General features: G+C 72.5%; 43 protein-coding genes and 1 riboswitch. Of the genes, 16 read left to right on the top strand and 27 right to left on the bottom strand.

Features of this window, described 5'->3' with window-relative positions; all coding sequences use genetic code 11:
• Positions 1-132: 132 nt before the first annotated feature.
• From ACGF3H_RS32400 to ACGF3H_RS32375, 6 genes are all read right to left on the bottom strand, one after another.
• Positions 133-492 (bottom strand): hypothetical protein, encoded by a 360-nt coding sequence (locus ACGF3H_RS32400; RefSeq protein ID WP_362494808.1) that lies wholly within the window; start codon positions 490-492, stop codon positions 133-135.
• A 107-nt stretch (positions 493-599) separates the two neighbouring features.
• A complete protein-coding gene (locus tag ACGF3H_RS32395; protein ID WP_362494810.1) occupies positions 600-2,516 on the bottom strand; it encodes a DUF2264 domain-containing protein in 1,917 nt (638 codons plus the stop codon).
• 20 nt (positions 2,517-2,536) lie between these two features.
• Positions 2,537-4,972 carry a polysaccharide lyase 8 family protein gene (locus tag ACGF3H_RS32390; RefSeq protein WP_362494812.1) on the bottom strand — a complete coding sequence of 812 codons (2,436 nt, stop codon included), beginning with the start codon at positions 4,970-4,972 and terminating at the stop codon, positions 2,537-2,539.
• A gap of 20 nt (positions 4,973-4,992) precedes the next feature.
• Positions 4,993-6,375 carry a M60 family metallopeptidase gene (locus ACGF3H_RS32385; protein ID WP_362494815.1) on the bottom strand — a complete coding sequence of 461 codons (1,383 nt, stop codon included), beginning with the start codon at positions 6,373-6,375 and terminating at the stop codon, positions 4,993-4,995.
• A gap of 169 nt (positions 6,376-6,544) precedes the next feature.
• Positions 6,545-7,639, bottom strand: a complete 1,095-nt coding sequence (locus ACGF3H_RS32380; RefSeq protein WP_362494818.1) for a LacI family DNA-binding transcriptional regulator — start codon at positions 7,637-7,639, stop codon at positions 6,545-6,547.
• A 62-nt stretch (positions 7,640-7,701) separates the two neighbouring features.
• Positions 7,702-8,688 carry a hydroxyacid dehydrogenase gene (locus tag ACGF3H_RS32375; RefSeq protein ID WP_362494821.1) on the bottom strand — a complete coding sequence of 329 codons (987 nt, stop codon included), beginning with the start codon at positions 8,686-8,688 and terminating at the stop codon, positions 7,702-7,704.
• Between the two features lie 338 nt (positions 8,689-9,026).
• Between ACGF3H_RS32375 and ACGF3H_RS32370 the strand changes: the two genes are divergently transcribed.
• The 6 genes from ACGF3H_RS32370 (at position 9,027) to ACGF3H_RS32345 (ending at position 17,534) form a co-directional block, all read left to right on the top strand.
• The gene (locus ACGF3H_RS32370; RefSeq protein ID WP_362494824.1) at positions 9,027-9,974 is read left to right on the top strand and encodes an ABC transporter permease subunit; all 948 of its coding nucleotides are present in this window, start codon (positions 9,027-9,029) and stop codon (positions 9,972-9,974) included.
• 88 nt (positions 9,975-10,062) lie between these two features.
• Positions 10,063-10,923, top strand: coding sequence for a carbohydrate ABC transporter permease (locus ACGF3H_RS32365; RefSeq protein WP_362494912.1), 861 nt, complete (start codon positions 10,063-10,065; stop codon positions 10,921-10,923).
• A 44-nt stretch (positions 10,924-10,967) separates the two neighbouring features.
• Positions 10,968-12,641: an extracellular solute-binding protein gene (locus ACGF3H_RS32360; protein WP_362494827.1), complete on the top strand. Its 1,674-nt coding sequence runs from the start codon at positions 10,968-10,970 to the stop codon at positions 12,639-12,641.
• On the top strand, positions 12,638-14,101 hold the full coding sequence (locus ACGF3H_RS32355; RefSeq protein WP_362494830.1) for a M1 family metallopeptidase: 1,464 nt from the start codon (positions 12,638-12,640) through the stop codon (positions 14,099-14,101). Before ACGF3H_RS32360 ends, ACGF3H_RS32355 begins: the two co-directional genes overlap by 4 nt.
• Entirely contained in the window at positions 14,098-16,308 is a 2,211-nt protein-coding gene (locus tag ACGF3H_RS32350) for a right-handed parallel beta-helix repeat-containing protein (protein WP_362494833.1), read from the top strand. Before ACGF3H_RS32355 ends, ACGF3H_RS32350 begins: the two co-directional genes overlap by 4 nt.
• A gap of 38 nt (positions 16,309-16,346) precedes the next feature.
• A complete protein-coding gene (locus tag ACGF3H_RS32345; protein ID WP_362494836.1) occupies positions 16,347-17,534 on the top strand; it encodes a Gfo/Idh/MocA family oxidoreductase in 1,188 nt (395 codons plus the stop codon).
• Here ACGF3H_RS32345 and ACGF3H_RS32340 read toward each other — a convergent pair.
• From ACGF3H_RS32340 to ACGF3H_RS32320, 5 genes are all read right to left on the bottom strand, one after another.
• Positions 17,519-18,388 carry an SGNH/GDSL hydrolase family protein gene (locus ACGF3H_RS32340; protein ID WP_393590284.1) on the bottom strand — a complete coding sequence of 290 codons (870 nt, stop codon included), beginning with the start codon at positions 18,386-18,388 and terminating at the stop codon, positions 17,519-17,521. The two genes, ACGF3H_RS32345 and ACGF3H_RS32340, sit on opposite strands and share 16 nt — an antisense overlap.
• Positions 18,389-18,694: 306 nt before the next feature.
• On the bottom strand, positions 18,695-19,090 hold the full coding sequence (locus ACGF3H_RS32335; protein ID WP_362494841.1) for a (2Fe-2S) ferredoxin domain-containing protein: 396 nt from the start codon (positions 19,088-19,090) through the stop codon (positions 18,695-18,697).
• Positions 19,071-19,892 carry an ABC transporter ATP-binding protein gene (locus ACGF3H_RS32330; RefSeq protein ID WP_362494844.1) on the bottom strand — a complete coding sequence of 274 codons (822 nt, stop codon included), beginning with the start codon at positions 19,890-19,892 and terminating at the stop codon, positions 19,071-19,073. The genes ACGF3H_RS32335 and ACGF3H_RS32330 overlap by 20 nt, the downstream gene beginning before the upstream one ends.
• Positions 19,889-20,902: an iron chelate uptake ABC transporter family permease subunit gene (locus tag ACGF3H_RS32325; protein WP_362494847.1), complete on the bottom strand. Its 1,014-nt coding sequence runs from the start codon at positions 20,900-20,902 to the stop codon at positions 19,889-19,891. Before ACGF3H_RS32325 ends, ACGF3H_RS32330 begins: the two co-directional genes overlap by 4 nt.
• Positions 20,899-21,969 carry an ABC transporter substrate-binding protein gene (locus ACGF3H_RS32320; protein WP_362494849.1) on the bottom strand — a complete coding sequence of 357 codons (1,071 nt, stop codon included), beginning with the start codon at positions 21,967-21,969 and terminating at the stop codon, positions 20,899-20,901. Before ACGF3H_RS32320 ends, ACGF3H_RS32325 begins: the two co-directional genes overlap by 4 nt.
• A 54-nt stretch (positions 21,970-22,023) precedes the next feature.
• A riboswitch (cobalamin riboswitch) is annotated at positions 22,024-22,200 on the bottom strand.
• Positions 22,201-22,414: 214 nt separating this feature from the next.
• Between ACGF3H_RS32320 and ACGF3H_RS32315 the strand changes: the two genes are divergently transcribed.
• Positions 22,415-24,040 carry a multicopper oxidase family protein gene (locus ACGF3H_RS32315; RefSeq protein WP_362494852.1) on the top strand — a complete coding sequence of 542 codons (1,626 nt, stop codon included), beginning with the start codon at positions 22,415-22,417 and terminating at the stop codon, positions 24,038-24,040.
• Between the two features lie 84 nt (positions 24,041-24,124).
• Here ACGF3H_RS32315 and ACGF3H_RS32310 read toward each other — a convergent pair whose 3' ends face one another.
• The 3 genes from ACGF3H_RS32310 to ACGF3H_RS32300 all read right to left on the bottom strand — a co-directional run bounded on the left by ACGF3H_RS32310 (position 24,125) and on the right by ACGF3H_RS32300 (position 29,102).
• Positions 24,125-25,888 carry a lysyl oxidase family protein gene (locus ACGF3H_RS32310; RefSeq protein ID WP_362494854.1) on the bottom strand — a complete coding sequence of 588 codons (1,764 nt, stop codon included), beginning with the start codon at positions 25,886-25,888 and terminating at the stop codon, positions 24,125-24,127.
• A 497-nt stretch (positions 25,889-26,385) separates the two neighbouring features.
• A complete protein-coding gene (locus ACGF3H_RS32305) occupies positions 26,386-27,420 on the bottom strand; it encodes a DUF6215 domain-containing protein (RefSeq protein ID WP_393816568.1) in 1,035 nt (344 codons plus the stop codon).
• A gap of 239 nt (positions 27,421-27,659) precedes the next feature.
• On the bottom strand, positions 27,660-29,102 hold the full coding sequence (locus ACGF3H_RS32300) for an amino acid permease (protein WP_362494858.1): 1,443 nt from the start codon (positions 29,100-29,102) through the stop codon (positions 27,660-27,662).
• Between the two features lie 145 nt (positions 29,103-29,247).
• On the opposite strand from ACGF3H_RS32300, the gene ACGF3H_RS32295 reads away from it, so the two are divergent.
• Positions 29,248-30,105: an IclR family transcriptional regulator gene (locus ACGF3H_RS32295; protein ID WP_362494862.1), complete on the top strand. Its 858-nt coding sequence runs from the start codon at positions 29,248-29,250 to the stop codon at positions 30,103-30,105.
• Positions 30,106-30,108: 3 nt separating this feature from the next.
• On the opposite strand, the gene hutC is transcribed toward ACGF3H_RS32295, so the two are convergent.
• Entirely contained in the window at positions 30,109-30,858 is a 750-nt protein-coding gene (hutC, locus tag ACGF3H_RS32290) for a histidine utilization repressor (protein ID WP_362494864.1), read from the bottom strand.
• A 213-nt stretch (positions 30,859-31,071) separates the two neighbouring features.
• On the opposite strand from hutC, the gene hutU reads away from it, so the two are divergent.
• Positions 31,072-32,757 carry a urocanate hydratase gene (gene hutU / locus ACGF3H_RS32285; RefSeq protein WP_362494867.1) on the top strand — a complete coding sequence of 562 codons (1,686 nt, stop codon included), beginning with the start codon at positions 31,072-31,074 and terminating at the stop codon, positions 32,755-32,757.
• Positions 32,754-33,743, top strand: a complete 990-nt coding sequence (gene hutG, locus ACGF3H_RS32280) for a formimidoylglutamase (protein WP_362494869.1) — start codon at positions 32,754-32,756, stop codon at positions 33,741-33,743. The genes hutU and hutG overlap by 4 nt, the downstream gene beginning before the upstream one ends.
• A 100-nt stretch (positions 33,744-33,843) precedes the next feature.
• Here the strand turns inward: hutG and ACGF3H_RS32275 are convergent, their stop codons facing one another.
• Positions 33,844-34,425: a HutD family protein gene (locus ACGF3H_RS32275; RefSeq protein ID WP_362494871.1), complete on the bottom strand. Its 582-nt coding sequence runs from the start codon at positions 34,423-34,425 to the stop codon at positions 33,844-33,846.
• Between the two features lie 79 nt (positions 34,426-34,504).
• On the bottom strand, positions 34,505-36,040 hold the full coding sequence (hutH, locus tag ACGF3H_RS32270; protein ID WP_362494874.1) for a histidine ammonia-lyase: 1,536 nt from the start codon (positions 36,038-36,040) through the stop codon (positions 34,505-34,507).
• Between the two features lie 138 nt (positions 36,041-36,178).
• Between hutH and ACGF3H_RS32265 the strand changes: the two genes are divergently transcribed.
• The gene (locus tag ACGF3H_RS32265) at positions 36,179-36,964 is read left to right on the top strand and encodes an IclR family transcriptional regulator (RefSeq protein ID WP_362494877.1); all 786 of its coding nucleotides are present in this window, start codon (positions 36,179-36,181) and stop codon (positions 36,962-36,964) included.
• 224 nt (positions 36,965-37,188) lie between these two features.
• On the opposite strand, the gene ACGF3H_RS32260 is transcribed toward ACGF3H_RS32265, so the two are convergent.
• Positions 37,189-37,857: a phosphoribosyltransferase family protein gene (locus ACGF3H_RS32260; protein WP_362494880.1), complete on the bottom strand. Its 669-nt coding sequence runs from the start codon at positions 37,855-37,857 to the stop codon at positions 37,189-37,191.
• A gap of 65 nt (positions 37,858-37,922) precedes the next feature.
• Positions 37,923-38,594 (bottom strand): dienelactone hydrolase family protein, encoded by a 672-nt coding sequence (locus ACGF3H_RS32255; RefSeq protein WP_362494882.1) that lies wholly within the window; start codon positions 38,592-38,594, stop codon positions 37,923-37,925.
• 172 nt (positions 38,595-38,766) lie between these two features.
• Between ACGF3H_RS32255 and ACGF3H_RS32250 the strand changes: the two genes are divergently transcribed.
• Entirely contained in the window at positions 38,767-39,834 is a 1,068-nt protein-coding gene (locus ACGF3H_RS32250; RefSeq protein WP_362494885.1) for an aldo/keto reductase, read from the top strand.
• A gap of 22 nt (positions 39,835-39,856) precedes the next feature.
• On the opposite strand, the gene ACGF3H_RS32245 is transcribed toward ACGF3H_RS32250, so the two are convergent.
• From ACGF3H_RS32245 to rhaI, 8 genes are all read right to left on the bottom strand, one after another.
• On the bottom strand, positions 39,857-40,429 hold the full coding sequence (locus ACGF3H_RS32245) for an AAA family ATPase (protein WP_362494888.1): 573 nt from the start codon (positions 40,427-40,429) through the stop codon (positions 39,857-39,859).
• Positions 40,430-40,458: 29 nt separating this feature from the next.
• The gene (locus tag ACGF3H_RS32240) at positions 40,459-41,295 is read right to left on the bottom strand and encodes an endonuclease/exonuclease/phosphatase family protein (RefSeq protein ID WP_362494914.1); all 837 of its coding nucleotides are present in this window, start codon (positions 41,293-41,295) and stop codon (positions 40,459-40,461) included.
• Positions 41,296-41,405: 110 nt separating this feature from the next.
• Positions 41,406-42,047 carry a lactate utilization protein C gene (locus tag ACGF3H_RS32235; RefSeq protein WP_362494891.1) on the bottom strand — a complete coding sequence of 214 codons (642 nt, stop codon included), beginning with the start codon at positions 42,045-42,047 and terminating at the stop codon, positions 41,406-41,408.
• Positions 42,044-43,468 carry a LutB/LldF family L-lactate oxidation iron-sulfur protein gene (locus tag ACGF3H_RS32230; protein WP_393816567.1) on the bottom strand — a complete coding sequence of 475 codons (1,425 nt, stop codon included), beginning with the start codon at positions 43,466-43,468 and terminating at the stop codon, positions 42,044-42,046. Before ACGF3H_RS32230 ends, ACGF3H_RS32235 begins: the two co-directional genes overlap by 4 nt.
• Positions 43,465-44,220: a (Fe-S)-binding protein gene (locus ACGF3H_RS32225; RefSeq protein ID WP_362500563.1), complete on the bottom strand. Its 756-nt coding sequence runs from the start codon at positions 44,218-44,220 to the stop codon at positions 43,465-43,467. Before ACGF3H_RS32225 ends, ACGF3H_RS32230 begins: the two co-directional genes overlap by 4 nt.
• Positions 44,211-45,719 carry a rhamnulokinase family protein gene (locus tag ACGF3H_RS32220; protein ID WP_362500564.1) on the bottom strand — a complete coding sequence of 503 codons (1,509 nt, stop codon included), beginning with the start codon at positions 45,717-45,719 and terminating at the stop codon, positions 44,211-44,213. Before ACGF3H_RS32220 ends, ACGF3H_RS32225 begins: the two co-directional genes overlap by 10 nt.
• A 150-nt stretch (positions 45,720-45,869) precedes the next feature.
• Positions 45,870-47,915: a bifunctional aldolase/short-chain dehydrogenase gene (locus ACGF3H_RS32215; RefSeq protein WP_362500565.1), complete on the bottom strand. Its 2,046-nt coding sequence runs from the start codon at positions 47,913-47,915 to the stop codon at positions 45,870-45,872.
• A gap of 82 nt (positions 47,916-47,997) precedes the next feature.
• The gene (rhaI, locus tag ACGF3H_RS32210; RefSeq protein ID WP_362500566.1) at positions 47,998-49,164 is read right to left on the bottom strand and encodes an L-rhamnose isomerase; all 1,167 of its coding nucleotides are present in this window, start codon (positions 49,162-49,164) and stop codon (positions 47,998-48,000) included.
• A 360-nt stretch (positions 49,165-49,524) separates the two neighbouring features.
• Between rhaI and ACGF3H_RS32205 the strand changes: the two genes are divergently transcribed.
• The 4 genes from ACGF3H_RS32205 (at position 49,525) to rhaS (ending at position 54,291) form a co-directional block, all read left to right on the top strand.
• Positions 49,525-51,054 carry a sugar ABC transporter ATP-binding protein gene (locus ACGF3H_RS32205; protein ID WP_362500567.1) on the top strand — a complete coding sequence of 510 codons (1,530 nt, stop codon included), beginning with the start codon at positions 49,525-49,527 and terminating at the stop codon, positions 51,052-51,054.
• Positions 51,051-52,106 (top strand): ABC transporter permease, encoded by a 1,056-nt coding sequence (locus ACGF3H_RS32200; protein WP_362500568.1) that lies wholly within the window; start codon positions 51,051-51,053, stop codon positions 52,104-52,106. Before ACGF3H_RS32205 ends, ACGF3H_RS32200 begins: the two co-directional genes overlap by 4 nt.
• The gene (locus tag ACGF3H_RS32195; protein ID WP_362500569.1) at positions 52,099-53,130 is read left to right on the top strand and encodes an ABC transporter permease; all 1,032 of its coding nucleotides are present in this window, start codon (positions 52,099-52,101) and stop codon (positions 53,128-53,130) included. The genes ACGF3H_RS32200 and ACGF3H_RS32195 overlap by 8 nt, the downstream gene beginning before the upstream one ends.
• A 75-nt stretch (positions 53,131-53,205) precedes the next feature.
• Positions 53,206-54,291 carry a rhamnose ABC transporter substrate-binding protein gene (gene rhaS, locus ACGF3H_RS32190; protein WP_362500570.1) on the top strand — a complete coding sequence of 362 codons (1,086 nt, stop codon included), beginning with the start codon at positions 53,206-53,208 and terminating at the stop codon, positions 54,289-54,291.
• The last annotated feature ends 150 nt before the right edge of the window (positions 54,292-54,441 follow it).

Raw genomic sequence — 54,441 nt, 5'->3', positions numbered from 1 at the left:
GGGGCGTCCCCCCCCACCTTTGGGTTTGCCCCCCCGCGGGTTCGATGGGGCACAGCCACCGGGGCCGGCGGGGGGGGGGGCGCCCCCGGGGGGGGGGGGGGCGGGCGGGGGGGGCCCGGCCGCCGCCGCGGGTCAGCCGTCGGAGTAGCTGAAGTCGCCCACGGTCCAGGCGCTGACGTCCTCGATCGCGACCCGGTACATCCCGCCCGTCTCCGGGATCCCCACCGTGCCCTGCAGGATCCGGGCGACGTGGAAGTGGAGATGGGTGGGCGGTCCGTCCTTCTTCGCGGGAGCGTCGAAGACGGGGGAGAACTCGCTCAGCTGGGCGGAGTCCGTCAGCACCTCCGACACCCGCTGCCGCCACACGGCTTCGGGAGCCAGGCGGCCGGTGACGACGGCACCACCGGCGACCACGGTCAGGGACATCTGACTGCTCTGCCCGGACTCCACGAGGGCGGCGATGTCAACGATCAGCTCGTCAGGCTTCGGCATGAGACCGGATTCTATGCGCCTCGGGCCCCGGCCAGGGGCGCCGCTGCTCGAACGGTCCCTGTGGCGGGCTCGCGCGAGCCGCCCGGCTCCCGCCAGGACGGCGCCCTTCAGACGTCCATCGTCGTGCCGTCCAGGAACGCCAGCGACACCGTGGTCCCGGCCCCCGCCCGCACGGACACCACGTCGCGCAGCGCCTGCGGATGGATGCTGTCGCGGGACAGGACCACCAGGGAGACGTGCGTGCTCCGGCCCCCGGGGTGACGGTCGAGACGCAGGTACGGGATCGCGGAACGGGGCCCGAAGGCGTTGGACTGGACGTCCCGGGCCACCTCCGCGGTGCCCCGCCGCGCCCCGTCGCCCCAGCCGTGCAGCGCGATCACGGCACTGCTCAGCCCGTCGGCCGTACGGGTCAGCGCCCAGCCAGGACCGGTCAGCGCGGCCGGACTCTCCGCGTGCGCCACCGCGTACCCGCCCTCCCGCACCGACGCCCCTCGCGGTGCCTCGATCCGGTGGACCCTGATCTCCCACGGGCCGTGCAGCACGCTGGTGGTCTCGACGCGGTACCGGTGGTCGTCGCCCGGGAACCGTGCCGCGTACCAGGACGCCGCGACCCCCTCCTCGCAGCGCAGGGGATGGATCCGGGCGCGCCGTGACGGTGTGCCGCTCGGTGACAGCAGCGCCAGGTGGTTGTCGACGGCCCGTGCCACCGCGTGCGGTGCCGTCTCCGGGGCCGTGGCGGTCGAGTGGGCGAGCCGCGCGTAGTGCGGGTCCTCGGCGCCTTCGGCCGGGTCGGCGCCGTCGTCCTGGGGCGGCTGGTGGTCGCTGCCGTGGTTGATCAGCCTGACGATGCCGTCGTCCCGGGTGCCGTGCAGCAGCCAGCCCGGCGCCGGGAGCGCCCTGCGGGTGTCGGACTCCTCCACGGGCAGGGGCAGTTCCCGTTCCGTCCAGACCGGGTGGTCCGCGGGGAGCAGCAGCCCGAGGAAGGCCTTGCTCGCCCAGTACGGGGAGGCCGGACCGGAGTAGGGCTGGGTGGCGGGGAGGAAGGTGCCGTACCAGCCGAGCGGCAGCAGCCCTCGTTCGTCCGGCGCGCCGCGCTCGACGAAGTGCCGCAGCGTGCCGGAGGCGAGGCGCCGCGACACTCCGGGGGCGAGCGGCGTGCAGTCGGCCAGCACGCCCGCCCACACCGGGGCCAGGGCGGCGAAGCGGTACGCGAGCGAACGCCCTTGGTGCACGGGTGCGCCGTCCGCGCCGAAGAAGTGGAGGTAGTCCTCGAGGAACCTGCTCAGGCGTTCCCGGTACACCGCCGTCCGGCCTCCGTCGTCCCGCGCGATCCGCGACCACAGGAGCGGGTACAGGTGCAGCGCCCAGCCGTTGTAGTAGTCGAAGTTCCGACCGTCCCCGTCGGTGTACCAGCCGTCACCCCGGTACCAGTCCTCGATCCGGTCGAGGCCGGAGTGGATGTCCCGGCGGCTGTGCGGGGCGCCCACCGAGGCCAGGAACTCCTCGGACACCACCTGGAAGAGGCGCCAGTTGTTGTCCCAGGTACGTGCGCCGACGAAGCCGGAGAGCCAGTCGACGACACGTTCCTGCACCCCGGCGTCGAGGCGGTCCCAGATCCACGGACGGCTCTCGTGCAGGGCGACGGCGACGGCGGCCGCCTCGACCATCTGCTGCGAACAGTCCGTCAGCGCGGGCCAGGCCTCCTTGCCACCGGGGTCCGTGCCCGCCGCCAGGCCGGCGGCGTAGCGCTCGGTCAGTGCCGGGTCGGCGGCGCCGCCCGAGCCGGCGATCCGGAAGGCCGCGAGCAGGAAGGAACGGGCGAACCCCTCGAGTCCGTCCGAGACGACACCAGACCAGCTGGTGCGGCCCGGCAGCCGGTACTGGGCGAAGCCGGGTGTCGCGTACGGCACGAGCGCGTCCAGCATCCGGTCGGCCGTCGCCTCCCAGTGGGCACGGGTCCAGCCGGTCCGTGCGGACAGGACCCGGTCGGTCGGCGGCAGGTGCAGATGCGGGGCGACGGACATCGTGGTCTCCTCGGGACGGTCTACGGGACGAGTTCCGCGTGGTGGGTGTGGCCGCGTGACCCGCCCACGGCGACGGTGAGGCGGCCCCTGCGGCCGGGGGTGACGACGACGGTGTCGTCCGCCTCGGCCACGGCACGCACGCGGAACGGCAGTTCGACGCCGACCGAGGTCAGGGTGCGGCCGGGGTCGGAGACGGCCACCGAGATCCGGTCGCCGCGCCGCAGGACGAGCACGGAGGCCGGGCCGGAGGAGCTGATCCCGGCCGCCCTCCCCGCGGTCCAGAAGTTCGCCGCGGTGAGCCCGAGGCGGCGGGCCTCCACGGCCTGGACGGACGCGTCGTTGGCGACGACCTGCACCGGGCGGGAGCGTGCCCAGACGGCGGTGGCGGTGGCGGACGCACCGGGGAGCAGTGCGTGGGCGTACCGGGCCCCCGTGGGCGAGACCCCGTGGTCGACCCACAGGGTGAGATAGCGCCGGGTGAACGGAGTCGTCGAGCCGGCCGTGTCCGCTCCGGTGTTGATGTCGCGCCAGGTGCCGGTGCGTTCCTCCCGCAGGGCGTGCAGCGCGCTCGCCCCGGGGAAGACGTAGCCGCCCACTCCTTCCACGTGCGCCCATCCGGCCCGGCCGAACCGATGTGACCAGCCCTGCTCGTCGGGTTGCCGGGCGCCGTCGACCACCAGGCGCGGTCTGCCGTCGCGCCCGAGGTTGCGGTTCTCGACGACCGTCTCGACGGTGCGGCCGTCGGTGGCGGTGATGTCCGCGCCGAGGGAGATCACCGCGTCGTCGACGAGGAACCAGGACTTCTTCGCCCGCAGGGTGCTGCCGGGCGCGCCGGTCAGTTCCATCGAGACGGCACCGTACCGGCCGTGCAGCACCGAGCCGCCCGCGACGGCGTTGGCCGGCCGGTAGGTGGACGTGCCTCCGCCCGTGCCGAGGTCGGTGCGCCGCCGGGTGTCGACCGTCGTGCCGGGGAGCCGGTACGGATCGACGGTCGGCCAGAAGGCGTCGTCGTACTGCGCCGGGTCGTCCACGTCGTAGAGGTAGGCCATGCCGTCGCCGGTGTACCAGCCGTGCAGGTTCTCCCCGTTGCCCGCCTCGTACGCCGCGATGCGTTGCGAGGAGAGCGAGAGGGCGTACGCCCAGCGCGGGCGGTGGTGCACCACGCGGTCCATGTCGGCGAAGACGTGGAGGCCGCCGGTGCGTTGCTGCGCGGCTACGCCGTCGTCGTCCAGGACGTCCTTGGCGAGCGCGAGTTGGGGCAGGCCGGCGAGCTCGGCGAAGGGCGTGGTGCGGTTGCGTGTCAGCCAGCCCTTGGCGAGCGAGCGCCAGCGGCCGGCGTACGCCGCGGGCGCCCCGGTGGCCAGCAGCAGGATCGCCGCGACGGCCGCCGCGCCGTCGCGGTGGTCGCCGGCCCGTTCCCGGGAGACGGCGCGGCCGCGCACGGCGTCCATCATCAGTCCCTCGAAGATCACCGGTGTGAAGCTCCGCTCGACGGCGTCGTACAGCACCGAGACGTCGGGGTCCGCGACCTGCCACGGGGAGCCGGCCAGCAGCGTGAGAAGGTGGGCGATGCCGCCGAGGAGGACCACGCCGTAGGTGCCGGTGTAGGCGACCGCGCCGTGCTGGACGAACGAGCCGTCCTCGTAGAAGCCGTCGCCCGAGGTGACGTACCGGAACAGGCTGTTGCGCCCGGCGTCGCGTACGTCGGACAGGGCGTCCCGGGCCGAGGCGAGCTTGGCGGCGTCCTGGCCGAGCAGACCGCGCAGCGCGACGATCACGGCCTTGTCGGCGCGGTTGGCGCCGGTCTCGGCGAGGGTGGGGGCGTTGGTGCGGCGGTCCGCGTCGGGACAGAACCGGTCGACGACGGCCAGGTAGTCCGTCAGGTCGGCGGCCGGCAGCCGGTGCCGCAGCAGGACGGCGCTGTCCATCAGGGCGCGGGGGGCGCCTATCTCCCAGAACCACCAGTTGCCCGTCTCGCGCCTGGCCGGGTTGTAGGCGGCGTCGTGGGCGAAGCGCAGCGCTGCCACGAGCGCGTCGGTCACGGCGGGGTCCGCGGTGAGCGAGGTGCCGGGCGTGGCCCAGGCGATGGCAATGGTGCGCAGCCTGGTGTAGCTCTGGCCGAAGTTGCCGGGGTCGGCCACGGGGGCGAGGTCGGCCCAGAGGGCGGTGCGTGCGGGGCCGCGGTCGAGGGTTTCCCACAGGTCCTTCGCCGTGGTGTCCAGCGCGGCGACGGCCGCGGCGAGGTCAGGGTCCGCGGGGTCGAGGTCTCCGCCGGTGAGCAGGGCCTCGGCCCGCTCGAGGAGCGCGGAAACGTCCGCCTCGGCGGCAGCGCCGGTCCCGGTGGCCGCCGCGGTCCCGGTGGGTGTCGCGGCGTGTGCCGGGCCCGCCGGGGTGACGAGGGCGGTGGCCCCGGTCGCCGCGGTCGCCGTCAGGAGGGCACGTCTGGTGAGTCGCACGGCTGGTCCTTTCGTCCCGGTCAGTCGGTGAGCGTGCTGGGGTCGACGGGCGGCTGCGGCAGGTGCAGCGCCGCCAGCTCCGCCCTGCCGGTCTCGTCGATCGGGAACGCCCAGGTGCGCACGAAGAAGTCGGTGAGGTCGTGTCCGGCGATCCGGCTGGAGTACGTGGCCAGGGCCCGGTAGCGCTTGGCGTTCTCCGTGTAGTCGGACTGCGGGTTCTCCTCGCGCACCAGCTGGTGCAGACGGGGCCAGAAGTCGTCGCCGAACGCCAGCTCCAGCTGGCGCAGGGGGACGAGCTTCTCGTACGCGTCGAAGGACTTCTCGTAGGCCAGTCCGGCGGTGCCGAACTTGCGCCGCGCGGACTGGAAGTGGTTCAGGCCCGTCGTGGCGTCGACCGTGAGCAGGTTGGACGGCTGTCCCAGGGTGCGCTGCGCGGCCAGTGAGTAGATGTTGACGGTGACCTCCGTGAGGCCGCCCGGCTTGTAGGCGAACTGCTGATGCAGGTGGCCCAGCTCGTGGTAGAGGCCCCAGCCGCGGGTCCGCAGTCCGGTGACGGTGGTGGCTCGGTCCAGGTAGGCGCGCGGGAAGCCGTTGTAGCCGTGTGTGGCGTAGGCGCCGACACCGGCCGGCACCTTGGTGACCTCGGTGAAATGGTACGGCCCCGCCTTCCTCCGGTGCACCGGCCGTGATCCGTCCAGGCCGCTGATCCGGGCGTGCGAGTCGATGATCGTCTCGACCAGCTCCAGCAGCGCGGCGTGGTCCTCGTCGCGGTACAGGAGCGCGCCCTCGCGGGTGAGGGTCATGATGGTGTTCGGGGCGTGGAGCTCGACGTACGGGCTGTCGGTCAGCGTGTCGAGACGCTGCTGGTAGACGGCCTCCGTGGTCTCCCCGAGGGTGAACACCGGCATCGGCACGGCGCCCGAGCGGAACAGGACGCTCGCCTGCTCGCCGTCGCCGGTGAGCGTCAGGTAGACCGGGCCGCCGTGCGGGTCGGTGACCGTGTTGGCGCCGGCGGCCAGGGGGTAGCTGCGCGGCTCCGTGATCTCGCCGTAGTAGTCCCAGGCGCCGACCCAGAGGGTGGGGACGAGGCCGTCGTGCGGCCGGACCGTGAGGGCGAGGGCGGTGCCGGGCTCGGCGTACAGCCCCGTGGGGTGGAACTCGCTTCCCCGCAGGGCCTGTCCGAGGCGGAGCCGTTCGGTCTCGGCACCGGGCCGTGCGGTGACGAAGACGGCGGCCTGGGGCCGTCGGTCCCGGGCCGAGGCCGGCCCGGCCGTGGCACCGAGTGCTGCCAGGGCCCCGGCGCCCGCCGCCGAGGCGAGGACGGCGCGGCGGCTCACGGGGGACGACGGGGACGTGACGGACGAGGCCGACGAGGTGGACGAGGAGGGTGTCGGAGTACGCATGCGGAACTCTCCCTGCGGTGGAAGGGCGCGGGACGGAGGCGTGGGGGGGGGGTGAAGACTCCGCGACAGCATGTAAGCGGTTGCTACGAGGCCGCAAGAGGGGCGGGGAAGTTACTGCGTTTTTCTATGGCAGCAAGGGTCGGCTACGGCCGAACAGCCCGGTAATCGGTCACACCCGGCCGCCCTTCGTGGCCCGGGGTGCCACGGAATCGCGTACGACGATGTGCGTGCCGAGCCGCAGCGCGCCGGTCGTCGGCTCGCGCCAGTCGTCCTCGTCGCCGCCCGACACGGCCAGGCGCACGGCCTGCCGGCCCATCTCCTCCAGCGGCACGTGCACCGTGGTCAGCTTGGGCCGCATCTCCTGCGCGACCGGGATGTCGTCGTAGCCCACCAGGGAGATGTCCTTCGGCACCCTCCGTCCGGCCTCCTCCAGCGCCTGGGCGGCGCCGGCGGCGACCATGTCGTTGGCGGCGAACACGGCGGTGAACTCCGGTCCGTCCCGCAGCAGTTCGGCCATGCGCCGCTGGCCGAAGCCGCGGCTGAACGCGCCGGGGTGGATCAGCTCCGGGTCGGGCGTCACTCCACGCAGTCCGAGCGCCCGCCGGTGTCCGGCGAGCCGGTCCCGGGTGGTGGAGAGCCTGGGCGGGCCGCCCAGGTACAGGATGCGCTCGTGGCCCTGCATCAGCAGGTGGTCGGTGATGGCGAAGGCGCCGCCCTCGTTGTCGTACTCGACCGACACGGTCGGCACCTGCTCGCCGAGCGGTGGCCTGCCGCACAGCACCAGCTTCGACCCGTCCGCGTCCAGCTCCCGTGCCCTGCGCGCCAGTTCGGAGGTGTAGGCCCGGTCGGCGATGCTGCCGCCGACGACGACGACCGCGTCGGCCCGCCGCTCGTGCATCAGCTCGACGAAGGCCAGCTCGCGCTGCGGGTCGCCCTGGGTGCAGCACACCAGGCAGAGCCGGCCGCCCAGCGTGGCCTCCCGCTCCACCCCGCGGGCGATGTAGGCGTAGAACGGGTCGACGACCTCGTTGACGATGATGCCGACCGTGCGGTTGGAGACGCCGGCGAGGGCGCGGGCGTGGGCGTTGACCACGTAGCCCAGTTCGCGCATCGCGGACTCGACCCGTTCCCGGGTGGCCTGCGCCACCGGGTAGTTGCGGTTCAGTACGCGCGAGACGGTCGCCGTGGAGACGCCGGCGAGGCGTGCCACGTCGGTGACGGTGGCCCGCCGCCGGCCGTCCGCGGCCGTGCTCTGCCTGCGCATCCGGTGCACCCCCTGCTGGCTGTTGTCCGACGTCGAGCCTAGAGCCTGCGGAGCCCCGGCGCTCACGCGATCCGCCCCAGGTCGCCCCGGTGCACCGGGTGCGCGAACGGCGTGCCGTGCGCGTACCGGCCCAGCTCCTCGACGGCGAGCGCGCCGAGGCGGCCCACCTCGTTGCCCTGGGCGCCCGCCAGGTGCGGGGTGATGAAGACGTTCGGCAGGTCCCACAAGGGGTGTCCCTCGGGCAGCGGCTCCGGCGAGGTCACGTCGAGCACCGCGTCCAGCCGCCCTGCGACCAGGTGTTCCGTCAGCGCCTCGGTGTCCACCAGGGCACCCCGTGCCGTGTTGACCAGCAGGGTGCCCGGCCGCATCAGGCCGATGCGGCGGGCGTCGATCATGCCGCGGGTCTCGGGGGTCTCGGGGGCGTGGACCGTGACCACGTCGCTCCTGGCGACCAGGGTGTCCAGGTCGGTGGGGGTGACCCCGAGCCGGAGCGCCTCGTCGTGGGTGACGTAGGGGTCGTGGAGCAGGACGTCGGCGTCGAGGACGCGCAGGAGTTCGACGACCCGGCGGCCGATCCGCGAGGCGCCGACGACCCCGACGGTCAGGCCGTGCGTACCGAGCCAGTGCTGACGGTCCAGGTCGGCGCCGGTGCGGTGGGTGCGCCGGGAGCGGAACAGTTCGGCCAGCGGGAACACCCGCTTCGCGCCCATGATGATGGCGGCCAAGGTGTACTCGGCGACCGGCACGGCGTTGGCCGCGGCCGCGGAGGAGACGACGATGCCCCGGTCGAAGGCGGCCGGGGACAGGAAGGTCTTGACGGTTCCCGCCGCGTGGATCACGGCCCGTACGGCGGGCGCGCGTTCGAGCAGTTCCGCGTCGACCGGCGGGCACCCCCAGCCGGTCAGCAGCACCTCCGCTCCCGCCAGCGCGGCAGCCGCGTCCGCCGAGTCGAACTCGCCGATGACGCACGGGCTGTGCAGGTCGGCGATGTCCTCCAGCCTGGCCCGGACAGGGGGCGGGAAGACGGCGTCGAGCAGTCCGGGACTCATGACCAGCACCGTGCGCGGCCGCCTGGGTGCCGGTGACGTGTCAGCGGCCCCGGAACGAGCCGGCACCTCTTCGGTGGTTCGCACCCTGCCTCCGGACAGTAATCGTGTTCTATGGAATGACCGGCACGCTAGGGAGCACCGGGGTCGGCCGTCAAGCACCGAGACCGCTCAACTGACCTGTTCTGTCTATCTTCTGCAGGTAGAGCCTGCAGAAATCCGTGCGAGGAGGCGATGCACAAGACAGCCGTTACCCCGCATCTCTTGACGATGGGGTTAACCGCTTACTAACTTGCCGCCGCAGAAGGTCACCAAGCGCCACCAGCCGAACAGGACGCGCCATGGCTGAATCAGCACCCCCGCTGCCGAAGGACCGGACCCTGTGGCAACGGATCAAGCGGGACCGGGTGATGCTGCTGCTCACACTGCCCGGACTGCTCTACTTCATCGTGTTCCACTATGTTCCGCTGCTCGGTTACGTCGTCGCGTTCCAGGACTACGAGCCCTACCTCGGGTACATGCACAGCGTCTGGGTGGGCTTCTCCAACTTCACCGCGGCGTTCGGTGACAGGGCGTTCTGGACGGCGACGTCCAACACCCTGGAGATCGCCCTGATCCAGCTGGTGTTCTTCTTCCCGGTCCCCATCGCCCTGGCCCTGCTGCTCAACAGCATCACCAGCGAGCGCGTCCGGCGCTTCGTGCAGAGCGTGGTCTACCTGCCGCACTTCATCGGCTGGGTGATCATCGTGTCGATCTTCCAGCAACTCCTCGGCGGCGCCGGCCTCCTGCCCGACGTCCTCGCGGGGCTCGGTCTCCCGCGCTACGACATGATGAGCGACCCCGACGCCTTCCCCTGGCTCCTCACCCTCCAGGTGGCGTGGAAGGACGCGGGCTGGGGCACGATCATCATCCTCGCCGCGCTGCTCGGCATCGACAGACAGCAGTACGAGGCCGCCGCGATCGACGGCGCCGGCCCCGGGCGCAGGCTCTGGCACGTCACCCTGCCGGGTATCGCTCCCGTCCTGATCCTGCTGCTCGTCCTCAACCTCGGGCAGATCCTCTCCGTCGGCTTCGAGCAGATCCTGCTCCAGCGCGACGCGGTCGGCCCCGACGCCGGTGAGGTCCTGGACACGTACGTCTACTACCACGGCATCAAGGACAACGACTGGGGCGTCGCCGCCGCCGTCGGCCTGGTCAAGGCCGTCATCGGCACCGCACTCGTCCTGGGCGCGAACAAACTCGCCCACCGCCTCGGCCACGAAGGGGTGTACCGCGGTGCTGACCGCTGAGAAGACACAGCCCGGCTCCGTACCCACGCGGCAGCCGAAGGGGGCCGGCCGTCCCGCGGTGCGGACGTCCGACGGCCGGCCGCCGTGGATGGAGAAGCCGACCGTCGCCGGCCGGCTGGCCAAGGGCCTGGCCCTCGTGGCCGTGGTCGCCGCCGTCGCCTATCCGCTGCTCGGCGTCATCGGCACCAGCTTCGCCTCGCAGAGCGACATCATCCGCTCCACGGGCCTCGTCCTGTGGCCCGACCACCCCACGCTCGACGCCTACCGCACCGTCTTCACCGGCGGTGTCGTGACCCGGGCGCTGCTGGTCAGCGTGGGCATCACCGTGGTCGGCACGCTCGCCAGTCTGCTCGCCACGATCGGCATGGCCTACGGCCTGTCGCGCCGGGAGGTCACGGGCTCCCGCTTCATCCTGATGACGGCGCTGTTCACGATGCTGTTCAACGCGGGCATCATCCCCAACTTCCTGCTCGTCGAGGGCCTCGGCCTGTACGACACCTACGCGGCCCTGGTGCTGCCCACCCTGGTCAGCGCGTTCAATCTGGTCGTCCTGCGCTCCTTCTTCATGAACCTGCCCGAGGAGCTGTACGACGCGGCGAAGGTCGACGGAGCGGGCGACCTCACCGTCCTCGTCCGCGTCGTGCTGCCCCTGTCGAAGGCCGTGCTCGCCGTGATCAGCCTCTTCTACGCCGTGACGTACTGGAACGCCTTCTTCAACGCGCTCCTGTATCTCGACGACTCCGGCAAGTGGCCGCTGCCGATGGTGCTGCGCACCTACGTCCTCCAGGGCCAGAGCCTCGACAGCGTCTCCGCCGGCGAGGCACTCGCCCCGCAGCAGGCCGTGCAGATGGCGGTCCTGGTGATCGCCGTCGTGCCGATCCTGCTCGTCTATCCCTTCCTCCAGCGCTACTTCACCAAGGGCGTGCTCACCGGGGCCGTCAAGGGCTGAGCGCGAGCCGCGGCGGCCCCGTCCCACCTCTCAAGGAGATTTCCGTGTCGAGCTCCACTCCCCTCGATCGAAGAGCACTGCTCCGCATGGGTGCGGGCGCCGGTCTCGCACTGACCGCCGCTCCCCTGCTCGCCGCCTGCGGCGACGGCGGCACCCAGGCGAAGGCGGAGGCCAAGAGCGCCTCGCTGCTGCCCCGCACCACGGTGCGCGACATCGGTCTCACCCCCGACCTGCCCGGCACCGCCGCGGGCGTCCCGCAGGGTTACTTCCGCTATCCGGCCGAGCCGCTGCGGGCCACCGAGGGAGCCCCGCTGAAGGGGGCGTCCAGGATCAGAGCGACCCTGGAGACCTTCTCCCCTCCCCCGCCCGGCCGATCCCGCAACGCCGCCTGGCGGGAGATCGAGAAGCTGCTCGGCGGCAAGGTCGACATCACCGCGGTGCCCGCCGACGACTACGGCACGAAGTTCTCCACGATGGTGGCCGGCGACAGCCTTCCCGACCTGTTCATGTACCCCGAGGCCGGCGGCGTCGACAACATGGCCGCCTTCCTCCGGGCCAAGTGCGCCGACCTGACCCCGTTCCTCGCCGGCGACGCCGTCAAGGACTTCCCGAACCTCGCCGCCATACCGAAGGCGGCCTGGCAGGCCGCGATCTTCGGCGGCAGGCTCTACGGCATCCCGATCGCCCGCACCGGCACCGGCGGCGCCGGGTTCTACCGCCACGACCTGTTCGAGGAGATCGGCATCACCGGCCTCGACCAGATCACCGGCCTCGACCGGTTCGTCGAGGCGTGCAAGGAGCTGACCCGGCCGGGGAGGGACCAGTACGCGATCATCGCGGGGGTCACCGGCGTGCTCGCCATGTCGGCGGGCGCGCCGTACTTCTGGCGGCTCGACGCGAAGACCGGCCGGTTCACCACCGACCTGGAGACACCCGAGTACCGCCAGGCCGTGGAGACGGCCCGCTCCCTGTACAAGGCGGGCTGCTTCTACCCCGGCACGCTCCAGATGTCCGGGGCCCAGAAGGCGCAGTACACGGACATGTTCAAGAACGGCAAGGGCGCCTACGTCTACGACGGGCTGCCCACCTACCTGGCGCCTGGCGTCGGCTACGTCGCCGCGATGAAGGCGATCGACGCGTCGTACGACCCGAGGCCCTTCGTGCCCTTCGGCAAGGACGCCGTCGCCTGGACGGACAACGTCGAGCTCCAGAACACGCACCTGAAGAAGGCGTCCGCCGATCGCGTGCGGCAGGTGCTCGCGCTGGCGGACTTCGCGGCCTCGCCCTTCGGCAGCCTGGAGTACACGCTGATCAACTACGGCGTCGAGGGCACCGACTTCACGCGCGACGCGAAGGGCAACCCCGCGCTCACCGAGCAGGGCAGCCAGGACGTCACCGTGCCCTGGAAGTTCCTGGCGTCCGCGGTCCCGGCCGTCTACAGCGCCGACTCCGAGGCGGGCGTGCGCCACGTGCACGAGACGCTGAGCAGGATGGTCCCGATGATGGAGCAGTCCCCCACCCTCCAGTACTCCTCCCCCACCTGGGACTCCAAAGGCAGCGGCAGCCTGCTCACGCTCAAGCAGGACGGGCTCAAGGACATCATCGCCGGCCGCAAGCCCATGTCGGCCTACGACCAGCTGGTCAAGGACTACCTCGCCAAGGGCGGCGAGCAGGCCCGGGGAGAGTTCGAGGAAGCCGTCCAGAAGGGGAAGAAGTGACGACGCGACGCTCCGTCCTCGGATTCGGCGGCGCCGCGGCCGCCGTCGCGGCCGTGCCCGCCTTGGCCGCGCCCGCCTCCGCCCGTTCCTCCGGCTTCCACCCGTCCCCGGGCTCCGACGGGGTCGGCGACCCGCTCTTCCCGACCCTCGGCAACGGCGGCTACCAGGTCGTCCACTACGACCTGACCTTCGACTTCACCCCGGTGACGTACGACTTCACGGCCGTGGTCCGGATGAACGCCAGGGCCACCCAGGACCTGTCCGCGTTCAACCTGGACACCGACGGCCACGCCATCGACTCCGTCACCGTGAACGGCGATCCCGCGACGTGGACGGTCACAGCGGGCAAGAGCGGACAGGAACTCACCGTCACACCGGCGTCGCCCCTGCGCGACGGACGGCCCTTCACGATCGCCGTCTACTACCACGGCAACGGCAAGGCGCCCCGACTCGGCCTCACGGGCTGGCGGTTCGGCAGTGACGGCGGCTTCGCCTCCGCCGCCCAGTCCTCCCGCGCCGACACCTTCCTGCCCTGCAACGACACCCCCTCGGACAAGGCGACCTGGACCTTCCACATCAGCGCCCCCGAGGGTTTCGTCGCCACCGCCAACGGCGAACTGCTTCACAAGACCCCCGGCGCGAACGGATCCACCGTCTGGCACTTCGCCCTGCGCGAGCGGATGGCGACCGAGCTCATCGGCATCGCCGTCGTCAAGGGCACGTACCTGTACGGGACCAGCCACCGGGGCCTGCCGCTGCGGCACGTCGTACCGCAGGGCAGGGAGGACGAGTTCGCCCCGGTCGTCGCCCGCACGCCCGACCATCTGGCCTGGCTGGAGGGGAAGTTCGGCCGCTACCCGTTCTCCGTCTACGGCGTCCACATCTACGACGGCTACAGCGACGCCCTGGAGAACCAGACCCTGTCCCTCTTCTCCACCACCTGGTTCCGGCCGAACACGAACGGCCGTCCGACGTACGAGACCACCATGGTCCACGAGCTGGTCCACCAGTGGTACGGCGACTCGGTCACCCCCGCCGACTGGCAGCAGGCGTGGCTCAACGAAGGCCCCGCCGTGTACTACGCCGCCCTGTACGGCGAGGAGCGCGGCTGGTCCGTCCTCGCCGACAGGATGAGGGCGACCTACGGCAGGCTCGACGCGATCCGCGCCGCGGACGGCCCGCCGGGACGGCCCAAGGCCCTGGGCGGCACCAACATCTACGACGGTGGCGCGCTCGTCCTGTACGCGCTGCGCCGGCGGATCGGCGACCGTGCCTTCGACCGCGTGATGCGGGTCTGGCCCGAGCGGTTCAAGGACCGCAACGTCACCAGTGAGGACTTCATCGGTCACGCCGTGGACGTCACCGGTGACCGGTCCGTCGACGGTTTCCTGCGCGACTGGCTCTTCGGAGCCGTCAATCCGCCCATGCCCGGCCACCCGGACTGGAGGGCGGACGCGTGAACGTGCCGACGAACGCCCTGCGGCTGACCGCCGCGGCCTGCGCCGCGGGCCTCGCCGCCCTGCTCACCACGCCCACGGCCCAGGCCGCGCCACCGCCGCGCACCCTGTACGCGGCCCCGGACGGCGCGGGCACCGCCTGCACCGCCGCCCGGCCCTGTGCCCTGGAAGGCGCCCGGGACACGGCCCGCGCCGAGACCGGCCGCGACGTCCGCGTCCTGCTCGAGAACGGTACGTACGAGCGCGCCGAGCCGCTCCGCCTCGGTGCCGCCGACTCCGGTGGGCCGGGCCGCACCGTCACCTGGACGGCGGCACCGGGTGCCCGCCCCGTGCTGTCCGGCGGCCGGACCGTCAGCGGCTGGGCGCCGAACGGCGACGGAACCTGGACCGCCGCCGTCCCGGCCGGGGTCACCCCGCGCCAGCTCTTCGTCGACGGCAGGCGCGCCGTCCGCGCCCGCGGCGCGTCCTGCGCCGCCGACGTCTGCGACGCCACCGCGACCGGCCTGACCGGGGCCGGCGCCACGGGCGTCGCGCGGTGGCGGCGTCCCACGGACGCCGAGGCCGTCATCCGTGTCCGCTGGCGCAACTACCACTGCCGCATCACCGGCGTCAGCGGCGACCTCCTGACCTTCGCCCGGCCCTGCTGGACCAACTCCTCCAGCGGCACCGGCCGCACGGGCCCGGCCTGGGACTCCACGACGGTCGACTCCACCCGCTACAGCGGGGTCGCCTTCTTCGAGAACGCACGTGAACTCCTCGACCAGCCAGGCGAGTTCGTGTGGGACTCCGCGGATCGCACCGTGACCTACCTGCCGCGCGAGGGCGAGGACATGCGCAGAGCCAGGACCGTCACCCCGCACACGGAACAGCTCCTCGTCCTCGACGGCGTCCATGACCTCACGGTCGGCGGAATCGGCTTCGCGTACGCCGCCTACCGGCAGCCCGGCACCGACGAGGGTTACGCGGGCACCCAGGCCGGTCTCACCCTGACCGGCAGCACCGGGCCCGTCGACCACGCCGGTCGCCACTACACCAAACCGACGGCGGCCGTCACCGTGCGCGGCGGCCGGCACGTCCGTGTCGACCGGGCCGGGTTCAGCCGGCTCGGCGGTGCCGGGGTGATCCTGGAGGCAGGCACGAAGGACAGCTCCCTGACCCGTTCGTCGTTCACCGACCTGTCGTCGGGCGCGGTCTACGTCGGCGACACCGAGCCACGGCCCGGGCAGGCCCTCGCCGGCGAGCGGAACACGGTCGCGTACAACACCATCAGCCGCACCGGCGTCGAGTACACCGACTCCGTGGGCATCTGGGCCGGCTACGAGGCCGAGCTCGCCGTCGAGCACAACACCCTCAGCCACCTCCCCTACTCCGGGATCTCCGTCGGCTGGGGCTGGAACCAGCCCGAGGCGCAGGTCTCCGTACTGCGCGACAACAAGGTGACGGCCAACCGGATCACCGACGTGATGGAGGTGGCGCACGAACAGCACGACGGCGGCGCGATCTACACGCAGGGGGCCCAGCCCGGGACGGTCCTGTCGGAGAACTACATCAACCGCTCCGCGTTCGGCAACACCGAGCGCGACGGCAACGGCATCTACCTCGACGAGCAGTCCTCGCACATCCTCGTCGAGCGGAACGTCATCACCCGCGTCGGCTACAAGTGGGTGTCCAACTGGGCGGACTACGGCGTCGGCAACACGGCCCGGGCCAACTGGACGGACACCGACGCGCCCGGGCTGTCGGGCCGGGGCTCGGTCATGACGGACAACCTCACCGGCCTGGACCGGCTGCCGGCCGCGGCGCTCACCGTCGCCGCCCGGGCCGGCGCCCACGGCGGCCCGGTCGAGCGACTGCGCACCGACCTGGCCCGCTCGGGCACCGCGGGCCAGTCCGCGACCGACGGAACCGCGACCGCGGACCTGGCCCTGGACGGCGACATCACCACGGACACCCGCACCCTGTCCGCTCCGGGCGCCTGGTGGCAGGTGGACCTCGGTGGCACCCACCGGGTCCGCCGGATCGAGGTCTGGAACAACTCCTCGATGACGACCGCCGACTTCGACGTCGTCACGGACGACAGGACGGTCCACGTCAGTGGCAAGGCCCGGCGCCCGACCGTGGTCGACCTGGACAGCAGCACGCGCACCGTGCGGATCGCGGTGTCCGGAACGGGACGGGTCGCCCTGTCCCAGGTACTCGTCCATCCCTGACCGGGCCGAACGCACGGCCCGACGAACGAAGGAAGACCATGACCGACCTCCGTATGGGCGTGCTCGGCTACGGACTGCGCGGCTCACTCGCCCGCACCGCCCACCGGCCCGGCGCAGGCGCCCGGGTCACCGCGCTGGCGGAACCGGACGCCCGCGCCCGTGCGAAGGCGGCCGAGGCCTTTCCCGAGGCACTCCTGACCCTTGACCACGGGGAGGTGATCCATCACCCCGGCGTCGACGCGGTGCTGGTCCTCACGCCCGACCACACCCATGCCGACCTGGCCTGCGAGGCGCTCCGCGCGGGCAAACCCGTCCTCGTCGAGAAGCCGCTCGACATCAGCGTCGAGCGCTGCGACGCCATCCTGCGCACGGCGTACGAGACCGGGACCCGGCTCTACATCGGCCACAACATGCGTCACATGCCGGTCGTACGGCTGATGCGGGACCTGGTGCGGCGGGGAGCGGTCGGCGAGGTCAAGACCGTGTGGATCCGGCACTTCGTCGGCTACGGCGGCGACTGGTACTTCAAGGACTGGCACGCCGACCGGCGGCACACCACGGGGCTGCTGCTCCAGAAGGCCGCCCACGACATCGACGTCCTGCACTGGCTGGCCGGCGGATACGCGCGGGACGTCCAGGCGATGGGCGACCTGATGGTGTACGGCGGCAATCCGCACCGCCGCGCGCCCGGTGAACCGAAAACCGAGGACTGGTACACGAAGGACGGCCACTGGCCGCCGCACACCCAGCGGGCCCTCAACCCCGTCATCGACGTGGAGGACGTCTCGCTGCTGAACATGCGCCTCGACAACGGAGTGCTGGCCGCCTACCAGCAGTGCCACTTCACGCCCGACTACTGGCGCAACTACACGGTCATCGGCGACTCCGGCCGGCTGGAGAACTTCGGTGACGGCCCCGGCGGAAGCGTCAGGGTCTGGAACACCCGACGCTCCGGCTACCGTCCCGAGGCGGACGAGGTGCACGACATCCCGGCCGCCGAGGACGACGCGGGGCACGGCGGAGCCGATCCGCTGCTGGTGGACGAGTTCCTGCGGTTCGTACGGGTGGGCGGCGGTACGGACACGTCACCGGTCGCGGCCCGGATGGCGGTGGCGGCGGGCGTCCGGGCGACGGATTCACTCCGCGACGGGGGGACACCACGCCGTGTGCCGCCGCTGGACGCGGACCTGGTGGCGTACTTCGAGAACGGTCAGGTCCGCGCCTGACGGGCACCGGCCGGGTGCCGGCCGCGGACGGCCTCGGCCAGGACGGTGCCGATGGCCCGGGCCCCTGACGCGTTGGGGTGCAGGGGCGCGGCCGGGCGGCCGGGAAGCACTCCCTCGATCCAGCGGTCGGCGGGGGCGGCACAGATGTCGTGTCCGATGCCCGGGGTGTAGGTGTCGACGAAGGAGGCGCCGTGCTGCTCGGCCGTCCGCTTCAGCACGGCGCTGAGGTGGTTGATCGCGCCCTGGAGGTGGTTGGCGTCCTGCTTCCAGTAGGGCTGTTCGGGGTGGCAGCCGTCGGGGCGGAGGTAGTTGCCGTAGCCGACGACGAAGATGCCGGCACGCGGCGCCCTGCGGGCGATCTCGTCCAGGACGGTGGCGAAGGACGGTGCCCAGGCGTCGATGCGGTCCCTGATCCTGTCGGTGCCGCCGGCGGTGTTCTTCTCCGCGCAGCTCGTGCCGTGGGGCTGCGGCAGGACGTTGATGCAGTTCAGCGCTTCGCTGAAGAGGTCGCTGTCGTTGCCGCCGATGGTGACGCTGACGATGTCGGTGTCCGGGGTGAGCGCGGCGTACTGGGGTGCGGTTCCGGGGTGCTGAGCGGTGCTCAGGTCGTCGACGGTGGCCCCGGAGCAGCTGACGTCGACGAGCGTCGCGTCCAGGGCCTCGGCCGCGACCCGGGGATAGTCGGCGAGGGAGCGCAGACACGCCGGCCCGGCCGGGTCGGCCGGCGGCACCAGCGGGGAGGAAGCGTAGGAGTCGCCCAGCGCGACGTACCGCGGGGAGTCGGCGGCCGACGCCACCGTGCCCGGCGCCATGGCCGACACGACCCCGCCACACAGAACCACGGCCATGGCCATGCGCAATGCTGCTTTCACAGGATGCCTCCGTTCGGCACGCGCGCGTGCGTGATCCTGTCTTACTACGAATACGCCCGGGCGGGCAGGACGCCGCACGGGGGCGTCATTCCTTCGCCCCTGCGCGTCGTCGTCCGGGGTCAGTGTCGGCAGCCGGCCGGCCGCCCACTCCTCCGGTCGGCGACAAACCCGGTCCTCCGGAGGTGCGGACGCACCCGCGAAACGTGCACCGCCCCGTCGTGCGCCTCGCGCACGGCCCGGCGTCCGGGTGCGGCCTCCTCCTGCCGGCGGTGTCGCCCGGGCCGGCCCTCACCCGCGTCGCGCCCCGCGGGGTGGCGTGAAGACGTACAGGTCGAGGATGTCCGGACAGGGCGCGACGCCGGGACCGCCGGCCCGGACCCAGGCGGCGATGTCCTCCGTGGCCTCGGAGTCGTTGACGAGGCCGAGCCAGACCGGGCGGGCCCCCGCGGCCCGGGCCGCGGCGGAGGGCTGGACGACGATCACATTGGCGTGCTCGCACACGTCGAGGCAGTCGGAGACACGGACGGGCACCTCCTCGGCCAGGCGTGCGAGTTGCCGGTCGTGATCCGTACCGGTGACCTTCGGAGTACCGCAGCAGCAGTCCCGGCAGACGACGACGCGGCACGGTGCCGGTGCGGTCCAGGCGCGGTCGGTGCCGGCTGCTTCAGGGCGCCGTCGAGGCATCGCTCGTCACACTCCCTTTCGAACGGGATGCGTCCCGGGCGGCCGGGCGCCGGAAGCGGATCACGGGGTGCCCGGCATCGTGGGTGACCTCGGCGTGGACGCCGTAGACGTGCTCGATGAGGGCAGGGGTGAGGACCTCGGCCGGGGTGCCCTCGGTGACCGCGCGGCCGTCGCGCAGGACGAGGACACGGTCGCAGTACATCGCGGCGAGGTTGAGGTCGTGCAGGGCGATCACTGTGGTGACGGGCAGGCTCGCGATCAGTTCCATGAGCTCGAGCTGGTGCTGGATGTCGAGGTGGTTGGTGGGTTCGTCGAGGAGGAGTTCGCGCGGGTCCTGGGCGAGCGCGCGGGCGATCTGGGCGCGTTGGCGTTCGCCGCCGGAGAGGGTGTGCCAGGACTGCCCGGCCCGGTCGGTCAGTCCGGCGCGCTGCAGGGCCTGTGCGACGGCTCGCGCGTCGGCCTTCGTCGGCGGGGTCCAGGGGCGGCGGTGCGGGATGCGGCCGAGGGCGACGACGTCCCGGACGGTCAGTTCGGTCCCGGTCTGGGCGTGCTGCTCGACGGTGGCGATCCGGCGGGCGGTGGCGCGGCGGCCGGCCTCGGTCAGCGGGCGCCCGTCCAGGGTCACGACTCCGCCGGTGGGGGCCAGGATGCCGGCCAGAAGCCTCAACAGGGTCGTCTTTCCGCAGCCGTTGGGGCCGAGCAGGCCGACGGTCTCGCCGGGGCGCAGGGTGAGGGTGACGTCGTCGACGACGACCTTGTCGCCGATGCGGCGTCCGACGCGGTCCGCGTGCAGGCCGGTCATGCTCGCCCCCGTCCGCGGTAGAGGACGGCCACGAACGCCGGGACGCCGATGAGGGACGTCACGACGCCCACCGGGATCTCCTGAGGGTCGAGGACGGTGCGGGCGAGGGTGTCCACCCAGACCAGGAAGACCGCTCCGGTCAGCACCGTGACCGGCAGCAGGCGGGCGTGCCCGGAGCCGGTGAGGGCGCGGGTGGCGTGCGGGAGGACCAGGCCGACGAAGCCGATCGCGCCCGCGCAGCTCACCAGAGCGGCGGTGAGGAGCGCGGTCGAGGTGAGGAGGACCGGGCGGACGCGGGTGACGCGGACCCCGAGCCCGGCGGCTGCCTCGTCGCCGAAGGCGAACGCGTCGAGCGTGCGTGCGTACCCGAGGCAGACGGCCAGGACCACGGCCAGGACGGTGGCGCAGAGCAGTACCTGTCCCCAGTCGGCGCCGGTGAGCGAGCCGAGCAGCCAGAACAGCACGCCTCGGGTGGTCTCGGCGTCCGCGGAGGTGAGGACGACGAACGAGGTGAGCGCGGAGAACAACTGCATGGCCGCCACGCCGGACAGCACGACCCGGTCGCTGGTGCCGCCGAGGATGTGGCTGAGCAGCAGCACCAGGGCGAAGGAGATCAGGGCGCCGAGGAAGGCGCCCGCGGACAGGGACACCGCTCCCCCGCCCACTCCCAGCACGACCACGGCGACCGCTCCCGTGGACGCGCCGGAGGAGACCCCGAGGACGAAGGGGTCGGCGAGCGGGTTGCGCAGCAGCGACTGCATGACCGCCCCGCACACCGCGAGTCCGGCCCCGCACACGGCGGCGAGGAGGGTGCGCGGCATCCGCAGGTTCCACACGATCGAGTCCCGCAGCGGCGCCAGCGTGCTTTCGCCGAGTCCGAGGTGGGCCGCGGCGGCGGCCCACACGTCGCCGGCGGAGATGTCGGCCGGCCCGATCGTCACGGCCGCGGCGATCGACGCGAGCAGCGCCGCCAGGCCACCGCCCGTCTGCAGCAGGGTACGGGCGCTCACTCGGCGAGCCCGAAGTCGCGCAGCCCGGCCGCGACCTTCTCGATCCCCTCGACCGTCCGGATGGACGGGTTCATCGCCTGCCCGCTGAGCAGGACGTACCGCTTCTTCCTCACCGCGGTGAGGTTGCGTGTGGCGGGGTTGCTCTCCAGGAACTCGATCTTCGCCTCGGCGGTCTCGGCGGTCTGCTGCTTGCGGGTCAGGTCGCCGATCACCATGACGTCGGGGTCGCGGTCGGCGACGGTCTCCCAGTTGATCTGGGGCCATTCGTCATGGGTGTCGGCGAAGGCGTTCCGCGCGCCGACCGCGCGGGTGATGGCGCCCGGCGCGCCGCAGCAGCCGGCCAGGTAGGGCGACTGGGAGTTGGCGAACCAGTACATGAGGGAGACGTCCGAGGCGTGCAGTCCCGCGGTCGCTGTGCTCACCCTCCTGCGCAGGTCGGCGACGAGCTCCTCGCCGCGCTCGCGGACGCCGAACGCGCGGGCCAGGTCGCGTATCTCTCCGTGGACGACGTCGAGAGTGAGCGGCTCGCTGCGCGATCCGTCGCCCCCGCTGCCGTTGTCCTTGCCCGCCGAGCAGTCGGACGGGGAGACGTAGGCCGGCACACCCAGCTTCTCGAACCGGTCGCGGGTGGCGACCCCGCCCGTGCCGAGGGTGGAGACGAACGAGGCGGTGACGAAGTCGGGTTCGGCGTCCAGGACCTTCTCGAAGGACGGGTTGTCGTCGGCGAGCCGGGGCACGGTCGCGTTCGCCTTCTCCAGGCCCTTCATGACCGGGTCGGTCCAGGTGGCCGTTCCGGCCATGCGGTCGGCGAGGCCGAGCGCGAGCAGGATCTCGGTGGTGCCCTGGTCGAGGGAGACGGCGCGCTTCGGGGCCGACGTCAGGGTGACCTCGTGACCGCAGTTGTCCAGGGTGACGGGGAAGCCGGCGCCGGGGGTCTGGTGCGACTTCGCGTCGCCCTCGCCGGAGGAACCGCAGGCGGTGAGCAGCAGGGCGGACGAGAGGAGAAGCGCCGGAGCACGGAGAACGGCCGGAGCGCGGAGCAGGAGGGAGGTGCGGAGCACGGGCATGCCTTCGGGGTCGGGGCTCGTACGCGGAGCCTGGCCTGCGGACGTCCCTCCGCGCCGGGGTGCGGAGGTGCCAGCAGGTCTTCGGACTCGGGTTCGTCCGGTCGGGGCGCCTTCCCGGTCTCCCAGTGGCTTCGTGCCCCGCCCGTCCCCCTCACCGCTGCGCGTCAGTTCCGGATTCGCACCGGATTCCCTGGCCTCGGATGTGGCTCGACTGGCCCTGAGAGGCTACCAAGGCCCCGTGGCTGCCCGGCGGGCGGCCGGCACCGGAAACAGCCGACGGCCCGCGCCCGGCCCCGGCGGCCGGCCGAGCGCGGCGCGCCGACCCGCGGAGGAGGCGGGCACGTCGTCCGTGGCCCTCCGCCTGACGGTGGAATCCACCACCGCCGGATCAGGCATTCGGCCGCATCGACGGGCTGTTCGATCATCCGGCGTGTCTCATTCAGACATGTTCACACCTTCTCGGCGTACCCTGCTCCGCGCCCCGTTCGCCGCTGCCGGTGCGGGTGTCCTGGCAGCCTGCACGGGCTCCGGCTCCGGACCGAGCCCCGGTCCTCGGGGAGCGGCCGTCGGGACGGCCTTCGTTCCGGCCGGGCCCCCGGGTTACGTCAATCCCTCCGACCCGGAAGTCCTCGCGGCCGAGCGGAGACGCGGGGCCGGTCCGGTGCGCACGTACCGGCTCACCGCCGCCGAGACGACCCTGGACCTCGGCGGTCGGTCGGTGCCGAGCTGGGCGTACGACGAGGCGCTGCCGGGCCCCCTGGTCCGTGTCACCGCCGGCGACGTGCTCGACATGACGCTCGCCAACCGGCTGCCGGCCGGCACCACCCTGCACTGCCACGGGGTGCGGCTGCGCTGCGACATGGACGGCGTTCCGGATCTCACCCAGGCGCCGATCCGTCCCGGGTCCGATTTCCGCTACCGCTTCACCGCCGGACAGCCGGGAACGTATCTCCTCCACTCCCACGTCGGCGTGCAGGCCGACCGGGCCCTGTACGCGCCGCTCGTCGTCGACGACCCGCGCGAACCGCTGTCCTACGACAAGGAGTGGATCGTCGTCCTGGACGACTGGGTCGACGGCGTTGAGGGTTCCACCCCCGAGGAGGTCCTGGACCAGCTCAGGCCCGGTGCCGCGGCGGACGGGGGGCACATGGCCATGGGGCCGGGCCGCGGCGGGAGCCCCGCCCGGCCGGCGACGGCGCTGCCCTCGCCGGCCGTAAGACCGGCGGGTCCCTCCCGGGTGCTGCGCACGTCCTACAGCCGCATGCTGCACGGCGGGGGCGGCAGCGTCGCCCACCCGTACCACCTGGTCAACGGGCGCCTGCCCGGTCGTCCCGAGGTGTTCCGGTGCCGTCCCGGCGACCGCGTCCGGCTGCGCATCATCAACGCCGGTGCCGAGACGGCGTTCCGGGTCGCGCTGGGCGGCCACGAGATGACGGTCACCCACACCGACGGCTATCCGGTGAAGCACACGCGCACCGATGCCCTGCTCGTCGGTATGGCGGAGCGGTACGACGTCCTGATCACCGCCCGCGACGGCGTCTTCCCCCTGGTCGCGCTCCCCGAGGGGAAGGAGGGAAGCGCCCTCGCCGTCCTGCGCACCGGCAAGGGGAACAGAAATCTCCCGCCCGCGGACGTCCGCCCGGACGAGCTCGACGGCAGGACCGTCCCCGCGCGCCGTCTCGTCCCCGACGACTCCGTGGCCCTGGACGATCGCGAACCCGACCGCGAGATGCGCATCCGGATCACCGGCGGCATGGAGAGGTACGACTGGGGCTTCGACCACGAGGCCTACTCCGTGGAGCAGCGCCGCGCGGTGCGCGCCGGGGAACGGGTACGGCTCACCCTCGTCAACGCCACGGACATGTGGCATCCGATGCACCTGCACGGGCACACCTTCGCCATCGCCGGACTGGACGGGCTGGGCGCGCGCAAGGACACCGCGGTGGTCCTCCCGCACCGCAAGCTGGTGCTCGACTTCGACGCCGACAACCCGGGGCTGTGGATGCTGCACTGCCACAACCAGTACCACTCGGAGAGCGGGATGATGACGGTCCTGGGGTACCGCCGGTAGGGCGCGTCCGGTGTCTCGGGCCGGCGGCCGCCGAGAGCGGCCGCCGGCCCTGTGCACCGTGTCGGTGCTCCGTCTGGCGTCCGGTCAGTTCGCGTTCACCAGGTCGTGCGCCGGCACGGTCACCGTCCGCTTGCCCGGCTTGCCGCCCAGCACGATCTTGCGCAGTGCGCTGTTGTTGTCGAGGCTGGTCTCCTTCAGTCGCTTCTCCGGGTTGGCCAGCACCTGGATGTAGTAGATGCCGTTGGGCACCTGGGTGATGTCGAAGGACTGGCCCGGCAGGTCCTGGGTGTACGTGTCCCCGGAGCCGACGTCCAGCACCTCACGGACGGAGATCGAGTTCTCCTGGCCGCAGGCGGTCGACAGGTCGGTGTTGTACGGGTGCCAGTTGGCGTTCTTCACCGTGTAGTCGATCGCGTCGGTGTTGGCCAGGCAGAAGGCCTCCTTGCCGCTGCGCACGGCTTCCTTCTTGTCGGCCTTCAGCAGCCGGTAGCTGGCGAAGTCGGTGAAGTGCCAGTGCACATGGCCCGGGCGCGGGTCCCATTCCATGGTGCCGGTCGGGGTGTAGCCGACCTGCTTGCCCTTGGCGTCGTAGAAGTACTGGTAGGCGTCCATCTTGGCCTTGCCGGGCGAACGGAAGCCGTCCACCACCAGCTGCGCCGGGCCGGCGTTCCACACGTTCGCGCTGAAGGCCAGGTAGTCCTTGCCGGGGACGTCCTCCTCACCGTCGCTGATGACGATCCCGTAGGCCGGCAGCGAGCGCAGGTCGGGCTTGGGGACGTCCGGGACGGAGGCCTCGCCGGCGGGGCGCTTCGACAGCGGCTTCAGCGCGGGCGCCCTGCGCGAGCCGTCGGTCTGCCCGGCCGTGTCGCCGGTCCGCAGGGAGCGTGCGGCCTGCTCCTTCTTCACCGCCCAGGGCAGGGCCGGGGGCGCCGCCTTCAGCGGTCCGTGGCCCACGTTGTACGAGGGGCCCGCGCCGCTCGTCACCGGCGCGGCGGCCTGGGCGGGGGTCGGGGCGTGTCCCGGGCCGTGGCCCGCGTGCCCGGACGGCGCCTGGTGGCCGGCGTCGTGCCCGGCGTGCTCGCCGGCCCCCGCGGACCACGCGGAACGGGTCGCCGGCACGGCGACGCCCTCCTCGTCCTCATAGCTCCGTTCCTCCACGGTGACCTTCACCGTGGCCGGCTTGTCGGCGATGCCGAAGAGGTCGCGGTACTTCTTGGCGACCCCGACCTTGGCGGTGTACGTACCGGCCGCCAGCTTGACCGGGTTGCTGTACGAACCCCCGTAGGTGTTGGCGGCCCAGCCCTTCTCGACGCCCCACACCGAACCGAGGGTGAACGGGTTGGTGGGGCAGCTCTCCGGATACCTGGAGGTGGCGGGCGCGTCGGGGCGCACCCGTCCGCTGGCGTTGTTCGGGCAGAAGTCCTCGGTCCGGCCGAGGACCTTCTTGCCCGCCTTGTCGGTGACCGTGATCTCCGCGAAGCCGGGCAGGCCCGAGAAGTCCTTCACCGTGCCCTTGGGCAGGGTCCTGGTCCTGGCCTTGCCGCCCTCGTACACGGTCTGCGTGACGGTCACCGGGTCCTTGTAGGACTTCCGGGTCACCTTCAGCTCCAGCGGCGTGCCCTCGGCGGTGAGGTAGGTGCCGAGGTCGAGGTAGACGCCCGGGTCCTCCTTCCAGGAGGTGAGCGTGAGCGAGCCGGTCGCGGCGATCAGGCTGAGCTTGGGCCCGGTCGCGGCCTTCGCCGGCTCCGACGTGGCGGCGACGAGCCCGGCCGTCACGGCCAGGGCGGCGACGGCCGTGGTGCCCGCGAGCAGCGGACGCCGCAGCCGGGTGGTGCGCGTTCTGGTCATCGTTCCCTCGTCCTCCGGGTGCTGTGAGAAGGAGACAGACGGCGGGCGGCACGGTGTGTCGGCGAGGACAGCCGCAGAGCCGGCCGTGCGAGGGGCGGTTGCTGTGCCCGCGCTGTGAGAGGGGCGGGCCGGGGGCTCGGTTGTCCGGGTGTGGGAAACGGCGGGAGGTTGGCCGGATAGCTCCGTTGCGGAGGAAATCGGGTCATTCTTCCGGGCACGGCCCACCGGATGACGGCCCTTCTGCTATCAGGTGCGGCCGGTGTCCCCCCGCCGGCACCGGGAAGCCCTGCCGGCGGAGCCGCCGTTGCCGGAGGCCGGGACGAGCCGGCCGCGATGAGCGAAGCGGGTGGCGGCCCGCCGCCCGCCGCACCGGTCGTCCCGGAGACCGGGGCTCCGGTCGGGCCGCCCCGTGGTTCCGCTTCGGGAGCAGCCCGGCGCCGGGGGGGCGACGCGCGCTCTCCGTCACGCGTCGTCGCCGCCGGCCTCCGGGCTCCTCGTCACACGGACCGTCCGGGGATCGTCGGCAGGACCTTCTCGGCGATGCCGAGGAGGGCGCTGTCGTCCGGCAGGGCGCCGGAGGCGCTCCACACGGTGATGTCGTAGTAGCCGCCCCGGTCCTTCCCGTCGAAGGCCACGGTCAGCGTCCTGGCCAGGGGGCCCTCCTCGACCGGGCCGCCGGAGGAGCCGCCCCCGAGATTGATCTCGATCTTCATGGTGTGGTCCGAGGAGAGGACCGCGGGCCGGCCGAGGACCGAGAGCGTCCTGACGTCCGTCTCCCCACCGAACTTCATCAGCTTCACGTACTGCGCGATCGACAGCTCGTTGTACGTGGCCGACACGTTCACGGTGTACGTGTCGAACTGGACCTCGGCCTCCGGCTGGGCGACGTTCCCGCCGGTCAGGGGGGCGGTGTTGCTCGTGCCGGATGCCACGGTCGCGGTCTCCGCGGGCGTGCCGAGGAGCTGGGCCAGGTCGGTCCGGTTGAGTGCCTTGCACAGTTCGTCGCCGGTCACGGGGTGGGGCGTCTTCGCGTAGGCGCTCGGCAGTTCCTCGTCCTCCCCGCTCGAGCACGAGGCGGCCTGCGGCGTGCTGCCGTCGTCGGAGGGCAGCAGTTCCGGGCCGAGCCAGAGCGCGGCCCCGAGCGCCGCGAACACGGCCACGGCCGCGACGGCCTGGCCCCACGCGTTGGGTTCCTTCTCCGGAGCGGCCGGGGCGGGAGGCTGCCCCGCCGCGGCCTGAACCTGCGGCTGCGGCTGCGGCTGCGGCTGCGGCTGCGGCTGCGCATCAGCGTGGGCCGCCGCCTCGTCCGCGGCGGGCGCCGGGCTCGGATTCCGGCGGGCGCGCACGGCCTTGACGACCATGTGGACGCGTATCGCGGTGCCCACCAGGAACACCGTGCCGATCCCGGCCGGCACCCAGTCGCGCTCCTCGACGGCGAGGTACATGATGCGCACGCCGAAAACGGATCCGACCGCGATGAGCAGGGGCTCCCGGACCCAGAAGGGCAGGAGACGGATGAGAGAACCGAGCATTCGGTGATCTCACCAGGCAAGATCACACCTGACTGTGATGGAGGCCACAGTTCCGGGTCACGGATGTGTAGCGAGCGCATGCGGTCCGCGCGTTCATCGGCCGCGGACGCTCCGCCCGCCCGCGACGTGGCCCGCGGCGAGCCGGCCGGACGTCGTGGCGGGGCCGACGGCGGCACCGGCAAGGTGAACGCCCGGCGCCCGGGACGGCCGCCGGGCCTTCCGCGGGGTCACCGCGGTGGTCACGCCTGTTCCTCCAGGCCCTCCGGGTCACCCTCCCGGAGCGCGCCGGCCGTCCGCTCCGTGGCGGAGACCGGCCCCGGGCCGGTACGCCGCGGCCGGACCCACAGGGCGTGGACGCCTCCGAGGAGCGCCAGCCACACCGCGCCGACGACCAGGGCGATCCGGGTGCTCGAGTCGAAGGCGAGCAGCACCATGACCGCGGCCATGAAGACGATGGCGGCGATCTGGCCGTAGGGCCAGAAGGGCACGGGGAACCTCAGCGACGCCCGCTCCTCGGCGGTCATCGTCCTGCGCGCCCTGACGTGGGTCAGCAGGATCATCAGCCAGACCCAGACGGTGGCGAACGTCGCGATCGAGGAGATGATCAGGAAGATCCTGCCGGGCATGAGGACGTTCATCAGCACGCCGAGCAGCAGGGCCCCGATCATGACCAGGGTGGTCACCCACGGCACGCCGTTGCGGGTGACCCGCAGCATGACCGCGGGGCCCTGGCGCCGCTCCGCGAGGCCGAACATCGTGCGGCCCGCGGCGAAGATGTCGCTGTTGATCGCCGACAGGGCGGCGGTGAGGACGACGAGGTTGAGGACGGCGGCCGCGGACTTCAGCCCGACGCCGGCGAAGATCTCGACGAAGGGGCTGCCCGACGCGTCGATGTCCTGCCAGGGGGTGATCGACATGATCACCGCGAGGGTCAGGACGTAGAAGAGGATGATGCGCAGCGGGATGGAGTTGACCGCGCTCGGGATGGTCTTCTCCGGGGACTCGGCCTCTCCCGCCGTGACGCCGATGATCTCCGTGCCGCCGAACGCGAACATGACGACGGCGAACGACATCACGAAGCCGTCGGCGCCGCCCGCGAAGAAGCCGCCGTGGCTCCACAGGTTCGACAGGCCGACGTGGCCCTCGCCGTTGCCGAGGCCGAAGGCGATCACGGCGATGCCGACGAGGATCATCGCGACGATGGCGACGATCTTCACCAGGGAGAGCCAGAACTCGAGTTCGCCGAAGACCTTGACGCTGACGAGGTTGAGCGCGCCGATGAGGAGGACGGCGGCCAGCACCCAGATCCAGCGCGGCACGCCGGGGAACCAGAAGCCCATGTAGACGCCGACCGCGGTGACGTCCGCGACGCAGACGATGACCATCTCGAAGGCGTACGTCCAGCCCGTGGTGAACCCGGCGAGCGGGCCGAGGTGCCTGGTCGCGTACTCGCCGAAGGAACCGGCGCTCGGTGAGGCCACGGCCATCTCGCCGAGGGACCGCAGTACGAGGAAGACGGCCGCTCCGCCGACCAGGTAGGCCAGGAGCACTGCGGGCCCACCGGCCTGGATGGACTCGGACGAGCCGTAGAAGAGCCCCGTGCCGATGGCGGAGCCGAGGGCCATGAAGCGGATGTGCCGGGAGCGGAGCCCGCGGCTCAGGCCGGCGGTGTCGGTACGCAAGCGAGTGTCTCCCTCTTCGGGGTGTGCGCCGGAAGGTGTGACGGAGCGGTCTCCGGGTCGGTCCCGCCGGTCCGTCGTCCGGGCCGGCGGCGGGGACGACGGCCTGTATATTCCTGTCTATACAGGAGCGTCAAGAGGTGGTCCGATGAGTGAACGCGAGCAGGCGCCGGACACCCGGCCGTCGTCGAACGCGTCGTCGAGCGCGTCACCGGCCGTGGGCCGGGCGCTGGACATGCTGGTGTACCTCGCCGGGCGCCCCGGGCTGGTCCAGGCCGCAACCCTCGCCCGTGACCTGGGAGTTCCGCGGTCGTCGGCGTACCACATCCTCAAGGTCCTGGCCGACCGCGGCTTCGTCACCTACGTGCCGGCGGAGCAGGCGTACGGGCTGGGCGTCACCTCCTTCGAGGTGGGCTCCGCCTACCTGCGGCACGAGCCCCTGGAGCGGCTCGCCCGCCCCCTGCTGCACACGCTCGCGGGCCGCCTGGGCCAGACGGTGCACCTGGGGGTCCTGCACGGCGCGGAGACGGTCTACCTGCTCAAGGAGCGGCCGCCCGCGGGCCGGACCGGCGACATCGACATCGCCCTCGTCACCGACATCGGCGTACGCCTGCCGGCCCATCTCACGGCCAACGGCCGCGCCATCCTCGCCCACACCTCCGAGGCGCAGCTGCGGGCGCTGTTTCCCCGGCCCGGCGATCTGACCTCCCGTACGGGCAGGGGGCCGCGGACGCTGCCGGAGCTGGCCGGCGAGCTGGCCCGGGAGCGGGAGCGCGGCTGGTCCCAGGAGGTGGAACTGGTCACCCGGGGGTTCTGCTCGATGGGGGTGGCGGCGTTCGACCACAACGGGCGGCCCGTCGCGGCGATCAGCACCACCTGGCGCCGCCACCACTGCCGGCACGACGCGGCCCGGGTGCGGGACGTCCTGCGGCAGGGTGCCGCACGACTCACCGCGGCCGTCTCGGGCCATGCGCCGGCCACGGCGGCGGGACCGGCCGCCGCGTGAGCGTCAGTGCGTCGCGAACGCGCCCTCGAGGCGGTAGCGCGAACCGGGGTGCAGCAGCCGCGCGATGCTGACGAGCGCGTCCCGTGACCAGGTGCGGCGCTGGATCAGCAGGCAGGGCTCGGACGGCGCGACACCGAGGATCGCGCACTCCTCGGGCGACGCCAGCACCGCCTCCACGATGTGCTCGCCCTTGCCCAGCGGCGCGACCTTGGACAGGAAGGCGAACGGCGTCTGCCGGGTGAAGTCCTGCTCCAGGTAACCGGGCGCGAAGGCGGGGACGACGCAGCGGTCCTCGAGCTGGATCGCCACCCCCTCCTCGTAGTGGACCACCTGCGAGCGGAAGACGGGCTCCCCCTCGCCGAGACCGAGGTGCGCGCCGGTCTTCGCGTCGGCCCGCTCCTCGCGCACGGACAGCACCCGGGCCTCGTAGCGGTGACCGCGGTGACGCACCTCGTCGGCGATGTTGTGCACCTCGAGCAGGGCGGAGCTGGCCTTCCTCGGGGCGACGAAGCTGCCCACCCCCATGACCCGCCGGATGAGGCCCTCGGCGGCCAGCTCGCGCAGGGCGCGGTTGACCGTCATCCGGGACAGGCCCAGCGCCTCCACGAACTGGCTCTCCGACGGCAGCGCGTCGTCCTCGCGCCAGTGGCCGGCGGCGATCCGCTCGGCGACGAGGTCCTTGACGCGCCGGTACGCGGGGGCGGAACCGGCCGTGTGCCGCTCGTACCACCGGCCGAGCTCCGCTGGATCCACGACCAAGCCGCCCACCGTCCTCGTCCTCCGCCGCACCGGCTGCCTCGTACCCGCCTGGAATCCTAAGCGAGGGTCCGCCCGCGAGGGCGCCGGTGCCGTCGGCGGCCGGGAAGGGTCTCGGATCCGAGAATCCCCCGGGACGCCGCTGGTCCCGTGCAGGCCGCTGCCGTGTCATGGCGGAACAACGGCTCGATCCTTCTGTGAGGAGTCCCCATGACCAGCGTTTCCCCGGCGGCGCCGGGCACCGTCCGCGCCCCGCGCGGCACCGAACTGAACTGCCTCGGCTGGCAGCAGGAAGGCGCCCTGCGGATGCTCATGAACAACCTCGACCCGGAGGTCGCCGAGCACCCCGAGGACCTCGTCGTCTACGGCGGCACCGGGAAGGCCGCCCGCAACCGGGAGGCCTACGACGCCATCGTCCGCACGCTGAAGACGCTGAAGGACGACGAGACGCTGCTGGTGCAGTCCGGCAAGCCCGTCGGCGTGATGCGCACCAGCGAGTGGGCGCCGCGCGTGCTGCTGGCCAACTCCAACCTGGTCGGCGACTGGGCCAACTGGGAGGAGTTCCGGTCGCTGGAGGCCCGGGGGCTCACCATGTACGGCCAGATGACGGCCGGTTCGTGGATCTACATCGGCAGCCAGGGCATCCTGCAGGGCACGTACGAGACCTTCGGCGCCGTGGCCCGCAAGAAGTTCGGCGGCAGCCTGGCCGGCACCATCACCCTCACCGCCGGCCTCGGCGGCATGGGCGGCGCCCAGCCGCTCGCCGTCACCATGAACGACGGCGTGGCGATCTGCGTCGACTGCGACCCCTCCCGCATCGAGCGCCGGATCGCCCACCGCTACCTCGACGTGGCCGCCGACGACCTGGAGCACGCCCTGCGCCTCGCCGTCGAGGCCCGTGACCGGCGCAAGCCGCTCTCCATCGGCCTGACCGGCAACGCCGCCGAGGTCTTCCCCGAACTGCTGGAGCGGGGCGCGCCCATCGACATCGTCACCGACCAGACCAGCGCCCACGACCCGCTGTCCTACCTCCCGGTCGGCGTGCGCCTGGAGGAGTGGCACGAGCAGGCCCGCAAGGATCCCGCCGCCTTCACCGAGCGCGCCCGCGCGTCCATGGCCCGGCACGTCGAGGCCATGGTCGGCTTCCTCGACGCCGGCGCCGAGGTCTTCGACTACGGCAACTCCATCCGCGACGAGGCCCGCAAGGCCGGCTACCGGCGGGCGTTCGACTTCCCCGGCTTCGTGCCGGCCCACATCCGGCCGCTGTTCGAGGAGGGCCTGGGCCCGTTCCGCTGGGCCGCCCTCTCCGGTGACCCCAAGGACATCGAGGCCACCGACAAGGCCATCATGGAGCTCTTCCCGGAGAACGAGCACCTGCACCGCTGGCTGAGGATGGCGGGCGAGCGCGTGGCGTTCGAGGGGCTGCCCGCCCGCATCTGCTGGCTGGGATACGGCGAGCGGCACCGCGCCGGGCTGCGCTTCAACGAGATGGTCGCCTCCGGGGAGCTGTCCGCGCCCGTCGCCATCGGCCGCGACCACCTCGACTCCGGCTCCGTGGCCTCGCCCTACCGCGAGACCGAGTCGATGCTCGACGGCTCCGACGCCATCGCCGACTGGCCGCTGCTCAACGCCCTCGTGAACACCTCCTCCGGGGCCTCCTGGGTCTCCATCCACCACGGCGGCGGCGTCGGCATGGGCCGCTCCATCCACGCCGGCCAGGTGTGCATCGCCGACGGCACCGAACTCGCGGCGCGGAAGCTCGCCCGCGTCCTGACCAACGACCCGGGCATGGGCGTCATCCGGCACGTGGACGCCGGTTACGAGCACGCCACCACGGTGGCGAAGGAGCGCGGCGTGCGCATCCCGATGACGGAGACCGAGGGCGGTGCGGCGTGAGTGCCGTGACCACGGAACCGGAGACCCCGGGCGTCCGCACGGACGTCCCGGCCCCGCCGTGGACCGGACGGGACGACGGCCCGGGCGCCGACAACCTGCGCTGGCACCACGCCGTCCGCCTCGACCCGGCACAGGCGGTCCCGGGGGACGTCGCCCTCGTCGGCTTCCGCAGCGACGAGGGGGTGCGCCGCAACAAGGGCCGGCAGGGTGCCGCGAGCGGCCCGGACGCCCTGCGCAGCGCCCTCGCGTCGATGGCGCTGCCGAGGCCGCTGCGGGCGCTCGACGCGGGCGACGTCGAGGTCTGCGGGGACGGCGGGGACGCCCTGGAGACCGGGCAGCAGCGTCTGGGCGGTGCGGTCGCCGCGCTGGTCGAGCGCGGCCACCCGGTGATGGTGCTGGGCGGCGGCCACGAGGTCGCGTACGGCAGCTACCTGGGGCTGACCCGGACGCGGGCCGTGCGCGAGGGCGCCCGGCTCGGGGTGCTGAACCTCGACGCGCACTTCGACCTGCGCGACGACGTCCGGCCCAGCTCCGGCACGCCCTTCCTGCAGATGGCGCGGAGCGAGGCGCGTCAGGGCCGGCAGTTCAACTACTGGGTGCTGGGCGTGAGTCAGCCGAGCAACACGGAGCGGCTGTTCCGCACCGCGGAGTCGCTCGGTGTCCGTCATCTGCCGGACACCGAGTGCGGTCTGCTCGGCCTGGAGCGCACCGAGAGGTTCGTCGACGAGTTCCTCGCGAGCTGCGACGTGGTGCACCTGAGCATCGACCTCGACGTGCTGCCCGCCGCCGTCGCGCCGGGCGTCAGCGCTCCCGCCGCGTACGGCGTGCCCATGGAGGTCGTCGAGCGGGTCTGCGCCCGGGTGGCGGCCAGCGGCAGGCTCGCGGTCTGCGACATCGCCGAGCTCAACCCGGAGTTCGACGTGGACCGGCGCACGGCCCGGGCCGGCGCCCGCCTGGTCCACCGCATGGTGACCGCCCTGGCGTGACACGCCGCGGGCCCGCGCCGGCCCGCCTCCAGCAGGCCGCCGGGCCGTGAGACGCGACGAGAGCCGCGGCCCGGCGGCCGCGGCGTTCCCGGCGACCCGGTCAGTGATCGGGCGGACCCGCGAGACCGGCCAGATCGACCACCGCGAGGACCCCGTCGACGCCGACGGTGTCGCGGTCCTCGCCGGAGAACAGGGCGGCGTCGAGACGGCCGAGGCGGACGGACGCCCCGTGCAGCAGGGCCGTCCCCTCCAGGACGATCGCGAGGACGTGGCTCCCGGTGCCGGGACGTACGGCGGTGTGCGAGCGCACGATGCGGACGCGTGCCGTCGTGCCGGCCCGCCGGACCATCACGTTGAGGTCGACGATCGGCCCGCCGAGCAGCCGGCACTCCGCGACGGCGTCACCGGGGAAGGCGAAGGGCTCGTACGGGGCGTCCGCCACATGCGTGGTGCCGTCGACGGTCAGTGCCATGCCGGGTCCGTCGACGACGGTGATGATCCGGTCGACGCCGTCGAACGTGGAGAAGGGTCCGCTGTGCGCGACGTCGGCGACGCTGACCCGCCACGCGAAGTCGTCGGGTCCCGCGCCCTGCGGGTGGACGGCGACCTCCGAGGTCACGCCGCCGCCGTTCTTCCAGGGCGTGGGGGTCCGCTCCGAGGAGCGCAGGATCCGTGGTGGCATGGGGAGTTCCTTCCGAGCGGGAAAGCCGGAAACCTCCCGGACCCGTGGGTCCGGGAGGTGGTGCGGGGCATCGGTCCGGTCAGACCAGCGGGCCGGTGACCGACTCCGCGGCGGCCAGGGCGCGGCCGGAGGTGACGTACTGGACGGTCGCCTCGATCTCGGGGGCGAGCCACCGGTCGGTGCCGGGGCCCTCGACCGTCTCGCGGAGCCCGTCGCGCACCGCGGCGGTGGCCGGCGCCGGGCTGAGCGGGGCCCTCATGTCGAGCGCGCGGGCGGCCGTGTAGATCTCCACCGCGAGGACGCGGCCGAGTCCGTCGATGGCGCGGCGCAGCTTGCGGGCGGCCGACCAGCCCATGGAGACGTGGTCCTCCTGCATGGCACTGGAGGGGATCGAGTCGGTGGAGGCCGGTACGGCGAGCCGCTTGAGCTCGGAGACGATCGCGGCCTGGGTGTACTGCGCGATCATGTGGCCGGAGTCGACGCCGGGGTCGTCGGCCAGGAAGGCGTTGAGGCCGCGGTTGCGGGCGGGGTCGAGGAACCGGTCCGTGCGGCGCTCGGAGATCGAGGCGAGGTCGGCGACCGAGATGGCCAGGAAGTCGAGGACGGCGGCCACCGGGGCGCCGTGGAAGTTGCCGTTGCTCTCCACCCGGCCGTCGAGGGTGACGACGGGGTTGTCGACGGCGCTGGCCAGTTCGCGGGAGGCCACCAGTTCGGCGTGGGCGAGGGTGTCGCGGGCCGTGCCGTGGACCTGGGGCGAGCAGCGCAGCGAGTACGCGTCCTGGACGCGGGTGCACTCCGGCCCCTTGTGGCTGGCGACGATCGCCGAGTCGGCGAGCAGGGCGCGCAGGTTGCCGGCGCTGTCCCCCTGGCCCGGGTGCGGGCGCAGCGCCTGGAGGTCGGCGGCGAACACGGCGTCGGTGCCGAGCTGGCCCTCGACGCTCATGGCGACGGCGATGTCGGCCGTCCGCAGCAGCAGGCGCAGGTCGCGGGCGGCGAGGACGAGCATGCCGAGCATGCCGTCGGTGCCGTTGATGAGGGCGAGGCCCTCCTTCTCCTCCAGCACGACCGGGGTGATGCCCGCCTCGGCGAGCGCCTCGGCGGCGGGCTTGCGCACACCGTCGGCGGTGCGGACCTCGCCCTCGCCCATGACGGCGAGGGCGCAGTGGGCGAGGGGGGCGAGGTCGCCGGAGCAGCCGAGCGAGCCGTACTCGTGCACGACCGGGGTGATGCCGGCGTTCAGCACCGCGGCGTACGCCTCGGCGGTCTGCGTCCGTACGCCCGTACGGCCCGTGGCGAGGGTGGACAGGCGCAGCAGCATCAGCGCGCGGACCACCTCGCGCTCGACCTCGGGGCCCGAGCCCGCGGCGTGCGAGCGCACCAGGCTGCGCTGGAGCTGGGCACGCAGCTCGGTGGGGATGTGGCGGGTGGCCAGGGCGCCGAAACCGGTGGAGACGCCGTAGTGGGGCTTGGCGTCGTCGGCGAGGGCCCGAACGACCTCGCGACTGCGGGCGATTTCCTTGAGCGCCTCCGGGGCCAGGGCCACCGGGGTGCCGAGACGAGCGACGGACACGACTTCGTCGGCGGAGAGCGCGCCGACACCAACAACAACGGTCATGCCCCTATGAAGCCGCAGCGGGAGCCGGTGCGCGAGGGGTTCTGGATCACTAGTGTCTGGGATCCAAGACATTGTCACCCGTGGAGGTCTGGGATCCCAGACACTCGCCCGGCCTCGCCACTGGTTTACTGTCGCCCCATGAGCATCGTCCCGGCCGCCGCGCAGGTGCTGGCCGTGCTGCGCTATCTGGCGCGGCAGGCGGCACCCGTGCCCGCGGCCGCCATCAGCCGCGACGTGGGGCTGCCCCGCTCGACGACGTACCACCTGCTCGACACGCTCGCCGCCGAGGGCTTCGTGGTCCACCTGCCGGAGGAGCGGCGCTACGGCCTCGGCGTCAGCGCCTTCGAGCTGGCCTCCGGGTACGAGCGACAGGCGCCGTTCCAGCGGCTGGCCCGGGTGCCGCTGGCCACGCTGGTGGACCGCACCGGGCACAACGCGAACCTCGCCGTGCTGCACGGCCGCGAGGTCATCTACGTCATCGAGGAGCGTGCTCCCGGCCGGGCGCCGCTCGTCAGCGAGGTGGGGGTGCGGCTGCCGGCCCACCTGACCGCGAGCGGCCGTGCGGTGCTGGCGCTGCTGCCGCCCGCGCAGGTGCGGGCGATCTTCCCGGACCGGTCCGCGTTCGTGCTGCGGCACGGCGTCGGGCCCGCGTCGCTGACGGCCCTGCGGGGCCTGCTGGCCCAGGCGCGGCGCCGGGGGTACGCGACGGAGGAGGGAGAGGTCACCCCGGGCCTGTCCTCCGTCGCCGCGCCCGTGCTGGACCATCACGCCCATCCGATCGCGGGCGTGTCCGTCACCTTCCCCGGCGAGTCGGCCGACGCGCCGGAGCGCGACCGGATCGCGGGTCACGTCGCGCAGACGGCGCGGGAGCTGACCCGCCGGGTGGGGGGCGTCACCGCCGTGCGTAACGGGCGGGGGCTGTGACGGCCGCGGCGCAGTCGGGGTTGTGGCACTGGCCCGGGTACCAGCGGGGGACGAAGATTCCGAGACTCTTGCGCCGTCTGACCTCACTGTGCACGGGGTGGTGGCACACCGGGCAGACCCGTTGGGCCGACGGCTTGGTCTCACCTGTGTGACTGGCCATGTCTTCACCGTAAAACGTGAGTAAAGTCCTGAAAAGACCTTTGATTTCCTTTTTGCGACGACGGTCAGTACGTGCCGGGGGACGAGGTCACCCGGTGGGTGCTGAGGATCTCGACGACCTCGTCGTCACTCACCTGCTCGAAGTCGTCGTACCAGAGGCCGACGGCGCAGAAGTCCGGCGGCCGGCTGAGGCACAGGACGTCGTCGGCCTCCGCGCGCATCTCGGCGGCGGCCTCGGGGGCCCCGACGGGAACGGCGAGGATCAGCCGGGCCGGGTCCAGCCGCCTGAGGTGGCGCAGGGCGGCACGCGCGGTGGCGCCGGTGGCCAAGCCGTCGTCGACGAGGACCACCGTGCGCCCCCCGACGCCGGGCGTGGACCGGTCGCCCCGGTAGAGCAGGGCGCGGCGCCCGAGTTCCTTCCGTTCCCGGGCCACGTCCGGGGCCAGGCGGTCCTCGGTGAGGCCGAGCATCGCGAGGGCCCGCTCGTCGAACAGGGGCGGGTCGTCGCCCACGACGGCGCCGATGCCCGTCTCCGGCCTTCCGGGCAGACCGATCTTCCGCACCACGAGCACGTCCAGTGGCGCTCCGAGCGCCCGGGCGACCTCGGCGGCCACCGGCACGCCACCGCGGGGCAGCGCGAGAACGACGGGGCGGAACAGCTCGCCGTCGGACGCCCACTCCACGAGCCGCAGCCCGAGTTCCTGGCCGGCCGTCCGGCGGTTGTGGAATCGCATGACCTGATGCCTGCCTCACTCCCCCGGAGGAAACGGAAACGGCCACCGCGTCCGGGCCCGCGGTGTCAGCCGGATCGCTCGCTGTCGGCTCCTTCGTTCAGCTGGTCACCGAACCAGGCGGCGGCGACCTCGGTGACCTCCTCCAGCGCGCCGGGCTCGGGGAAGAGGTGGGTGGCGCCCGGGACGACGTGGATCCGGTGGAACGCCGCGAGCCGCCGGGCCGCCTCCCGGTTGAGACCGAGAACCGTCTCGTCGTCACCGCCGACGACGAGCAGGACCGGCGCGGCGACACGGGCCAGGGCGTCGCCCGCCAGGTCCGGTCTGCCTCCCCGGGACACCACCGCGAGCACCGCTGCCGGCCGCTCCGCCGCCGCCGTCAGGGCGGCCGCCGCACCCGTGCTCGCCCCGAACAGTCCGATGGGCAGGCCGGCGGTGTCCGGCCGCCGCCCCAGCCAGTCCACGGCGTCCGCCAGGCGCCGGGCCAGCAGGGCGACGTCGAAGCGATGCCGGGCGGTGGCGATGTCCTCGCGCTCCTCGTCCGGAGTCAGGAGGTCCAGCAGCAGCGTCCCGAAGCGCGCTCCGCGCAGACCCGCGGCGACCGCGCGGTTGCGGGGACTGAGCCGTGAGCTGCCGCTGCCGTGCGCGAACAGGATCATCCCCCGCGCGCCGGGGGGCACGGTGAGATCGCCGTCGAGAGCGGCGCGGTGCGAGGACACCTGCACGGTTTCGGACACCATGCCTGTTCATCTCCCCTGAGGCTGTCCGACGGCCGGGGCAGTCCGAGTACCCCCGCCGTCCCGTTCCGCACCCCGGTCGCGCCCGATCCGCGCACGCGTTCCCTTGCTGTCGAGTGCACTCCAAGTCCTACAGTGACGCTCCCCACCCACCCCACCGTCACGGAGCACCGGCATGCGCTATCGAGTCCTCGGCAGGACCGGCATCGAGGTCAGTACCCACTGTCTCGGCACGATGATGTTCGGTGCCGTCGGCAACCCCGACCACGAGGACGGCGCACGCATCATCCACGCCGCGCTCGACGCCGGCGTCAACTTCGTCGACACCGCCGACATGTACTCGGCCGGCGAGAGCGAGGAGATCGTCGGCAAGGCGCTCAAGGGCAGACGTGACGACGTCGTCCTCGCCACCAAGGTCCACTTTCCGCTGGCCGAGGGACGCAACCGCAGCGGCAACTCACGCCGCTGGATCGTCCGGGCCGTCGAGGACAGTCTGCGGCGCCTCGGCACGGACTGGATCGACCTCTACCAGGTGCACCGACCCGACCACACCACCGACATCGAGGAGACGCTGTCCGTCCTCGGCGATCTGGTGACGGCGGGCAAGGTCCGGGCGTTCGGCTGCTCCACATTCCCCGCGGAGGACCTCGTCGAGGCCCACCACGTGGCGGAGCGTCGCGGACTGATGCGGCTGCGCACGGAACAGCCGCCGTACTCGCTGCTCGCGCGTGGCGTCGAACGGTCCGTGCTGCCGACCGCGCAGCGCCTGGGCATGGGTGTGCTGACCTGGTCACCGCTCGCTTCGGGTTTCCTGTCCGGCGCCTACCGCGAGGGCCGGCACGTCGACCTCACCACCGGGCGCGCCAAGCTCACGCCGCACCGCTTCGATCCGGAGGTGCCGGGCAACGCGGCGAAGCTCGCGGCCGTCGAGCGGTTCGTCGCTCTCGCCGACGAGGTGGGCTGCACGCTGCCGGAACTCGCCGTCGCCTTCGTGCTGGTGCATCCCGCCGTCACCTCGGTGATCACCGGGCCGCGCACCATGGACCAGCTCACCGCGCTGCTCAAGGGCGCCGACCTGCTGCTCGACGACGCTGTGCTCGACCGGATCGACGAGATCGTGGCGCCCGGGACGGATCTGTACCGGGCCGACGGCGCCTGGCAGCCGCCGTCGCTCACCGAGCCCGCCCGGCGAAGGCGCCCGGCCGGTGAGCGGGCGGCCGCGGGCACTCCGCTCCTTCCGTGAGCCGTCCCGGTGCCCGACGTGGTCAGGCGGTGGCGGCGCCGCCCGCCAGGAGGCGGTCGCGCAGGCGGGCGAAGGCGGTCCGTCGGGGGCGGTGCGGAAGGAATTCCCTGATCCGCTCGGCGCATTCCCGCGGTGTCTCGGTACCGGTGTCGCACTCCAGGTCGTAGTCACCGTGCCGGTGGACGAGGTCGTACTGGTGCGCGGCGAGGCCCACCGGGCGGTCGCCGCGCGCCCGTTCCCGGCGCGTGAGCTCCTCCGGCGGACAGTGAACCCCCACGAACAGCACGTCCTCCGGGCGCAGGACCGACAGGCAGTCGAGCAGCCGCCACGGCTCACTGAGCACGTGGTCCACGATGACGTCGTTGCCCACCTCGGCCATGGCCGCGACGGAGCGGTGGAAGCCCATCCTGGTCCGCCGCAGCGCCGTGTCGAGCTCCTCCTCGTCGAGGGCGCGCTTGGTGCGCATCGCGTTGAAGCCGTCCACCGCCAGGTGGAAGAAGACACCGTCGTCGAGGACGTCGAGCAGCTCGCGGGCGATGCTGGACTTCCCCGAACTGGACGTGCCGTTGAGGAAGATGATCCGGCCTGGCGTCATGCGGGCATGATGCCAGAGGGCCGGCCGGTTCACGGGCGCAGGTCGGCGAGCAGCAGGTGGTGGTCCGAGTACGGGGACGGGTGCACGCGGTGCCGCAGCGGGGTGACGCCCCGCAGGAAGACGTAGTCGAACTTGCTCTCCCAGTCGGTGGTCGGCCGGCAGGTGCCGACGGGTGACGGCCGGCAGCCGGGGTCCGCGTCGGCGGCCAGGTCCCGGAACGGGTCGAGTTCGGGGGTGTCCGGCACGGCGTTGAAGTCACCGAGCACGACGGCGCGGTCGTACCGGGCGACGGCGGCGGCGAGTACGGCGGTCTGGTCCGCCCGGACCTCTTCCTGACGCCGTTGGGCGAGGTGCGTGTTGAAGACCCGGACGGACCGGCCGCCCACCGTCGTGGTGACGGCCAGGTACCCGCGGTCCTCGGACCCGCCGTCGGGGTACTCCACCAGGACGCGGTCCGTCATCGGCGCCGCCGTCAGGAGTGCCTGGCCGAAGCCACCGGGATTCCACGGCCAACCGCCGCAGCGTCCCCTGTTCCGCAGGACCGACCCGTACTCGACGTGGTAGACCAGCCCGTGGACGCCCTTCAGATACTCGCGGATCTTCTCGACGTCGCGTACGCACGCCTCCTGCAGACCTATGACCTGCGGCGCGTACGCGGCGATCTCCGCTGCCCGGTCGGCGTTGCTCTCGTGGCAGGGGTTGCAGATGTTCCACGTCATCACCCGGTTCGGTACGACGTCCCTGACGGCGCCGGCGCGCAGTGGCCCGGCGACGGGGCCGTCGCCCGGTGCGTCTCGGCCGAAGACGAGGACGCAGACCACCGCCAACGCGCCCGCGAACAACCAGGTGTTCCTTCCGAGCACGATCCCCTCCTCGCTGTGCCCGCACGTGCGGGCCGACGGTCCCACCCACGAGGTTAGGCGACGGACCGGTCCGGCGGCACGGGCTTGAGGTCCTCCACCGGCCCCCGCGGCCGTCAGCCGACCACCAGGACGACCTCCAGGGTCCGGGGTCCGTGGACGCCTTCCACCCGGTCCAGTTCGATGTCGCTGGTGGCGGACGGACCCGAGATCCAGGTGCTGGGCCGGGTGGGGTCGAGGCGGGGCAGGGCCTGCGGGAGGGAGGCGACCACCTGGGTGCGGGCGTCGACGACGCAGATGTGCACGTCGGGGACGAGGGTGAGGGCGCGCCGGCCCTGCCCCGGGCCGGCGTCCAGGACGACGGTGCCGGTCTCCGCGACGGCCAGCGCGCAGCCGGTGACCACGGCGTCGGCGGCGTCGAGCTCCTCGGGGGTCAGGGCGACGTCGTCGAAGCGCTGCCGGGCGTCCGTGGCGGCCAGCCAGTCGCCGGGCAGGCCGGGCGGCACGACGACGCTGCGCGCGCCGTGACCGGCGAGGAGCTCGCCGATCAGGGCCGCCAGGCCCTCCCGCGTGGTGCGGTGCACGCCCGCCCGGTAGTCGGCGAGGTTCTCGTGGAGCAGGTCGAGCACCGCGGCGGGGTCGTCGGGTGTGTGGCTCACCAGGTAGTCGCGCGAGACCTCGGGGGTATCGGGCGCGTCCGCGAGGGCCCTGCGTACTCGGCCGAGGACGCGGTCGCGGGAGGAGGACGGAGGGGTCATGCGTGGTTCTTCTTCCACCAGTCACGGAACGGTTCGGCCGGCATGTCCGGCAGATCACGGCTGTTGGTCCACTCGCGCGCCCCGGGGACGGGCAGCCGCTTGGGGTGCAGCTTCCGCGTCCCGGACGCGAGCCGTTCGCCGGCGGTGAGGGCGGCCGGGTGGTCGAGGAGCCAGGTCGCCGTCCTCATCGCGGCCTTCTCCAGCCGGTGTCCCTTGCCGCCCTGGTCGGCGACCTTCTCCCGCAGGTGGACCAGGACTTCGGGGATGTCGATGGCGACCGGGCACACCTCGTAGCAGGCGCCGCACAGGGAGGACGCGTAGGGCAGGGAGGCGTCGAGTTCCGTGGTGAGGCCCCGCAGCTGGGGGGTGAGGATGGCGCCGATCGGGCCCGGGTACACCGAGCCGTAGGCGTGTCCGCCGGCGCGCTCGTAGACCGGGCAGACGTTCAGGCAGGCCGAGCAGCGGATGCAGCGCAGGGCCTGGCGGCCGACCTCGTCGGCGAGGGTGTCGGTGCGGCCGTTGTCCAGCAGGACCAGGTGGAACGTGCAGGGCCCGTCGCCGTCGGTGGTGCCCGTCCACATCGACGTGTACGGGTTCATGCGCTCGGCCGTGGAGGAGCGGGGCAGCAGCTGGAGGAAGACCTCCAGGTCCCGCCAGGTCGGCACGATCTTCTCGATGCCGACCACGGAGATCAGCGTCTCGGGCAGGGTCAGGCACATCCGGCCGTTGCCCTCGGACTCCACGACGACCAGGGTGCCGGTCTCGGCGACCATGAAGTTGGCGCCGGAGATGCCGACCCTGGCGCGCAGGAACTTCTCCCGCAGGTGCAGCCGGGCCGCCTCCGCGAGCTCGGCGGGCGTGTCCGTCAGGCCCTCGGGCGCCGGACGGCCCCACGCGCCCATCTCGGAGCGGAAGATGTCGCGGATCTCCCCGCGGTTGCGGTGGATGGCGGGGACGAGGATGTGCGAAGGAAGGTCGTCGCCCAACTGCACGATCAGCTCGGCGAGATCGGTCTCGTAGGCCCGGATGCCGGCCTTCTCGAGTGCCTCGTTGAGGCCGATCTCCTGGGTGGCCATGGATTTGACCTTGACGACCTCGCTCTCGCCGGTGGCCTTCACCAGGTCGGCCACGATCCGGTTGGCCTCGTCCGCGTCGGCGGCCCAGTGCACGGTGCCGCCCGCGGCGGTGACGGCCTCCTCGACCTGTACCAAATGGCGGTCGAGGTGGCGCAGGGTGCGGTCCTTGATCTGCTTGCCGGCCTCGCGCAGCTGTGCCCAGTCCTCGAGTTCGGCGACCGCTCCGGCCCGTTTGGCGCGGATGGTGCGCGTCGCATGCCGCAGATTGCCACGCAACGTCGCATCGCGCACCGCGGTACGCGCCGCCCTCGGGAAGGACGGCATGCCCATGAAGGTTCCACTCATCGCAGCGGCTCCTCTTCCGTGCTCGCAAGGATCTCCGCGAGGTGCAGGGCCCGTTGGGGCGCGTCCCGGCGGCGCAGCATGCCGCCGATGTGCATCAGACAGGAGTTGTCGGCACCGCACAGCACCTCGGCGGAGGTGGACAGGGCGTTGCGGATCTTGTCGTCGCCCATGGCCTCGGACACGGCGGCGTTCTTCACGGCGAAGGTGCCGCCGAAGCCGCAGCACTCCTCGGCGCCCGGCAGCTCCACCAGCTCCAGCCCCTTGACCGCCTGCAGCAGCCGGCGGGGCCGGTCGCCCAGACCGAGCATGCGCAGTCCGTGGCACGACGGGTGGTAGGTGACGGTGTGGGGGAAATAGGCACCCACGTCCGTCACCCCGAGCACGTCGACGAGGAACTCGGTCAGCTCCAGGACGCGGGGCACGAGGGACGCGGCGGCGCCGGCCAGTTCCTGGCCGCGTCCTTCGGCCGCCGCCTTGGCGCCGATCCGCGGGTAGTTGTCGCGGACCATGGCGACGCAGGAGCCGGAAGGCGTGACGACGTGGTCGTAGCCGTCGAAGGCCCGGGCCATGCGGCGCACCAGGGGTTCGGTGGCGCGCCGGTAGCCGGTGTTGTACTGGGGCTGGCCGCAGCAGGTCTGGGCGGCGGGGAAGTCCACCTCGACCCCCAGGCGTTCGAGCACCTTGACGGTGGCGATCGCCGTGGACGGGTAGAGGGCGTCGTTGACGCAGGTGGCGAAGAGGGCTACGCGCATCGGGGTTCCGTTCGGGCGGGGGCGAGCCTGGCGGCTGCCGCGTCCCAGGCGGCGCTGTCGCCGCGGGGGCTGTAGCGCCTGAGGTGCTGGGTGGCGGCGACGAGCCGGCGCATCGCGGCGAGGTCGGACACCAGTCCGGCCGCTCTGGCCTGGACGAGGATGTTGCCGAGGGCGGTGGCCTCGGTGGGCCCGGCGATGACGGGCAGGCCGGTGGCGTCGGCGGTGAGCTGGCACAGCAGGTCGTTGCGGGAACCGCCGCCGACGAGGTGGATGTGGGTGATGTCGCGGCCGGCGAGTTCGGCGGCCTGTCTCAGGGTGCGGCGGTGGGCCAGCGCGAGGCTCTCCAGGATGCAGCGGACGACGGCACCCTGGCTGTCGGGGACCGGCTGGCCGGTGCGGCGGCAGTGGTCGCGGATGCGTTCCGGCATGTCGCCGGGGGCTAGGAACTCGGGGTCGTCCGGGTCGATGACCGCGCCGAACGCGCGGCAGCGGGCGGCCTCGGCGAGGAGTTCGGGGATGTGCGTGGGCAGGCCCTGTGCCTCCCAGGTCCGGCGGCACTCCTCCAGGAGCCACATGCCCATGATGTTGCGGAGGTAGCGGACGGTGCCGTCCACACCCAGTTCGTTGGTGAAGTTCGCGGCCCGGGAGGCCTCCGTCAGGACGGGGGCGTCCAGTTCGAGTCCGGCCAGGGACCAGGTGCCGCAGGAGATGTAGGCGAAGTGCGGCTCGGTGGCCGGGACGGCGGCGACGGCGGAGGCGGTGTCGTGCGAGGCGACGGTGACGACCGGGGTGCTCGGGTCGAGGCCGGTGTGATCGGCGACGTGCGGCAGGAGGGTGCCGGCCGGGTCGCCGGGGCGGCGCAGCGGCGGCAGCAGGCCGGGGTCGACGGAGAGCCGGTCGAGGAGGTCCGCGGACCAGGTGCCGGTGCGGGCGTCGAACAGGCCGGTGGTGGACGCGTTGGTGGCCTCCGCGCCGATGGATCCGGTCAGCCAGTGGACCAGCAGGTCCGGGACGAGCAGCAGGGTGCGTGCCGCGCGCAGCTGGCTGCTGCCGGCGGCCGACGCGAGCTGGAAGACGGTGTTGAACGGCAGGTGCTGCAACCCGGTGATCCGGTACAGCTCCTCGGGGCCGACGTGGGGCAGGACTCGCTCGGCGGCGTCGTCGGTGCGGCTGTCCCGGTAGTGGTACGGGTTGCCGAGGAGTACGCCGTCGGCGTCGAGGAGCCCGTAGTCCACCGCCCAGGTGTCCACTCCGACGGAGGCGACCGAGCCGGCCCGGGCGGCTTCCCGAAGTCCGTCGAGGGTGCCCCGGAAGAGCGCGAGCAGGTCCCAGTGCAGTCCGTCGGGCAGGCGGACGGGGATGTTGGGGAACCGGTGGGCCTCGGTCAGGTCGAGGTTGTCCGGTCCGACACGGCCGAGAATCACCCGTCCGCTGGTGGCCCCGAGGTCGACCGCGGCGAACGCCGAGGGGAAGGCCGAGGAGGCCGGGGTGGTGGTCACGTGGTGGTACCTCCGCTGTGCGCGGCGAGGAGTGGTCGGACGGGGAGGGGGTCGGGGGCGGGAGAACAGGCGGACGGGCGGGGCCCGCCGGTCCGTGGTGCGCCCTGATGCCGCTGCGCGTGCCGCACCGGCATCAGGGCGTGCTCCGGGTCAGCGCAGGAAGGCCGCGGCGACGCCCGCGTCCACCGGGATGTGCAGCCCGGTGGTGTGGGTCAGGTCGCCGCCGGTCAGGGCGAAGACCGCGTTCGCCACGTGCTCGGGCAGGACCTCGCGCTTGAGCAGCGTGCGCTGGGCGTAGAACTCGCCCAGCTTCTCCTCCTCGACGCCGTAGACGGCGGCCCGCTTGGCGCCCCAGCCGCCGGCGAAGATGCCGGATCCGCGGACCACCCCGTCGGGGTTGACGCCGTTGACGCGGATGCCGTGCTCGCCGAGCTCGGCGGCCAGCAGGCGCACCTGGTGGGCCTGGTCGGCCTTGGTCGCGCCGTAGGCGATGTTGTTGGGGCCGGCGAAGACGCCGTTCTTGGAAGCGATGTAGACGATGTCGCCGCCGAGCTTCTGGGCGGTCATCACCCGGGCGGCCTCGCGGGAGACGAGGAAGGAGCCGCGGGCCATGATGTCGTGCTGGAGGTCCCAGTCCTCGGCCGTGGTCTCAAGCAGCGGCTTGGAGATGGAGATGCCGGCGTTGTTGACGACCAGGTCGACGCCTCCGAAGGCGAGGACCGCCTCGGCGAACGCGGCGGTGATCTGCTCCTCGCTGGTGACGTCCACGGTGACGGCCACGGCCCGGTCGGGTCCGCCGAGTTCCTCGGCGACGGTGGCCGCGCCGGCGGCGTCGAGGTCGGCGACCACGACGCAGGCGCCCTCGGCGGCGAGCCGGTGGGCGATGGCCCGGCCGATGCCCGAGCCGGCGCCGGTGACCAGGGCGACGCGGGTGGCCAGCGGCTTGGGCGCGGGCATCCGGCGCAGCTTGGCCTCCTCCAGCTCCCAGTACTCGATGCGGAACTTCTCCGACTCCTCGATGGGGCTGTAGGAGGAGACGGCCTCGGCGCCGCGCATCACGTTGATCGCGTTGACGTAGAACTCGCCGGCGACCCGGGCGGTCTGCTTGTCCTTGCCGAAGGAGAACATGCCGACGCCGGGCACGAGGACGATGGCGGGGTCGGCGCCCCGCATGGCGGGCGAGCCGGGGACGGCGTGCCGTTCGTAGTAGGCCCGGTACTCGGCGCGGTACTCGGTGTGCAGCTCCGCCAGGCGGGCGACGGCCTGCTCCAGCGGTGCGTCGGCCGGCAGGTCCAGGACCAGCGGGCGGACCTTGGTGCGCAGGAAGTGGTCGGGGCAGGACGTGCCGAGGGCCGCGAGGCGCGGGTGCTCGGCGCGGGCGAGGAAGTCCAGGACGACGTCGTCGTCGGTGAAGTGGCCGACCTGGGGGCGGTCTGCGGAGGCGAGGGCGCGGACGTGCGGGGCGAGCGCGGCGGCGCGGGCGCGGCGCTCCTCGTCGGGCAGGGGTGCGCAGCCCTCGGCGAGGGGCCCGAAGGGTTCGGGACGGCCCTTCTCGGCGAGGAAGGCCTCGGCGGTGCGGATGATGTGGAGCGAGTTGGCCTCGCACTCCTCGGAGGTGGCACCCCAGGCGGTGACGCCGTGGCCGCCGAGGATGCAGCCGATGGCCTGCGGGTTGGCCTCCTTGACGGCGGCGATGTCGAGGCCGAGCTGGAACCCGGGGCGCCGCCAGGGCACCCAGACGACCTTGTCGCCGAAGCACTCGGCGGTCAGCTTCTCGCCGTCGGCCGCGCAGGCCAGCGCGATCCCGGAGTCGGGGTGCAGGTGGTCCACGTGGGCGGCGTCGACCAGTCCGTGCATGGCGGTGTCGATGGACGGCGCGGCGCCGCCCTTGCCGTGCAGGCAGTAGTCGAACGCGGCGACCATCTCGTCCTCGCGCTCGACGCCGGGGTAGACGTCCTTCAGCGCGTGCAGCCGGTCGAGGCGCAGGGCGGCCAGTCCCCCGGCCTTCAGTGTGCCGAGGTCCCCGCCGGAGCCCTTGACCCACAGCAGCTCCGTCTCGCCGCCGGTGACCGGGTCGGTGGCGGTGCCCTTGGCGGACGTGTTGCCGCCCGCGTAGTTGGTGTTGCGCGGGTCCGAGCCCAGGCGGTGCGAGCGCGCCAGGAGCTCGGCGACTTCGGGATGGAGGGCGGAGGCCATGGTGATCTTTCCTTCGGGATGGGGGGACGACGGGGGTGCGGGGACGCCGGGGCTCCGGGGACGCGGACGAGTCGGGGGGCGGTTACGCGCCCCAGCCGGCCTGCTCGCCGCCCACGCGCTCGGCGGCGATCCGCTCCTGCCAGCCGCTCGCGCGGTAGGCGGCGACCGGGTCGGGGTGCAGGCCGCGCTCCTCGCGGACCTCGGCCAGCAGCGGGCGCACGTCCGTGTTGTACGCGTCCATGAGCACGGCGTTGGCGGCCAGGACGTCGCCCTCGGCCTGCGCCGCGGTCAGCGCCTCGGCGTCGACGAGCAGCGCCTTGGCGGTGGCTTCCTGCACGTTCATCACGGAGCGGATGACCGCGGGGATCTTGGCCTCGATGTTGTGGCACTGGTCGAGCATGAAGGCGACGCCGGCGGCGGGGTCCAGCCCGCCGTTCTTGACGACCTCGTGCATGATCCGGAAGAGCTGGAAGGGGTCGGCGGCGCCGACCATGAGGTCGTCGTCGGCGTAGAAGCGGGAGTTGAAGTCGAAGCCGCCCAGCTTCCCCTCGCGCAGCAGGACCGCCACGATGAACTCGATGTTGGTGCCGGGTGCGTGGTGGCCGGTGTCGACGACGACCTGTGCCCGGTCGCCCAGCTTGAGGCAGTGCGCGTAGGCCGTGCCCCAGTCGGGGACGTCGGTCGTGTAGAAGGCGGGCTCGAAGAGCTTGTACTCCAGGAGGATGCGCTGGTCGTCGCCGAGGCGCTCGTAGACGGCCTGGAGGGCTTCGGCCAGGCGGCCCTGGCGGGCGGCGACGTCGTCCTGGCCGGGGTAGTTGGTGCCGTCGGCGAACCACAGCTTCAGATCGCGCGAGCCGGTGGCGTCCATGATGTCGACGCACTCCATGAGGTGCGCGAGAGCCTTGCGCCGCACCGTGGCGTCCGGGTGGCAGACGCTGCCGAGCTTGTAGTCGTCCTCCTGGAACACGTTGGCGTTGACGGCGCCCAGTTCCAGCCCGCGGTCCTTCGCGTGGGCGGCGAGTGCCGCGTAGTCGTCCACTTTGTCCCAGGGGATGTGCAGCGCCACCCGGGGGGTGATGCCGGTGAACTCGTGCACCTTGGCCGCGTCGTCCAGCTTCTCGCGAGGTGTGCGCGGCACGCCGGGCTGCGCGAACACCTTGAAACGCGTTCCGGAGTTGCCGTAGCCCCAGGAAGGCGTCTCGACCCGCTGGCCGGCGAGTGCGGTCTTCACGGCAGTGATGTCAGGCATGTCCACCTCTGAATAAGCAAGTTGCCCCGTCGCGGGGCGGGTGCAGGACCCGGTGTGTGAATCGATTCAGGATGCCGCTGAAACTAGCCCGTGACCCGAACCCCGTCAAGGGGTCGCGGAGAGCTTGGTGGACCCGTTTCCGGAGGGCGGGCACACAGCGCCACAACCGGGCCGACAGCGGGTGACTGTGCAGTTCATTGGGGCTTCCTGGCGCCCCTTTCCGCCCCGTCCGCAACTTCTCGCGACTGCGGGGCGCTCAGACCCTTGACGTTCCGGACAGGCTGAAGCTAGCTTCCGGGCAACCCCGTTGAAACATTTCACAGCGGGGTTCCCGCCCGGCACACGTACTGGAGAGAACCCATGACTCATCCCGAACCGGAGACCACTCCGGTGCTCGCCCTGGAGGGAGTGAGTAAATCCTTCGGCGCCGTCCGGGCCCTGCGCGGCGTCTCGCTGCGCCTCCACGCGGGCGAGGCCCACGCCCTGGCGGGCGAGAACGGCGCCGGCAAGTCCACCCTGATCAAGACTCTCGCAGGCGTGCACCGTCCGGACACCGGAACGGTCCTCCTCGACGGCGAGCCGGTGGACTTCCACGGTCCGGCCGACGCCCGCGACGCGGGGATCGCCGTGATCTACCAGGAGCCGACGCTCTTCCCCGATCTGTCCGTCGCGGAGAACATCTTCATCGGACGGCAGCCGCGCCGCGCCCTGGGCCGGGTGGACCACCGTGCGGTCAAGCAGGCGGCGTCCGACCTCTTCACCCGCCTCGGTGTCACGCTCGACCCCGACCAGCCGGCGCGCGGCCTCTCCATCGCGGACCAGCAGCTCGTGGAGATCGCCAAGGCGCTCTCCTTCGACGCCCGCGTGCTGATCATGGACGAACCGACGGCGGCACTCACCGGCAGCGAGGTGGCCCGCCTGTTCGGCGTGGTCAAGACGCTGCGCGAGCAGGGGTCGGCGGTGCTGTTCATCTCGCACCGCCTGGAGGAGATCTTCGAGCTGTGCCAGCGGGTCACCACGCTGCGGGACGGCGCCTGGATCGCCAGTGAGCCCCTCTCCGACCTCGACGAGGACGGCCTGGTACGGCGCATGGTCGGCCGCGATCTCGACGAGCTCTACCCCAAGCAGGAGACCCGGATCGGCGAGGTCGCCCTCAGCGTGCGCCGGCTGACGCGCGAGGGGGTGTTCACCGACGTCTCCTTCGACGTCCGCCGCGGCGAGATCCTCGGCCTGGCCGGACTGGTCGGGGCCGGCCGCAGCGAGGTGGCCCGGGCCGTCTTCGGCATCGACCGCTTCGACGGCGGTGAGGTCGAGGTGCTCGGCCGGAAGCTCCCGACGGGAGCGCCCAGCGTCGCCATGGCCGCGGGCATCGCCCTGGTGCCCGAGGACCGCCGCGCCCAGGGCCTGGTGATGGACATGTCCATCGAGCGGAACATCGGTCTCACCGGCTTCACGGCCACTTCCCGTGCCGGGCTGATGAACCGCCGGGCCGAACGCAGCCGCGCCGTGGACTGGGCGACCAGGCTCCAGGTCAAGTACGCCCGGCTGGCCGACGTCGTCGGCACGCTCTCGGGCGGCAACCAGCAGAAGGTCGTCCTCGCCAAGTGGCTCGCCACGGCACCCCAGGTGCTGATCGTCGACGAGCCGACCCGCGGCATCGACGTGGGGACCAAGGCCGAGGTGCACCGCCTGCTGTCCTCGCTCGCCGCCGACGGCGTGGCCGTCCTGATGATCTCGTCCGACCTGCCGGAGATCCTCGGCATGGCCGACCGGGTCCTGGTGATGCACGAGGGCCGGCTGACCGCCGAGATGTCCCGGGCCGAGGCCACCGAGGAGACCGTGATGGCAGCCGCGACCGGCCGCGCCGACCGAGGGAGGAAGGCGGCATGACCACGACCGTCGAGCCGGTGCGGCAGGACGTCGCACCCGCGTCCGTCGCCGCACGGCGGCTCATGGACAGGATGTTCAAGGCCCGGGAACTGGCCGTGATCGCCGTGCTGGTGGTCATGCTCGGTGCCACCCAGCTGTCCAACGGCGAGTTCCTGTCGCAGCAGGGCATCAAGGACCTGCTGCTGAACGCCACCATCCTGGTGCTGGTCGCGATCGGCCAGGCGATGGTGGTGATCACCCGCAACGTCGACCTGTCGGTCGGCTCGGTGCTGGGCATCTCCGCCTTCGCCGCGGGCCTCTACCTCCAGGACGGCGGCAACGCGCTCGTCGCCGTGCTGATCGCGGTGGTGATCGGCGCGCTCTTCGGCGTCGTCAACGGCGCGCTGGTCAGCCTCGGCAAGGTGCCGGCGCTGGTGGTGACCCTGGGCACCCTCTACATCGTCCGCGGCATCGACTCCATCTGGGTCGGCTCCCGCCAGATCACCGCGAGCGACCTGCCCGGCGGCTTCGTCGACTTCGGCCACGACGGCATCTCCGTGGTGCCCTACCTCGCCCTGCTCACCGTCGCCGTGCTGGTCGTCGTCGCCTACTACCTCCGCAGCTACCGCAGCGGCCGCGACATGTACGCCCTGGGATCCAACCCGGAGGCCGCCCGGCTCGCCGGTGTCCCCGTCCGGGTCCGCATCATGACGGCCTACGTGGTGTGCGGCGCGCTCGCCGGACTGGCCGGCGCGCTCTACCTCGCCAGGTTCGGCAACGTCGACTCCAACACCGGCAACGGCTACGAGCTCATGGTGGTCAGCGCCGTGGTCGTCGGCGGTGTCGCCTTCACCGGCGGCTCGGGCACCGTCTACGGTGCCGCGCTCGGCGCGGTGCTGCTGACCTCCATCAACGGTGTGCTTCCCGCCCTGGGCGTCAGCTCGGTCTGGGTCACCGCCATCAACGGCTTCCTGCTGCTGCTCGCCATCGCCGTCGACCGGGTCCTGGCGCTGCGAGTCGCCGGGGCGCTGCGCAAGAAGGCCGCACAGACGAGGAGTGCCCGTCATGCCTGACACCACCGTCAAGTCCCCCGCGCTCTCCCGCCTCGGCGGGGCGGTGCGCTGGGACACCTCGGTCGGCCTCCTGCTGGTCGTCCTGCTGATCTGCTCGTTCTCCTTCGTCGAGAACTTCGGCAACGCCCTCAACGTGTCCTTCCTCATCGGCAACACCCTGCCCATCGCGCTGATCGCGCTGCCGATGGCGATGCTCGTGGTGTCCGGCGAGGTGGACCTCTCGGTGGCCTCCACCGCGGGCCTCTCCAGTGCCGTGATGGGGGCGCTGTGGAACGCGGGCATGGCGATCGAGACGATCATCCCGCTGTGCGTGCTGCTCGGCGTGGTGTGCGGACTGGTCAACGGACTGCTCGTCACCCGGCTCGGCCTGCCGTCGCTGGCCGTCACCATCGGCACGCTGGGTGCCTACCGCGGCATCGCGCAGATCGTGCTCGGCTCCGACTCGGTGACCGACTTCCCGGCCCAGTACCTGGACTTCGGGGCCGGCCGGTTCGGTGACACGTTCCTGCCGTACGCCGCCGTGCCGTTCGTCGTGCTGCTGGCGATCGCGGTCGTCCTGCTGCACGCCACGCGCTTCGGGCGCTCACTGTTCGCCGTCGGCTCCTCCGAGGAGGCCGCCCGCTTCGCGGGTGTCCGGGTCAAGCGGCTCAAGCTGGCCATGTTCGTATCCACGGGTGTGGTCTCCGCGCTCACCGGCGTGTTCTGGACGCTGCACTACGCCAGCGCCCGCTACGACAACGCTACGGGCCTGGAACTGTCCGTGATCGCCGCGGTGCTGCTCGGCGGCATCGACTTCGACGGCGGCAAGGGCACGCTGGGCGGCGCCGTCGCCGGTGTGTTCCTGCTCGGCACGATGCAGAACGTCATGAGCCTGCTGAACGTCACCGCACAGTCCCAGACCGTCGCCACCGGCGTGCTGCTCGTCGTCTCCGTGCTGGCTCCCCGGATCGGCCGGCAGATCTCCCAGGCCCGGGCCAGGGGGCGGACGACCGCCTCACCACCGGTGACGGCCCCGTCCTCCTAGCCCTTCCCCTCTTGCGTCCCGGAACCTCTCCGGCCCGCCCTCCACTCCCCCGCCCGCACAGGTAAAGGAACAACGATGTCCGGCACCACCGCCAGAACGCGCCGCCTCTCCCTCGCCCTCGCCACCGTCACCGCCCTCGCCCTGGGCGCCACCGCCTGCGGCGGCACCACCAAGGACGACGCGTCCAAGGACAGCGGCAGCGCGGCGGCCGGCAAGGCCGACCCGAACGCGGCGACCAAGAAGGGCCTCACCGTCGCGTTCCTGCCCAAGCAGGTCAACAACCCCTACTTCACCACCGCCGACTCCGGCGGCAAGAAGGCCCTGGACGAACTGGGCTCCAGCTACAAGGAGGTCGGCACCAGCAGCGGCACCGACACCGCCGGCCAGGTCAGCTACGTCAACACGCTGACCCAGCAGCAGGTCGACGCCATGGCCGTCTCCGCGCAGGACCCCGGCGCCCTGTGCACCGCGCTCAAGCAGGCCATGCGCAACGGCGTCAGCGTCGTCACCTACGACTCCGACACCAACAAGGACTGCCGCCAGGTGTTCGTCTCCCCGGCCTCCACCGAGGACCTCGGGCGCACCCAGGTCGAGCTGCTGTCCAAGCAGATCGGCGGCAAGGGCGAGATCGCGATCCTGTCCGCCGCGCAGACCGCGACGAACCAGAACGCCTGGATCGACGTCATGAAGGAGGAGCTGAAGAAGCCCGCCTACAAGGACATCAAGCTGGTCAAGGTGGCCTACGGTGACGACGACGCCCAGAAGTCGTTCCAGCAGACCCAGGGCCTGCTCCAGGAGTACCCGAACCTGAAGGGGATCATCTCCCCGACCACCGTGGGCATCAAGGCCGCCGCCCAGTACCTGTCCGGCTCCAAGTACAAGGGCAAGGTCAAGCTGACCGGTCTCGGCACCCCGAACGACATGCGTGCCTACGTCAAGAACGGCACGGTCGAGGCCTTCGAGCTGTGGGAGCCGGCCAAGCTCGGCGCGCTCGCCGCGCACGCCGCGGTCTCCCTGGAGTCCGGGCAGATCACCGGCCGGAAGGGCGAGACGTTCAAGGCCGGCGACCTGGGGAGCTTCACCCTGGGCGAGGACGGCGTCGTCTCGCCGGGCGAGCCGACCGTCTTCGACAAGGCCAACATCGACCAGTACGACTTCTGACCCTCGACCACTCCCGTGACGACCGCGGTGGGGGCCCCCCCCGCGCCCGGGGCCCCCCCCCCGCCCCCCCGGGGGGGGGGGGCCCCGGGGGGTTTTGACCCCGACGGGCGCCCCCCCCAAGCCCCCCCCGTCCCCGGAAACCCACCCGGC

Origin of the sequence: Streptomyces sp. NPDC048185 (assembly GCF_043202495.1) — a bacterium.
GTDB lineage: Bacteria > Actinomycetota > Actinomycetes > Streptomycetales > Streptomycetaceae > Streptomyces.
The sequence above is the reverse complement of the archived record's forward strand: the minus strand, read 5'-3'. Positions and strand labels throughout refer to the sequence as shown.

Coding starts and splice junctions, on each gene's coding strand:
- rhaI (WP_362500566.1), bottom strand. CDS start 49,164: ATGCCTGACATCACTGCCGTGAAGACCGCACTCGCCGGCCAGCGGGTC.
- ACGF3H_RS32330 (WP_362494844.1), bottom strand. CDS start 19,892: ATGACCGGCCTGCACGCGGACCGCGTCGGACGCCGCATCGGCGACAAG.
- ACGF3H_RS32225 (WP_362500563.1), bottom strand. CDS start 44,220: ATGCGCGTAGCCCTCTTCGCCACCTGCGTCAACGACGCCCTCTACCCG.
- ACGF3H_RS32320 (WP_362494849.1), bottom strand. CDS start 21,969: ATGCCCGTGCTCCGCACCTCCCTCCTGCTCCGCGCTCCGGCCGTTCTC.
- rhaS (WP_362500570.1), top strand. CDS start 53,206: ATGTCCGGCACCACCGCCAGAACGCGCCGCCTCTCCCTCGCCCTCGCC.
- hutH (WP_362494874.1), bottom strand. CDS start 36,040: ATGACCGTTGTTGTTGGTGTCGGCGCGCTCTCCGCCGACGAAGTCGTG.
- ACGF3H_RS32275 (WP_362494871.1), bottom strand. CDS start 34,425: ATGCCACCACGGATCCTGCGCTCCTCGGAGCGGACCCCCACGCCCTGG.
- ACGF3H_RS32245 (WP_362494888.1), bottom strand. CDS start 40,429: ATGACGCCAGGCCGGATCATCTTCCTCAACGGCACGTCCAGTTCGGGG.
- ACGF3H_RS32230 (WP_393816567.1), bottom strand. CDS start 43,468: ATGAGTGGAACCTTCATGGGCATGCCGTCCTTCCCGAGGGCGGCGCGT.
- ACGF3H_RS32235 (WP_362494891.1), bottom strand. CDS start 42,047: ATGACCCCTCCGTCCTCCTCCCGCGACCGCGTCCTCGGCCGAGTACGC.
- ACGF3H_RS32265 (WP_362494877.1), top strand. CDS start 36,179: ATGAGCATCGTCCCGGCCGCCGCGCAGGTGCTGGCCGTGCTGCGCTAT.
- ACGF3H_RS32250 (WP_362494885.1), top strand. CDS start 38,767: ATGCGCTATCGAGTCCTCGGCAGGACCGGCATCGAGGTCAGTACCCAC.
- ACGF3H_RS32375 (WP_362494821.1), bottom strand. CDS start 8,688: ATGAGTCCCGGACTGCTCGACGCCGTCTTCCCGCCCCCTGTCCGGGCC.
- ACGF3H_RS32365 (WP_362494912.1), top strand. CDS start 10,063: ATGGAGAAGCCGACCGTCGCCGGCCGGCTGGCCAAGGGCCTGGCCCTC.
- ACGF3H_RS32305 (WP_393816568.1), bottom strand. CDS start 27,420: ATGCTCGGTTCTCTCATCCGTCTCCTGCCCTTCTGGGTCCGGGAGCCC.
- ACGF3H_RS32315 (WP_362494852.1), top strand. CDS start 22,415: ATGTTCACACCTTCTCGGCGTACCCTGCTCCGCGCCCCGTTCGCCGCT.
- ACGF3H_RS32255 (WP_362494882.1), bottom strand. CDS start 38,594: ATGGTGTCCGAAACCGTGCAGGTGTCCTCGCACCGCGCCGCTCTCGAC.
- ACGF3H_RS32340 (WP_393590284.1), bottom strand. CDS start 18,388: ATGGCCATGGCCGTGGTTCTGTGTGGCGGGGTCGTGTCGGCCATGGCG.
- ACGF3H_RS32215 (WP_362500565.1), bottom strand. CDS start 47,915: ATGGCCTCCGCCCTCCATCCCGAAGTCGCCGAGCTCCTGGCGCGCTCG.
- ACGF3H_RS32370 (WP_362494824.1), top strand. CDS start 9,027: ATGGCTGAATCAGCACCCCCGCTGCCGAAGGACCGGACCCTGTGGCAA.
- ACGF3H_RS32195 (WP_362500569.1), top strand. CDS start 52,099: ATGCCTGACACCACCGTCAAGTCCCCCGCGCTCTCCCGCCTCGGCGGG.
- ACGF3H_RS32345 (WP_362494836.1), top strand. CDS start 16,347: ATGACCGACCTCCGTATGGGCGTGCTCGGCTACGGACTGCGCGGCTCA.
- ACGF3H_RS32385 (WP_362494815.1), bottom strand. CDS start 6,375: ATGCGTACTCCGACACCCTCCTCGTCCACCTCGTCGGCCTCGTCCGTC.
- ACGF3H_RS32260 (WP_362494880.1), bottom strand. CDS start 37,857: ATGCGATTCCACAACCGCCGGACGGCCGGCCAGGAACTCGGGCTGCGG.
- ACGF3H_RS32200 (WP_362500568.1), top strand. CDS start 51,051: ATGACCACGACCGTCGAGCCGGTGCGGCAGGACGTCGCACCCGCGTCC.
- ACGF3H_RS32335 (WP_362494841.1), bottom strand. CDS start 19,090: ATGCCTCGACGGCGCCCTGAAGCAGCCGGCACCGACCGCGCCTGGACC.
- ACGF3H_RS32310 (WP_362494854.1), bottom strand. CDS start 25,888: ATGACCAGAACGCGCACCACCCGGCTGCGGCGTCCGCTGCTCGCGGGC.
- ACGF3H_RS32295 (WP_362494862.1), top strand. CDS start 29,248: ATGAGTGAACGCGAGCAGGCGCCGGACACCCGGCCGTCGTCGAACGCG.
- ACGF3H_RS32380 (WP_362494818.1), bottom strand. CDS start 7,639: ATGCGCAGGCAGAGCACGGCCGCGGACGGCCGGCGGCGGGCCACCGTC.
- ACGF3H_RS32395 (WP_362494810.1), bottom strand. CDS start 2,516: ATGTCCGTCGCCCCGCATCTGCACCTGCCGCCGACCGACCGGGTCCTG.
- ACGF3H_RS32400 (WP_362494808.1), bottom strand. CDS start 492: ATGCCGAAGCCTGACGAGCTGATCGTTGACATCGCCGCCCTCGTGGAG.
- hutU (WP_362494867.1), top strand. CDS start 31,072: ATGACCAGCGTTTCCCCGGCGGCGCCGGGCACCGTCCGCGCCCCGCGC.
- ACGF3H_RS32205 (WP_362500567.1), top strand. CDS start 49,525: ATGACTCATCCCGAACCGGAGACCACTCCGGTGCTCGCCCTGGAGGGA.